Here is a 42,761-nt window from a genome sequence, read left to right on the forward strand (position 1 = left end):
GAAATCGTCAATCACGAATTTAGTTGGTGAAACAAGAAGTTAATATTACATTTTAGGGTTGCAGGAATAAAAACTTCTTGACTTGAAGTTAGCTCCAGATGATAGGATGATGAGAGATAACAAAATGAGAGGAGATTTACATATGAGTAAACATGTATTAGTCATATCAGCAAGCCCAAGGAAAGGCGGAAATTCTGATACACTCTGCGATGAGTTTATCCGTGGGGTACAGGAATCCGGAAATCAGGCGGAGAAGATTTTTCTGGCCAGTAGAAAGATTGGATATTGTATCGGATGCGGTGTCTGTAACACCACCCATAAGTGTGTTCAAAAGGATGAGATGGCAGAGATACTGGATAAAATGGTGGATGCAGATGTCATTGTACTGGCTACACCGGTGTACTTTTACACCATGGATGCACAGATGAAGACATTGATTGACCGCACAGTTCCCAGATATACCGAAATTCAGAATAAGGATTTCTATTTCATAGTGGCTGCTGCGGATACAGAACAGAAAATGATGGATCGCACCATTGAAGGATTCCGGGGATTTACGCAGGATTGTCTGACAGGAGCCAGGGAAAAGGGAATCATTTATGGAACAGGTGCCTGGCAGGCAGGAGAAATTAAGGGTACGCCGGCTATGAAGCAGGCATATGAGATGGGAAGAAATGTATAGTTGAAATATAAAATGCATGATGGGCCTGAGGGTGTGTCATGCATTTTTTTTTGGATAGCTGCAATTGCAGGGAATGAATGCAAGAAGGGATTGACGCAGGAATGTGTTGATGTGAACGCAGCGGGGGAGCTTATAGTTAACGATTTTTCATTTCGTGTGGTATAAAATATTTATGGAGTAAAGATATATGTGACTTATAGTCCGTTGCTAAATAAGTCACATTTCGTTACGCTTACCTGTAAGAGGTGAGGGAGATGGAGTTTTCCGGTGATATAAGAATAAAAGTTGGAAACAGGATACGCCAATTAAGAAAAGAACTATTATTAAGTCAAGAATCCTTGGCGTTTAAGGCAGGTCTGGACCGGACCTATATTGCATCTGTAGAAAATGGAAAACGGAATTTATCAATTATGAGTCTTGAAAAGATTATAGTGGCATTGGACTGTTCTATGGCTGAATTTTTTGAGACATTTGAATAAATAAAATTTTAAGCAAAGGCTCATTTGATTAATATAATTCTACAAAGCTGGGGTCATTGGGATGAAGAAGATTGAAGTGGCAGCCGCGGTTCTGCATAAGGATGGAACATTTTTAGGCACCCAAAGAGGTTATGGAGAGTTTGAAGGTGGTTGGGAATTCCCTGGTGGGAAAATTGAAGAAGGGGAGTCTCCCCAGGCGGCATTGCTGCGAGAGTTAAAAGAGGAACTGGGTATTGACGCTATCGTGGAACAATTTTTGATGACAGTTGAATGTAATTATCCCCAGTTCCATCTGATGATGCATTGCTATTTATGCTCGATTGCAGAGGGGAAAATTCAACTGAAAGAGCACAAATCAGCCCGTTGGATGAACAGGGAACAGTTCGATGATGTAGAGTGGCTTCCGGCGGATTTGGATGTGGTAAAACGAATCAGAGAAATGGATATAGACGGTTTAGCTTGATGTGATTATGTGGTGAAGAATCGGAGGACTTTCCATGAGCCAGATTTGGTACGCCGCTTTCAGCGAAGACTTCGTGGAGCAGGCACAGAAAATATTCAAAAAATTGGATAAGGATGTAATCGTCACGGTATGGGATCCGGAACTGGTTCCGGAGATGCTCAGGCGCGGGGTCAGCGTTATATTAGGCCGCGGGGCCACAGCGCTGCGGATACGCAAGGTAGTGGACCTGCCGGTGGTGGAGATACCCATCCCCTTTGAGGATATGGCAGACACCCTGATTGAGGCCAGCAGCTATGGAAGGAACATCGGGGTCATTGGCTATAACAACCTTCTCAGCGGTCTGGAGCGTTTAAATCCCATTCTGAATGTAAGCATACGGCAGATATTTGCCGTGGATGAAGATGATACGTACCATCAAATCCAGAAGCTTAAAAATGAAGGGGTAGACGTGATTGTGGGCGGGCTTATCCAGACACGTTATGCCAGAGAATTGGGACTGCCCGCAGTCCGCATTGAGCTGACGGACAAGTCATTGTCCTATGCGTGTCAGGAAGCAGAGAAGCTGATTGCCACGGTCAAGGCTGCTACCAGAAAGGCAGAGGAGCTTAAGACCATTCTCAATACCACCAATGAAAAGTATGTAGCAGTTGACATAAAAGGAAATATTACCTGGATGAACCGTGTTGCCAAGCCTTACCTGCCAAATCCGGGCGGGCTGGTTTACGATACGCCCATAACAGAGGTGCTGCCCGCCTTTGAGGCAGTCCATGATGTATTGGCAACAGGAGAGGAAATCATACAGGAGACAGGTTCCATTAATGGGGCTGATATTCTTTATGATATGATTCCCTTAACATATAAAAATGGAGAGATATTGGGTGCGGTTATCACCTTCAATGATGCGGGAACCATCACCAGAGGGGAACATAAAATCAGGGATAAAGGCATCAAGGGATTTCAGGCCACCTATTCATTTAAGGATATATGCGGAAGCAGCCAGCAGATGAATCAGTGCATCCAGCATGCAAAGAGGTACGCCCATACGGACCTGACTGTACTTTTGCTGGGTGAGACGGGTTCCGGTAAGGAGATGTTTGCCCAGAGCATGCACAATGCCAGCAGCCGCAGAAACGGTCCTTTTGTTGCTGTAAACTGTGCGGCTCTTCCCGAGGGAATTCTGGAGAGTGAGCTTTTTGGATATGATGATGGTGCCTTTACCGGCGCCAGGCGCAGCGGAAAGATGGGGCTCTTTGAGCTGGCTCACAATGGGACCATTTTCCTGGATGAGATAGGGGAAATGCCCATGTCCCTTCAGAGCAGGCTGCTGCGTGTTTTGCAGGAGCGTAAGGTCATGCGTCTGGGCGGCGACCGGGTTTTTCCCGTGAATATCAGGATATTTGCAGCGACCAACAAAAACCTGATGGAGCTGGTAGGTGAGCACAAATTCAGGGAGGACTTATTTTACCGTCTTAATGTGCTGACCCTAAAGATACCGCCGCTCAGGGAACGGGTTGAGGATATTCCTGATCTGGCCAATCTGTTTCTCAGGGAAAGCGGGGGAAAATGCTGCCTTACCCCTGCGGCAGAGAAGGTGCTTACCTCTTACGGATGGCCGGGAAACGCCCGCCAGCTGAGGCATTTTATGGAGAAGGTGCGTATCATATGCGATTCCTCTGTCATATCAGGGGAAGCTGCTGGCTATGTGATTCAAAACTATGAACCGCCTTGCGAAATGGAGCAGAGGGGAAATAGCAGCGGCTTTCCGGGAAGTAATGGAATAGGGAATTACAAAGCAACTAAAGGCCGCGTAAACAGAAGTCAGGAGGAACCGGGTCAGGAGAATATAAGCAGGGAAATAACTGAAGAGTGTTTGGCCCAGGCTATGGAGCAGGCCGGAGGCAATAAAACAAAAGCCGCCCGGATTCTTGGAATACACAGAAGTACGATTTGGAGGTATATCAAAAAATTCGGAATGGAGTAACGGTCCATGGTTTTATGCGGCACGCACAGTATAGAAAGGCATAGTGAATGTTGTACCAGTGGTAATGCTGTATATAATGCCGTATATAGTGTGTCGTATATAATGCTGTAGATAGTGTGCCGTATATAATGCTGTAGATGGTGTGCTGTATATAATGCTGTAGATGGTGTGCTGTATATAATGCTGTAGATAGTGTGCCGTATATAATGCCGTAGATAGTGTGCTGTATATAATGCTATAGATGGTGTGCCGTATATAATGCTGTAGATAGTGTGCCGTATATAATGCTGTAAATAGTGCCGTATATTATGCCACATATAATTCTGTATATCATGTCGCATACAAAGTCGTATCTCGTGTCGCAGAAAGCGTCTTATATGTTGCTGTGCGACACTTTTGATATAATCTGCGACACATGACAGAAAACGTTCAATGGAAAAAAATTACATAAACTGGGATATATCTCCATCCCTCTATCAATTATTGAATCAGAAAACCTCAAAAAACAGCTATATTTTGCAGATATTAGTAAAAATATCTCTGAATATAGCTGTTTTTTCGTATTTTCCATACCAAAGAAGAAAAATGGCATAAATATTGCTTATTAATACCATATAACCATTAAGGAGGGAATGAAATGGTAGATTTGAGAAGTGACACTATCAGTATGCCAACCAGGGAAATGCTGGAGACCATACTGGAGGCAAAGCTGGGGGATGACGGAAGGACGGATTCCAAAGGAAGGGGAGAGGATCTGGCAGTCAATGAACTGGAGGACCTGGCGGCAGAGATGACAGGAAAAGAGGCGGCTGTATTGTTCCCGTCAGGAACACAGGGCAACACATCTGCTATTCTGGCTTATTGCAGGCCCGGCCAGAAGGTGATGGTAGATGAGATGCAGCATATTTACTTAAGCGAGAAGGTGGTATTTGACCCATCCATCGGGCAGCTTGAACCGGTTACGTATAAATTGGACCAGGATAACCTGCCGGACCTTGACGACATGCGCCGCATTTTGGAGAGCCAGGAGATTGCCCTGCTGTGTATCGAAAATACTCACAATTTTTCAGGCGGTACCTGTGTCCCGTTAGAGAGGATGAAAGCGATTCATGAGCTGGCAAAGGAGTTTGGGGTCCCTGTCCACATGGATGGAGCCAGGATGTTCAATGCAGTGGTGGCCCTGGGCGTGGAAGCGCGGGAAATGTGCAAATATGTGGATTCGGTGATGTTCTGCATCTCAAAGGGGCTGGGGGCGCCTATCGGTTCCCTGGTATGCTGTTCTGAAGCGTTTTCCATGAAGATCAGGGACAAGAGAAAGCTTTTAGGCGGAGCCATGAGGCAGGCAGGCGTGATTGCAGCGCCTGGAATGTATGCCCTCACGCACAACATTGAGCGGCTGGCAGAGGATAACGCCAATGCTGCCTATGCGGCTGAGCAGCTAAAGGATTTAAAGAACACAAAGGTATATGGGAAGGTCATGAGCAATATCATTGTCCTGGATGCCAATGGACTGGGCCTTACACCAGGGGAGTACTGCGGCAAGGCGGCCGAAAAGGGGTTATTAATCAAGCCGGTGTTAAAGGATAAGGTAAGACTGGTATTTTACAGAGATATTTCAAGGGAGGATACGGAAAAAGCGGTAGCGATTATACGTGAACTGGATTCTTTACGATAAAGGGGGATTTGACATATGAAGATAGCTGGTAAAAAGATAGGTTTATCCACGCAGATATTTGCAGCTATGCTGCTGGGAGCGGTTTTGGGAATTGTCATCGGGGAACCAATGACTAAAGTTGGATTTATCGGAACTATCTGGCTGAATTGTATTAAAATGATTGTTGTGCCAATGGTGCTTGTTACCATTGTGACGGGTGTTGTTTCACAGAAGGATATGAAGACACTGGGAAGAATCAGCTTCCGCATTATGGCGTATTATGTTATCACCACACTGGTTGCCTGCGCCATCGGCATCCTGGTTACATCCATTGTAAAGCCGGGCACCATAGCTAATTTTACAGGACTGGCATCCAAGGAAGTAACGGGCAGCGCGGACATCACGGTAGCTGATTTCTTCACAGGAATGTTCTCATCCAATATTATCCAGACCTTTGCGGACGGCAATATCCTTCAGACCGTAGTCATCGCGATTCTGCTGGGCGTGGCGATTTTAAGGATGAAGAATCCGGAGCACAAGGAGAAGGCTATCAAGGGCATGAACGTGCTCAATGATATGGTATTTTCACTGATTAACATGATTATGCTGGTATCTCCAATCGGCGTATTCTTCCTGATGGGAGATTCCTTCGGAAAGTACGGAGCCGGCATCTTTACCAGCATGGCAACCCTGGTAGGCACCTATTATCTGGCCTGCCTGGTGCATGTGGTACTGGTTTACTGCACAGTTATCTGGGTGACCGCAGGAATCAATCCTCTTAAGTTTTTAAAGGACAGTGCGGAGCTGTGGGTATACACCATTTCCACCTGCTCCAGTGTGGCTGCCATTCCGATTAATATTAAAGTGGCCAAGGAGAAATTCAATGTTCCGGAGACTATTTCCGGCTTCACCGTACCCCTGGGCTCACAGATGAACTATGACGGCAGCGTTATCCTGTACGGCTGTGTCATCCTGTTTATCAGTCAGACCATCGGTGTTCCTGTCACTCTGGGAACCATGGTGAAGATCATACTGATGTCAGCTATTCTTTCCACTGGCGGCGGCGGTATCCCGGGAAGCGGCATCGTAAAGCTGCTGGTCATGGTAACTGCTTTTGGCCTGCCTACAGAGATTGTAGGAATCATAGCTGCATTCTACCGCCTGTTTGACATGGGAACCACCACCAACAACTGCCTGGGAGATCTTGCAGGCACGGTGTTTGTATCCAAGCTGGAGGATAAGGCAGCTGCAAGGGCAAAGTCGGCATAGACGGATTGATGAATGGTTTGATGATTAATGATTGTTGGATATTAGCTGATGAGATTATTCAGATATGTATATTAAAAGATTCCGGATTCTGTATGATGCAGAGTCCGGGATTTTTCTGGTGTGTCTGGGAGCGCTAGTTTCTGTCTGTGTAGTTCAATTATGGAAGCGTTCTTGGGTTCCGTTTTCCGTTCCCACTATGATTTTTTCGCAGATATCACCGAACAGCCCTGTTTCCAAGACACCGGTCATGGATTTGAGACGAACCGCTGCCATGGGGTAATCCATTTCAACGCCTCCTGTCAGATCCAGGATATGGCTGCCGTTGTCTGTGACAAATACTGTCCCGTTTTTTATCCTCAGCTTCGGTATAAACCCTGCTTCCCTTACCTGTTCCTCCACATAGGGAACTGCAAAAGCAGGAACCTCCACAGGCAGCACACATCCGCTCAGGGAATGTACAAGCTTGCTCTGGTCCATAATCCATATGACCCGCCGGGCCTTGCAGGCGATGATCTTTTCACGGAACAGGGCACCGCCTCCGCCCTTAATGGAATAGAAATCCGGGTCAATGGCGTCCACCCCGTCGATAGCCAGGTGTATGGTCCGGGCATCCTCCAGGGAGATAAGGGGGATGCCCAAACGGCGGGCCAAGCCTTCCGTCTCAAGAGAAGTGGCTGCCCCATGGACATTCAGTCCGCCGCGGATTCGTTCGGACAGTTTTTCCATGAGATAATATACAGTTGAACCGGTTCCGAGGCCCAACACCATGTTATCCTCTACCTCCATGGCCGCCTGCCAGGCAGCCGCTTTTTTCTGTTCTTCTTTACTGTACATATTGTGCCTCCTGTGGTCTGCTGCCGTTTAAAGCTGTCTAAGACGCCTGAAGCCCCTGCAGCCGTTTTCAGACACCTACAGCCAGCTATGCCCATATTGTTCCAGCATCCGGTCCGCTTCAGCCGGTCCACGGGTTCCGGGCCTGTAAGGATACACCGGCAGCCGCTTTGCGGCGTGAAGTTCCTTCAGATGGCTGATGTAATTCCAGCTAAACTCTATCTGGTCCCATTGTGAGAACCAGGAGCGTTCACCTGCCATACAGGCAGTGATAAGACGTTCATAGGCCTCAGGGGTATTGAGCTGATGAATCAGGCTGCAGTTCTGGCAGAAATCCATCTTGGCCGGTATGATATCCTCAGAATCACCGGGACGTTTGATATTAAACTGCAGATAGACGCCTTCTGTGGGCTGAATCTTTATGATTAGTATGTTGGGCTCTACTTCCTGATAGGGCCTGCGGAATATGACAGCCAGTTCAATCTCGCGTTTCCCTGTCTTTTTGCCGGTCCGGATGTAAAAGGGGGTCCCTTTCCAGCGCTGGTTGTCAATGAAAAGCCGCAGGGCTCCGTAGGTTTCTGTCTGTGAATCCGGTTTTACAAGAGGTTCGCCGCGGTATCCCTCATATTGACCCAGGATCAGGGTGCTTTCTATGGATGACTCATCTGCCGGCTGTAAACAGCGGAATACATCCAGCTGGGCATCGTGCAGCCCCTTAGGGCTGAATTCCTCCGGCTGTTCCATGGCCATGATGGACAAAATCTGGAACAGATGGTTCTGCACCATATCCTTCAGGGCGCCGCTGGCATCATAGTATCCGCCGCGGGTTTCCACGCCCATATCCTCCAGGGCGGAAATCTGCACAGATTCAATATAGCGGGAATTCCATACGTCTGTAAAAATGGGATTGGAAAACCGGATTGCCTGGATATTGCGGACCATTTCTTTTCCAAGATAGTGGTCGATGCGGTAAATATGCTCCGGGCCAAAGAACACTTCCAGCTCTTTGTTAAGGGCTGCGGCCGCAGCAAGGTTCTCGCCGAAAGGCTTTTCAAGTATCACCTTGCCGGAGGAAGAACCGTGGACCAGTTTGAGTCCTTCTGTGATGATGCTGAAAAAACGGGGAGCCACTGCAAAGTAAAAGATGTGGGAGTGGATATCATTTTCCCTGTAATAGTGATTCAGTCCATGATATGCTTCCAAACGGGAGAAATCCATCCGGTAATAATCTATTTTTTCAGAAAAACGGTTAAATGCTTTTTCCTCAAAGGAGAGCCGGGTGAATTTCTCCACCCAGTCCCTGGCAATCTGACGGTAATGGCTGCTGTCGTAGTCCCGGCGGCCAATGATGGTGATGCGGCTGTCCTCCGGAAGCTTTCCGGTGATATCCATGGTATAAAGTGCAGGAAGAAGCTTGCGGAAGGTAAGATCCCCGGTGCCGCCGAAGATGGTAAGGTTAGTGCTGATTGTCATTAGCCCACCTCCATTCATGGTGGAATATGCCTTCGCGGTCTGTTCTCTCATAGGTATGGGCTCCAAAGCAGTCGCGTTGGGCCTGGATCAGATTGGCGCCTGCCGCCTTTGCGCGGAATTCGTCCAGGTAGGACACTGCGTTGCAGAGGGCAGGAATGGGAAGGCCGTTCATGACGCCGGTGGATACGGCCTGGCGCAGGCTGTCCTGATGCTCGTTGATGCGGGACAGGAAGAAACCATCGAATATAAGGTTTTCCGGCTTTGGTTCCGCTTCAAATGCATGGGTGATGTCATTTAAGAAAACAGCCTGGATAATGCATCCGGCGCGGAATATGGAAGCAATTTTTCCCAGGTCCAGATTCCAGCCGTACAGCCTGGATGCATCCTGCATCAGGGAGAAACCCTGGGCATATGCGATGATTTTTCCGGTATACAGGGCTTCGCGGACCATGGCTGCAAACGACTCTTTATCAGGAGAGAGGCCGACAGCCGGTGAATGGATAAGCTGCCATGCCTTTTCACGTTCATCCAGATGATTGGACATAATACGGGCCGTGCAGGCGGAAGTGATCATGGAGATATCCACGCCTTGCTTCAGGGCTTCTATGCTGGCCCACCTTCCGGTTCCTTTTTGTTTTGCGCTGTCTTTGATGCGGTCAATGAGCTCCCCGTCCCCCAGGTCGTCGGCCTCACGGAAGATACCGGCAGTAATGCCAATCAGGTAGCTGTAAAGCTCCCCTTCGTTCCAGGATTTAAAGATATGAGCCAGCTCCTGATTGTTGAATCCGCCCACATATTTTAACAGAAGATAGGATTCAGCAATCAGCTGCATATCTGCGTACTCAATGCCGTTGTGGACCATTTTTACATAATGTCCGGCGCCGTCCGGGCCGATGTAGGCGCAGCAGGGCTCATCCATGGCCCTGGCTGCAATGGCTTCCAGTATGGGACGTACTGATTCGTAAGCATCGGCATTTCCTCCGGGCATGACGGAGGGACCGAACCGGGCGCCTTCCTCTCCTCCGGAAATGCCTACCCCCAGATAGTGGATTCCCTTTTCTGCCAGCAGGGCTGCCCGCCTTCTGGTATCTTCAAAGAAGGAATTGCCTCCGTCCAGTATCATATCCCCCTTTTCAAGAAGAGGAACCAGCTGTTCTATGACGGCATCCACCGGTTTGCCTGCCTGGATCATCAGCATTACCTTCCGGGGACGGGCAAGGGCGTCCGTCATGTCCTTAAGGTCATAAAAGGGTATCAGGTTCTCATGAGGATGGTCCCTCATGACCTGCTCTGTGACAGCGGCGCTGCGGTTATAACCGCCCACCTTAAATCCGTGATCAGCCATATTCAGGGCAAGACTTCTTCCCATAACGGAAAGACCTACGATTCCAATATCAAGTTTTATCATTCTTCTACCTCCTCAGGCGAAATATGGGTTAAATAGTATGCTGGGAAAGAACAATGGAAACAGCTTCCGGCGCAGGTACGCGGGAGCATATGTCCAGGAGCTCCCCTGTTTCCGGGTTGAGCTGAAAGCTGACCAGTCCGCCTTGGGTGCGGTTTGCCACCAGCAGGTACCGGCCGTCAGGCGTAAGAACCATGTCGCGGGGATGGATGCCGCCGCAGCCTGTTTGCTGGATTTGCTCCAGCCGCCCATGGCTGATTTTAAAGACCGTTATGACCTCGGCAAATCGGGTGGATACATATAAAAAACGTTGGTCCGGTGACAGGCGTATGGCTGCCGATGCAGGTGGTTCCTCATATACTGCATCCAAAGGCAGGATGGGGCAGATTTGCAGGAGCTTCATGGAAAAGTCAGGAAGGGATATACTGTTATGGCTGCTGTCTGTCCCTGCGGCCCCGTCTTCTGTCAGACTGTACACAAAAACCTGGTTGCTCAGCTCGCTGACAAGGAAGAACTGCTTATGGTCCCTGTCAAAAATTCCGTGGCGGGGGCCGGTTCCCTTGTCAAAGGCCAGTTCTGATACAAGGGTAAAATCCTTTTGGCAGTCAAATACCATCATTTTATCCAGCAGCAGGCAGGGAACCATCATATAGTGGCTGTGAAATAAAATCTGATGGCACCCGGCCTTAGGCGCAATGGGGATTCTTTTAGCCAGTTCAAGATGCGGGAGGGTGGGCCGCTTTTTACGTCCGGGGGAATCTTCCTCATATGTTATCTCATATATCAGTATAGTACCTTCATGGTAGTTTGCCGTGTATAGATAGCGGTCATCCTGGGCCGCGTAGCAGGCCGGCGAGGACTCACCAAAGCATTCCGCTGCCGGTTGAGCAAGGGCTTCCTCCTTATTATGGGCTGTATCCAAAAGACATATCCCGGACCGGCCCTCTCTTTTTAATGGGGAAGCCAGCATGGAATCCCTCAGGGAAAGATACTTGCAATCAGGGGCTTCATAATATAATTCAGGGTAAGACATTGCCCCGTTTCTTAAATCAATGGTAAAACGGTAAATGCCCAGGCTTTCAGGCGAGGCATAGGTACCGAGAAATCCGGTAAGGCTGTTGTTCATGACAAATCCTTTCTGAGCAAACTGTAATCAAATAAATATCAGTTACTATCTGTAATTATAAAAGTTACAGTAACATATGTCAAGTGATATTTGATCATATTTTTCCCGTAGGTTTCATTGAATGTTTTTGGGATGCTTTTAGAATGCGCCATATTTATGGATTGATGCAGTCTGGGGTGTTTGGAATGAATGGAATTAGAAATATAAAACCGGAAAATTCCCCATGCACTTCTGTCATGAGGAATTTTCCGGTTTTATGGTATCATGTAATACATAGATTCAAACATTTACTAAGCGGATATAAGATTTTATTTTGCAGGATAGAATCCGCTGGGAGCTTCAGAGAGATTGATCATAATATTCTTCATCTGCGTATAGTGCTCCAGAATAACCTTATGGGTCTCGCGGCCAATACCGGATTCCTTGTAGCCGCCGAAGGGCGATCCTTCCGGAATCTGGTTGTATGTATTGACCCACATACGTCCTGTCTCAATGCCGCGGGATACACGGATAGCGCGGTTTAAGTCGCGGGTCCAGACAGCGCCGCCAAGGCCGTAGGCATTGTCGTTGGCCATGCGGATGACCTCGTCCTCATCCCTGAATTTAAGGATACAGGCAACCGGTCCGAAGATTTCCTCCTGGGCAACCCGCATATCATTGGTCACGTCGGCCAGCAGAGTGGGACGCATGAAGCAGCCCTTTGCCAGTTCGCCATCCGTGATACGCTCGCCGCCGCAGATCAGGCGGGCGCCTTCCTGCTTTCCGATTTCCACATAGCTTAAAATCTTTTCCAGCTGGCGCTCGTTAATCTGGCTGCCCATCTGGGTCTCAGGATCCCATGATACACCTACCTTTACATTGTTAAATGCCTTTACAGCGTCCTCAAGGAACTTATCGTAAATATCCTCATGTACGAATACACGGGAGCCAGCACAGCATACCTGGCCCTGATTGAACAGGATGCCCAGCTGGAGGCCGTCGATGGCCTGCTCCCAGTTGCAGTCCGGGAAGAAGATATTAGCGGATTTTCCGCCTAATTCCAGGGTGGCCGGGATGAGCCGGTCCGCCGCTGCCAGAGCTACCTGACGTCCTACCTCGGTGGAGCCGGTAAATGCCAGTTTTCTGAATCCCTTGTGGTCAAGCATATACTGGCCTGACTTGGATCCGGATCCGGTAATCACGTTGAATACGCCCTTTGGAATAACATCCTGCACTAATCTGGCAAATTCCAGGACGGAAAGGGAGGTGTCGCTGGATGGCTTGAATACTGTACAGCAGCCGGCTGCCAGAACCGGAGCCAGTTTCCATGCGGCCATAAGGAATGGGAAGTTCCAGGGGACAATCTGTCCTACAACACCAATTGGTTCACGTAAAATCAGGGAGAGGAACTGCTCATCCAGAATATTGGCGCTGCCTTCCTCGGCCATGATGCAGCCTGCAAAGTAGCGGAAGTGCTTTGCGCTTAACGGAATGTCGATGGCCATGGTTTCGCGGATTGGTTTGCCGTTGTCCAGTGATTCTACCATAGCCAGGTGCTCTGTATTTGCGTCGATGATGTCTGCGATTTTATTCAGAATGGCAGCGCGTTCACTGGTAGGAACCTTCTTCCAGGTTTCAAATGCTTTCCATGCTTCCCTGACAGCATCATCCACGTCTTCCTTGGTAGCCTGAGCACACTCAGCCAGCTTTTCTCCATTGGCAGGACACTTTGTGGTAAAGAATTCACCGTCAGAAGCGTCACGCCACTGCCCCCCTATAAAAAGCTGGTATCTGTTCTGAAGTTCTGGTTTGTTCATGTAATACCTCCTTGTTTTGTGTTGTTACACTCCTATAAATAAGGCTCATAGAGCCTTGCTTCCGATTACATTAACTACCATATCATTTTCATATAAAAAAAGCAATATTTGTTAAATTGTTTTCATAATAGTTTTTATTTTAACAAATTTTCAGTTATTAATAATTGAAATAAAGAGAAAGTCACGCTATAATGAAAGAAAAAAATAAAAATCAAGGAGGAAAATTAAAATGGAGCAAAAAAGTCCAGATAAAGTTTGTTATCAATTTATCTGTCCCAGATATCCCAAGTGCGCACGGGCAAGAGGCAGGGGGTGCTGCATTGAGTACCCGGAAGATAAGGCGCAGATGGTACAGGAGGGAGATTGCAGGGCCGAGGATGGATTTCCGCTGTTTGTGGAGGAGCAGTAGGTGTGTCTATATTTATGACGCATTGAACGAAAATATTTGTCTTTATATAAAAAATGAATATGGTAACATTTACCAAAATTATTTAATTTAAGACAAATATATGTTATAATTTGTACAATATCGGGGGAAGGGGGGAACCTATGCAATACTATGCGCACATCAGTGAGGACAAGACTCGAAAACAGACCGTAAAGGACCATCTCACAGGGACCGCCAGGCGTTCTGAACTGTTTGCAGAAGCGTTCCGGTGCGGAGCATGGGGATACGGATGCGGAGTTCTGCACGATATCGGGAAATATTCCCAGGGATTTAGAAAACGTCTGGAGGGCGGTTCCATTACGGACCACGCCACGGCGGGAGCCCAGGAGATGATGCGGCTGTATGCCGGGTCCAATCCGCTGGCTGCTTACTGCGCCGCTTACTGCATCAGCGGCCACCATTCAGGCCTTCTGGACGGGGGAAGGACCGGAGACACGGCAGGGGAGGCCACGCTTCAGGGAAGGCTTAAAAAGCAGTTAGAGGATTACAGTCCGTATAAAAATGAAGTTGAGATGCCGGATTTTCCCGGGCTGCCGCTGAGACAGATAGGCAAGGGCGGCTTTGGCCTGTCATTTTTTATCAGGATGCTGTTTTCATGCCTTGTGGACGGAGATTATCTGGATACGGAACAATTCATGCTGGGACAGGATGCGGGAAGGGGAGACTATGATTGTATGGATGTCCTTCTCAGGCGACTGGAAAGCCATGTGGAATCCTGGCTTTCCAATGATGATTTGACATCTGTAAATGGAAGAAGGACGGCTATACTGAAGGCTTGTTTGCAGGCAGGAAGCAGGAGGCAGGGACTGTACCAGCTCACGGTACCTACCGGCGGAGGCAAGACCGTGTCCTCCCTTGGGTTTGCCCTGCGCCACGCGGCGGAACATGGTCTTCAACGGATTATTTATGTGATCCCGTATACGAGTATCATCGAACAGAACGCCCAGGTATTTAAGGAAATCCTGGGAAAGAAAAATGTCCTGGAAAACCATTGTAATGTAACATATGAGGATAAGGAGAGCGGCAAGGAATTAAAAATGGAGCAGCTGGCCGCAGAAAACTGGGACAAGCCGGTGGTGGTCACTACAAATGTCCGTTTTTTTGAATCTCTCTATGCCTGCAGAACCTCGGAATGCCGTAAACTGCATAATATTGCCAACAGCGTCATCATATTTGATGAGGCGCAAATGCTTCCGGTGAAATATCTGATGCCGTGTATTCGGGCTATCAGTGAGCTTATATGCAATTATCACTGCACAGCAGTTATCTGTACAGCTACCCAGCCGTCCCTGCAGCCCTTCTTTCCTGCAAAGATGCAGGAACTGAAGGCAGAGGAACTATGTCCGGATGTAAAAGGACAGTATGATTTTTTCAAAAGGACAAAGATACAGCTGGCAGGGCGGATATCCCAGGAACATCTGGTGAAGGAGCTGGAAGGCCGGCAGCAGGTCCTCTGTATCCTGAACAGCAGAAAACGGGTGCAGCGCGTATGCGATTCCATTGGCGGCCGGGGGACGTACCATTTATCTACCTTGATGTATCCAAAACACAGGAAGGAGATTTTGAAGGAGATTCGCAGCCGGCTGTCGTCGGGAGAACCATGCCGGCTTATATCCACCAGTCTGGTGGAAGCAGGCGTGGATTTTGATTTTCCGGCTGTATACAGGGAACTGGCCGGAATTGACAGTGTGATCCAGGCTGCCGGAAGGTGCAACCGGGAGGGAAAGAGGGATCCGGAAGAATGTATGACCCAGGTATTTACGTTGGAGGAAGAGGAGGATATCCATATACCGCGGGAATTGAAACTGCCCATTTCAGTAGCCGGACAGATTGCGCAGAAGTATGAAGATATATCGTCGCCGGAGGCCATAGGAGAATATTTCACCAGGCTGTACCGGTATAAAGGGGAGGGATTGGACGCAAAGGATGTGGTGGAGCAGTTCGAGCAGGGAAGCCGTTCATTTATGTTTCCATTTGCATCAGCGGCTTCCGGGTTCCGCCTGATTGAGAGCAATACCAGGACCATTTTAATTGATACAGAGCCGGAGGCAGCGCAGATTGCCATGCAAATCCGGCAGGGCGGGCATAGCAGGGAGCTTATCAGGCAGGCCGGACAGTACTGTGTAAATGTTTATGAACATGATTTTGAAGCCCTGAGCGGCGCAGGCCGCCTGGAACAGATAGACCGGGAATTTTATGTTCTGAGGAATAAGGAGCAGTATACAAGGGAGAGGGGGCTGGTGATTGACGTAAGCCGCGGGGATGCCCTTATGTTTTAAGTCCCTTTTATGAAAATGGCGTATGCCGGAAAGGAGCGAAGCGATGAGCCGAGGAGTACGGGTCCGGCTGTGGGGAGATTATGCCCTCTTCAGCCGCCCTGAGATGAAGGTGGAACGGTGCAGCTATGATGTGATGACGCCTTCCGCCGCAAGGGGAATGCTGGAGGCGATCTACTGGCATCCGGGGATGCGGTGGGTGATTGACAAAATCTATGTGAGAAAACCCATCCAGTTTACCAGCATCCGAAGAAATGAGGTAAAGAGCAAGGTATTGGCAGGAAACGCATTGACTGCCGTAAACGGGGGAGGAAAACCGCTGTATATAAGCAGCAAAGAGGAAATCGTACAGAGGGCGTCCATTCTTCTGCGGGATGTGGAATATGTGGTTGAGGCCCATTTTGAGATGACCCCCAAGGCAGTCCCGGGGGATAACGAGGGTAAGTTTAAGGACATTATTATGCGCCGCCTGCGCAGGGGGGAGTGTTATCATCAGCCGTATTTTGGATGCCGGGAATTCCCTGCCCGGTTTGCCCTCTATGAAGAGGAGGAAGTAGACACTGCATATGACGGCACGGAGAGAGATTTGGGATATATGCTGTATGATCTGGATTACTCAGATACTGAGCACATTAAACCCATGTTTTTCAGGGCTGTCATGAAGGATGGTGTTCTGGATGTAAGGAATTGTGAGGTGGTGCGATGATTCTCCAGGCGCTTGTTGAATATTATGAAGCCCTTGAGCGGAAGGAAAAGATAACCAGTCCGGGCTGGTGCAGGGCCAGGGTAGCGTACGGGCTGGATATTTCAGAGCAGGGGGAGCTTATGGGTGTCATCCCCCTTAAGAAAGAGCAGCAGAAAGGCAAAAAGACAGTCTGGGTACCCCAGGACCTTACGGTACCCCAAATGGTTTCCCGTTGTTCCGGTGTATCTGCCAATTTCCTGTGCGACCATTCCGGTTATATGCTGGGAATTGATAATAAGGGAAAACCGGAGAGATCCAGGGAATGTTTTGAGTATGCCAAAAAGAAGCATAAGGACATTCTGGGGAATATCAGCAGTCCCGCAGCCAGGGCGGTGTGCCGCTTTTTTGACTGCTGGGCGCCGGACCGGGCAGCAGAAAACCCATACCTGGTGCCGGAACTGGAGGAGATCATATCCGGTTCTAATCTGGTGTTCATGATAGACGGGGAATATGTCCATGAGGACCCGGATATAATGCAGTGCTGGGAAGAATACAGCCATCAGTCAGGTACCGGACCTGAGGGCGTCTGCCTGGTGACAGGGCGCAGGGAGGAAATCGCTAGGATTCACGGCACCATCAAAGGCGTCAGGGGAGCCCAGCCCTGCGGAGCTGCGCTAGTCTCCTTTAATGAACCTGCCTTTGAATCATACGGCAAGGAGCAGAGCTTTAACGCGCCGGTGGGTACATACGCGGCCTATGCCTATACCACGGCGCTCAATTACCTCCTTTCGGACCGGTCCCATGGGACAACCATCGGCGACACGGCCGTGGTTTACTGGTCCGAGGAAGGGGACGAACGGTACCAGAATATATTTGCCTGTGTGTCGGAGCCGACCATGGAGAACCAGGAAATAGTGGATGGGGTATTCAAGAACCTGGCGGAGGGAAAAGCAGTTGCGGTCCAGGATGTTAAGGACAGTCTGGATATCGAAAAGCGGTTTTATATATTAGGGCTGGCACCCAACGCAGCCAGGCTGGCCGTGCGTTTCTTCTATCAGGACAGCTTTGGAAACATATTAAAGCATATAAAAGAACATTATGACAGAATGGAAATAGTCCGTCCGGCAGCCGATGCTGTGGAGTATCTGGGAATATGGCGTATGCTCCAGGAGACGGTCAATAAAAAATCCAGGGATAAAAAGCCGGTTCCCAGTATGTCCGGGGCAGTGTACAGGTCAATTATATCCGGCAGCCGGTATCCGGCGTCCCTGTATCAGGCCGTGCTTGGCAGGATACGGGCGGAGCAGGACGACGGGGACAGCCGTATTTATAAGATAACCAGGGGAAGGGCTGCCATCATCAAGGCATATCTGCTAAAAAATGGAAATATAAGGGAGGAAATAACCATGGCGCTTAATGAAGACAGCAATAATACCGCGTACATCCTGGGAAGGGAATTTGCGGTTCTGGAGGCAATCCAGGAGGAAGCCAATCCGGGGATCAACGCCACCATAAAGGATAAATATTTTAATTCCGCATGCGCCACACCGGCGGCAATTTTCCCCATTTTATTTAAGCTGAAAAACAGCCACATAAAGAAGATGAACAATGGGGCAAAAGAGACATATTACGAAAAAATGCTGTGTGATTTACAGGGAAGGCTGACGGTGGCAGAGGGACAGAGGGCCGCCTGCCCAAGAAGGCTTACCCTGGAGGAACAGGGAATGTTCATATTGGGGTATTATCATCAGACTCAGAAGAGATATGAGAAGAAGATAAAGGAGGAGGCTTAAAATGGCAGAGGTGATTAAGAACAGGTATGAATTCGTGGTATTATTTGACGTGGAGAACGGGAATCCAAACGGCGATCCGGATGCAGGCAATCTGCCGAGGATTGACCCGGAGAGCGGATACGGCATTGTGACGGATGTGTGCTTAAAACGTAAGATACGCAATTATGTGGAAACCCTGAAGGAAGACGAACCCGGGTATAAAATATATATACGGGAGGATGTACCCTTAAACAGAAGCGACAATACTGCGTACATTGAACTTAAGACAGATGAAAAAGGAATCAAGGAACTAAAAAAGAAAGATCCTCAGGTAGACCAGAAAATCCGTGATTTTATGTGCCGTAACTTTTTTGATATCCGGACCTTTGGCGCGGTCATGACAACCTTTGTAAAGGCTGCTTTAAACTGCGGCCAGGTGCGGGGACCTGTTCAGTTAGGCTTTGCCAGGAGTATTGATCCCATTGTAAGCCAGGAAGTGACCATTACCCGTGTGGCCATTACCACAGAAAAGGACGCGGAAAACAAGAGTACGGAAATGGGAAGAAAAAATATCGTTCCCTACGCCCTGTACCGCGCAGAGGGGTACATATCAGCTAATCTGGCCAGAAAATCCACGGGCTTTTCAGAAGAGGATTTGGAACTTTTGTGGGATGCCATCATCAATATGTTTGAAATTGACCATTCCGCAGCCAGGGGAAAAATGGCGGTACGCCGGCTCATTGTGTTTAAACACAGTAAGGAACTGGGAGATTGTCCTGCGTACAAACTCTTTGATGCCGTGGAAGTAAAAAGGAATGAGGATGTGGAGTATCCCAGAAAATACGGGGATTACACGGTTGCCGTCCATAGGGATCAGATTCCGGAGACAGTTGAAGTATCGGAGAAGATATAATGGAATACAGGGAGGATGACTTCCTCATGCTGTCCGGTATCCAGCATTTTATCTTTTGCAGGCGCCAGTGGGCCCTTATACATATTGAACAGCAGTGGAAGGAGAACGAGCATACCATAGTAGGAGAACTGCTCCACAAAAAAGCCCATGACCCATATTTGGCAGAAAAGCGGGGCGATGTCATGATAAGCAGGGCATTGCCCGTATATTCCAGGAGTATGGGTGTCAGCGGGGAATGCGATATTGTAGAGTTCCACAGGGCGGAGGATGGAATCGGACTACATGGTCACAGGGGTCTGTTCCGGGTATTTCCGGTGGAGTATAAAAAGGGGAGCCCAAAGGAGTCGGAAGCAGATATACTGCAGCTGACGGCCCAGGCCATGTGTCTGGAGGAAATGTTGTCGGCCAGGATTGAGGCAGGGGCGTTGTATTACGGAGAGATTCACCGCAGGAATATGGTGGAGATCACAGATGAACTGCGAAAACGGGTGAGAGATATATTTCAGGAGATGCATGAACTTTATGACAAGGGATACACACCAAGGGTCAGATGGTCAAAGAGCTGTAATGCCTGCTCCATGAAAGATATATGCCTGCCGAAACTGGGAAAAGCATCATCTGCCAGAGATTATATCCGTGGGAAGATTGAGGAGGATGTATGAGGAAGTTATTAAATACCCTGTATGTTACATCTCCTGACAGTTATCTGTCGCTGGACGGAGAAAATGTGGTAATCTATGACAACGATACGGAACTGGGGCGGATACCTCTCCATAATCTGGAGGCAATTGTTTCTTTTGGGTACAGGGGAATGAGCCCTGCCCTCATGGGCGGATGCGCGGAGCGGGACATATCACTTTGCGTCCTTTCGCCCCAGGGAAGATTTTTGGCACGCGTGACCGGACGTGTGCGGGGAAATGTACTGCTGCGCAGGAAACAGTACCAGGTATCCATGAATCAGGACGCAAGTCTGACCATAGCCAGAAACTGTATCCTTGGAAAAGTATACAATGCCAGATGGGTTCTGGAGAGAGCGGTGAGAGACCATGGACTTCAGATTGACACAGAGAAGGTGAAGGAAGCGGCCGGATTTCTGAAACAATCCCTTAGGCGCATAGAGGAAAGCCGGGACATGGCCCAGCTGCGGGGGTATGAAGGTGAGGATGCAGGCATTTATTTTGGAGTTTTCGACCAGCTCATATTACAGCAGAAAAAGGATTTCTATTTCAAGGGACGGAACAGGCGGCCGCCTTTGGATAATGTGAATGCCATGCTGTCATTTGTGTACACGCTGCTGGCCAATACCGTTGCGTCAGCACTGGAAACAGTTGGCCTGGATCCTTATGTGGGATTTATGCATACGGACCGGCCAGGCCGCCTTTCCCTGGCTCTGGACTTAATGGAGGAGCTGAGACCGGTTCTTGCAGACCGTTTTGTGCTGACCCTGATTAACCGGAAGATGGTAAACAAAAAGGATTTTTCCCGGAAAGAAGACGGCGCTGTTATCATGAGAGACGAGGCGCGGAAGCTTTTGTTGTCAGAATGGCAGAACAAGAAAAAGGAGATGATCACCCATCCATATCTGAATGAGAAGGTGGAATGGGGAATGATTCCTTTTGTTCAGGCCATGCTTCTGTCCAGATATCTGAGAGGTGACATTGATGAATACCCGCCGTTTTTCTGGAAATAGAAAGACATCCGACAGCAGCGGCCGAAGGAGGAAGGTACATGCTGATACTGATTACATATGATGTGAATACGGAAACCGCTGCAGGCAGGACCAGGCTGAGAAAGATTGCAAAGCAATGCGTTAATTACGGCACCCGCGTCCAGAATTCTGTATTTGAATGTATTTTGGATAATACCCAGCTGATAAAGCTAAAAGCCATACTGACAGATATCATTGATGAGCAGACTGACAGCCTTAGATTTTACAACCTGGGAAATAAACACACTACAAAGGTGGACCATGTTGGGGTGAGTAAAGGGATTAAAGTGGAAGAGCCGCTGATATTCTGACCTGGCTGCGGGCGGTAAGGAGGTTTCAAATAGTTTGGTGCGAACCAGAAGCAAACATGAATTTACGGGGGGATTCGCACCGGAAAAACTGCACAGTGAAAACGGCTTTGGATGTGTGCAGGGTAGGTTGGCGGTGATTTGAGGGAGTATGATGTGATTTGATTGTGGAAATGTGATGAAGAATTGTTGGTTTTTTTGTGTAGTATTGCTGTCTCCGTCCTCGCGGGCGGAGTGGGTTGAAATATCTTTTCCACCACTTCTGTAGCTCTGCTTCTGAGTCTCCGTCCTCGCGGGCGGAGTGGGTTGAAATGCCCGTACCTCCCGGAGCTTCTCGCTTAGAGTTTCTGTCTCCGTCCTCGCGGGCGGAGTGGGTTGAAATACCTGTTCTATCGGCATACCCCTGTTCAGCAAAGTCTCCGTCCTCGCGGGCGGAGTGGGTTGAAATCGAATGAGTAAACTCCTGGTTGTCAAGTACACGGTCTCCGTCCTCGCGGGCGGAGTGGCTTTTCCTTTCTGGTCAGTCTCCGTCCTCACAGCGAAGCAAGCTGAGAATCCGCCAAATTCAGGATTACGTTTAGTCAAAACATCATTCCCCTTTTTCTAAGAAAACAGTATAGTTTGAATCATAAACATTAGCTATAACTAACAACACGCAACAAGAAAGGTGGGCGAACACCCACCTTTGCCATAAAACTGTTATAGGGTATAAAGAACGCGGGCCTCCCTCACCCTTTCCATGCCAGAATCTCTCTAAGCCCCGGCACCAGCACTTTGGCGCTGGTTTCCAGAATAATCCGTCCTTTTTCAGCCGTGGCGCCTGACGGGTCTCCGCCGATTCCTATGGGTTTGCCGTCTGCTGTTTTCCAGTCCTCGGACACCCAGCCAATGGATACGTTTCCATAAGGCCTCAGTGCCTGATTGTCTTTAAATGCAGTTGGAATTCCTGCCTCTGAGGTATCTAACTTTACCAGGGACGGGTCCACGGCCATGACCATGGAGGTTTCCATCTCGCCTCCATGGAAGTCCCAGATATTTCCCTCTGAAATGGTGGCCGTCACATCCGGATGGCTAAAGGCCCCGGATGAAAGAATGAAGGGAGAGATGCCGAACTCACTGCGAAGCTCCCTGCTCAAAACCTGTACAATAGGGGCATTTCCTCCATGGCACACCAGAAAGGCCAGCTTCTTAAACCCGTGGTGTACCAGGCTGGTGCTGATATCATACAGCATATGGTAATAGGTGTCGGGTTTCAATGTGATGGAGCCGCAGAAGTTCCTGTGTTCTGTGCTCAGACCTACGGGGATGACCGGAAATACCAGCATGGGAAAATCTGAATCCTCAGATGACGGCTCTCCTTCCAACTCCCTGCGTATATAGTCTGTCATGGCCTCTGCGATGATATCGTCCGTACCCAGAGGCGCCTGGTTTCCGTGCTGCTCCAGCGCGCCCAGGGGAATCAGTACAATGGTTTCATCCTTGTTGACCTGCTCCATCTCTAACCGGGTTAAGTCCCGATAATTTCGTATCATGTGTATATAACCTCCTGATTGTTTTTTAACCCGCATTTCCTCACGCGGTTCTCACAGCCGGATAAACTGCCAGCAGTCTGGTGTACAGCAGATATCCCACAAAGCAGTTAAGTCCAAGCTTAATCAGGTTGAAGGGAATGGTAGCTAAAAAGATGAAGGTGGTCAGATCGCTGATGGCCGGATTGACCGCGGCCACCATGGTAATCACCTGGTTCAGAGGGAGTCCCATGGCCGCTGCATAAAGGGGTAGGGTGATAAATGCATTGCAGAAACAGGCGAACAGAGTCCGGATGGGGACGCTGACAGCCAATGACGCGATTGCTGCCCGGCGGGTCTTCCCGCCTTTTTTGTAAACTGCCCACATTGGGATTACAAACAATGCAACTCCGATGAGATTGGCAAATTCCCCTACATACATGGAATTGGTGCCTACCGTGATAAGCTTGATAATGATTTTAATGATTTCCACCCAGGCAGCTGAAGCAGGCCCCATGAGGAACAGGGCAATAATGGACGGAACATCGCTGAAGTCAATCTTGTAAAAGGGCGGCATCATTGGAACGGAAAATTCCAGTGACATGAGGGCGCCGGCAACTGCGGCCAGCATACCGGTGTAAATTAGTTTCTGAATACTCCATTTTGTTTTCATAGCAAATCCTCCTTGATAAGTGCTTTTGATACGGTGGTTCGGCAATGAATGAAGTTCCAGGAAACAAAAAATCTCAGGTTCCGGGGAACCTGAGATTAACTTCATAGTCAATATAAATAAGGGATAACACCCAATATTCATATGAACAAAATTGTCTTCTCTCATCCAGACTATACTGTCGGTTTTGGAATCACACCAAATCAGCCGCATGCAGCGGGTCGCGGACTATACCGCCGGTAGGGAATCACACCCTGCCCCGAAGAACCTATTCATTTGCTTTTCTCATTTAAAACTATCACAAATAACAATGGATGTCAACTGCAAAAGATGCAGTTTTTTGTTGCTTTTTTCACGATTTTGTTGATAATAGATATAGACGCATGTTTAGGGCATAATCTGACATATAAAAGGCATATTTGACAGGGGAATCGACTTCCGATATACTAGAATGAAACGTATCCCGCGTTTTGTCCTGTCAGGGCCCGGTATTATTGCCGGGATTGATGGATTATAAGGGGCAGGACTCAGGCGGGAAAGCAGTAAGGAGGTATGTATGGATTGGCAGACACTGCTTTGCGACGACCGCATCCGCAGTTACAAGAAACAGTCCTCCACGGACCTGCGGACAGAGTTTGAGAAAGATTATCACCGTATTATCGGCAGTGCATCCTTTCGGCGCCTCCAGGATAAGACCCAGGTGTTTCCGCTGGACAGGAGTGATTTCATCCGTACCAGGCTGACTCACTCCCTGGAGGTTTCATCCCTGGCCAAATCCCTGGGACAGAACATATCGGAGAGCATCCGTACTATTATCAAGGATGAAACCTTTACACCGGAGCATAAGGCGGCGGTGTGTGACATTCTTCAGTGTGCCGGATTGATTCACGATATCGGGAATCCCCCTTTTGGCCACTTTGGCGAGACAGCCATTCAGGATTGGTTTAAGAAGAATCTGGAGAGACTTACATTTAAGGGGAGAACCCTGGCGGAGATTCTGGAACCCCAGATGGTACAGGACTTCTGCCATTTTGAGGGCAATACCCAGGCGTTCAGGGTGGTGACAAGGCTTCATTTCCTGGTGGATGAGCACGGCATGAACTTGACAAAAGCTCTCTTGGGAACTATTATCAAGTATCCGGTATCTTCCCTGGAGATTGACAAGGACAGCGGTGATATCCGAACGAAAAAGATGGGATATTTTCACGGCGACAGGGAGAATTTCCAGGATGTGCAGGAGTCTACCGGCACATTGGGAAAAAGGCATCCGTTGGCATTTATATTAGAAGCAGCGGATGATATTGCCTATAAGACGGCGGACATTGAGGATGCGGTTAAGAAGGGCTGTATTTCTTATGAACGCCTTTTGGCTGAGTTAAAGGCGTATAAGGCCGGCAGCCAGACAAACCATTATGTCCAGATTGTGTCATGGCTGGAGGAGAAGTATGGGAAGGCCGTGGGTAAGGGATATGACAGGCCGGACCAGTATGCGGTGCAGAACTGGATTATCAGCGTCCAGGGCCAGATGATTTCAGGCGTTACGGATTGTTTTGCCGGCAACTATGAATCTATTATGGAGGGCACCTATACCAGGGACCTTTTTACAGGTACGGATGTGGAGCTGTTGATGGAAGCGCTGGGGGATATTGCTTTGCGGTATGCGTTCAGCACCAGACCCATCCTGAAACTGGAGATAGCGGCACAGACAATATTTGATTTTCTTTTGGACCGGTTTGTGGATGCTGTGATTCCCTACGACACGGACCTGCCCATGACCCAGGTGCAGAAAAAGCTGGTTTCCCTTATATCTGACAATTATAAGATGATATATTCCATATGCGCCCGGGACAGGGATGAGGAGGAACGGCTGTATCTGCGTCTGCTGCTGGTGACGGATTATATCTGCGGCATGACAGACACATTTGCCAAGGATATGTATCAGGAACTCAATGGCATACGGTAGATGGAGGCCCAATGGATAGCGGGAAAAAATACATGGCCAGGTGGGGATATCTGGCCGCAAGTATCATTGTATTTATAATGGAATTAATTATCGCCCTGTATGTTCACGATCGCATTATCAGACCTTATATAGGGGACATGCTGGTGGTGGTGCTGGTGTACTGTTTTGTCAGGGTGTTCGTACCAAGGGGCATGAAGCGGCTGCCGTTATATGTGTTTCTTTTTGCGGTATGTGTAGAGGTGCTGCAGTATTTCCGTCTGGCAGAGCTGCTGGGGCTGCAGGGGAACACTGCGGCCAGGATTATCCTGGGTTCTGTTTTTGACTGGAAGGATATTGCCTGTTACGGCACGGGATGCCTGCTTATACAAATATTTGAAATTCGAAGGAGGGCCTTATGAAAGGTTATCAGTTGAAAATTACCATAAAAGGCAGTAAACCGCCTATATGGAGACGCGTGGTGGTGCCGGAGCAGTTTACGTTTTGCCAGCTCCATCAGGTGATTCAGGAGGCCTTTGGCTGGTATGATTACCATTTGCACGAGTTTGAGTTTAAGAAACTGGGGCTGCTTATAAGGGATCCGGGAGAGGAAGACGATCTGATGGAGTCTTGCAGCTGCGATGTGCTGGAGGAAGGAACACAGATTGGAACGCTCATAACGGAGAACCCCCGTTTTATATATACCTACGACTTCGGGGATGCATGGGAACACCAGATTCTCATGGAAAAGGAAGTGGAGTATGAAAACAGCTATCCCCAGGTGTTAAAGTATAAGGGAGACAATATTCCGGAGGACTGCGGCGGCATAGGCGGTTACTATGACCTGTTGGACCAGCTGGCTGACCCTGAAGCTGAGGAGCATGACTTGATGGAGGAATGGGCCGGCCGGCAGGGAATGGAAGAGTATGATCTGGATAAAGTAAATGCCAATTTAAAGGCACATCCGGCATTCGGACAAGGCGGAGCGGGAGACGGGCAGGAGAATGCAGCTCAGGAACGTGGGGTACAGGAGGATGCGGTACAGGGGGACGCGGCTCAGGAACATGTGGTACAGGCACATGCATCCCGGGAACATACAGCCCACAAGCAGGTAACCGGCCTCTGGGATACTGAAAAGCCGGAAACACAGAGGCCGGCCCCAAGGGTAATCCACAGGCTGGAGGACCTGTTTTCCAGGTTTGAAAAGACCGAGCTTCTGCGCATTGCCAAGGTTCACCATATTGGGGGATGCGATGAGCTGGGAAAGAATAAGCTGGCCCCGGCTCTGGCTGCAGCCCTGCTGGATTCCCGGCGCATGGGTCAGTTTTTCGGCACCATAAGCGATGAAACCGCGGCAGAGTTTGAGAAGGCCGCAGCAGCCGGAGGAATGGAATACCAGGGGGACCTGGAAGCGCTCCGTTTTCTGCACTACGGCGGTTACTGCGGGTTTACCAGTATGGGCACAGCAGTTGTTCCTTCGGATGTGGCAGAGGCATATGATGAACTGAATACGGAGAAATTCCGGTCTGAGCGTCATTACCGCAGCCAGGTATGGGCCTGCTGTAAGGCGGCAGTATACCTTTACGGCGCCGCTGACGCGGGTCAGGTGGAGACAATCTGCAAGACAGTTGGCTGTGAGGCAGATGCAGGGGAAATCACCCGCCTTTGCCGTGAGATGAAAGGGGTCTGGACTGATTTTGCTTATTGGGACGGCCGGTTGATTGACTGGGATCTGGTTCAGGCAGATGCCTATAAAGATGTCTTGAATTATCAGAAGGGCAAGGAGTTTTATATACCTTCTGCCGCCCAGGTAAAGGAGATTGCCAGAACCGGAGCAGTGGAGATTAAGAGGCATATCCGTCCGCTGAAGGCATTTTTCCTGGCCATGGTTGGCTGCGATGAGGAGACTGCTCAGGAGGCAGCGTCCTCCATCCATCACCACATAAGGCTGGGGACAACGCCAAAAGCAGTGGAAGACATCATGGAGCATTTCGGACTGAACCTGGATTCCCAGGAAAAGATGAATGGATTCGATGAAATCATGGAACAGGTATGGAAGGAAACCAGGACGGTTGGAAGCTGTGGTTATAACCGGGTGGAGCTGGACGCCAAGACAGCCCGCATTGACCCGGATGCGCCCTGTCCCTGCGGCAGCGGTAAGCGTTACCGCCAGTGCTGCGGCCGTAAATAGGAAGCGGAGGTGGAATACAGCCATGTTTGAGCGTGTGGATTACAGAGTGGAACGGATTGATGGGGATTACGCTTATCTGAAGCGCACGGATGTTTTGGATGACGATGAGAAATGCGTGGCCAGGGCCCTTCTGCCTGGTGATATCAATGAGGGCAGCAGGCTGGCGTATGAGATGCTGGAGTATACGCTTTTGTGACATGCCAAAGAGGCCCAGGCGATATGAATAAGAGGCAGTATGGATAAGAAAACAGAGCGTCTGGTCAATGTGGCCAGAATGTATTATGAGCAGGACAGGACCCAGAGTGAGATTGCGGACAGATACGGTATATCCCGTCCCATGGTCAGCAAGCTTTTGAAGGAAGCGCGGGACCGGGGCATTGTCACCATCCGGATAAATGCACCCAAGGGGGAATCCGGCGGCGCGCCGTCACTGATGGAACTGGTGGGACGCTGCTTTGGGATTTATGACGGTGTGGCTGTACCTGGAGGGCCAAATGACCAGACTACCAATGAGGCTGTGGCAGAGGCGGCCATCTCTTATCTGTCAGAGCTGGGAGGCGCCAGCCTGGGCATTGGATGGGGCCATATCATAGGGGATGTTGTAAAGCATATGGAGCAGAAGGCGAAGCTGGTGCCCATAGGAACATTTGTCTGCCCGCTCATAGGAAACGGCGGCGTGGGGCTTAAGAATTACCACTCCAATGAACTGGTGCGTTCCATTGCGGAGCACAGCGGGGCCCAGCCCAGATTTATCTATTCACCGGCCTGCGTGCTTTCTGAGCAGGAGCTGAAACTGACCAGAGAGCTGGACAGCTACCATGAGATATATCATGTCTGGGAAAAACTGGATGTGGCGCTGGTCAATATCGGGAATTTTCCTTCGGTACCGGATTTTGCTTCGGAGGCCAGATATGGAGACCTGCTCATAAGGCAGAAGGCAGTGGGGCGGATCCTGAATTATTTTATGGACAGCCAGGGACATATCATCCGGTCAGATACGGATTATGCCATTCAGATTCCACTGGAGCTTCTGACCAGGACAAGGCATGTGGTGGGTATCTGTTCTGCCAATACCAGCCCAAAGGCATTCAGGGCAGCCTTAAAAACCGGTTACCTGAAACATTTTATTGCACCGGAGCATGTGGTCAGGGAAGCGTTAGAATAATATTGGGTTACATACGTAACCATAAATGCGCAGTTTGCTAAAGGGACTGCGCATTTTTTGTGCATTAGGGCAAAAAACAAAGATGGGAGCGATGAATAATTGACAAAGGAACTAACAAATGTTAATCTAAAATCATGAGTAATTTGGGGAAAATGCATGAGAGGAGGTTACATATGTTACTTTCAAAACCGGAAATTACAAAAATGTTCAGAAAAGCCGCCCAGGTCTGGAATGAGAACAAGGATTATCTCAGCGAAATTGATTCCAGATTCGGCGACGGGGACCACGGCGTTACCATTGGAAAGATTGCCGGTCTGATCGAGAAGAGCCTGGATGGCTGGGATGACGATGACGTGGAGACATTTCTGGAGGACCTGGGAGACAATACCATGGAGATCGGAGGAGGAAGCGCAGGTCCATTATACGGAACCATGATAGGAGGACTGTCAGGTCCCCTGGAAGGGAATAAACCCATTGATGCAGGTACTCTGAAGGAAATGTTTACGGAATGCCTGTCGGCCATGGAAGACATCACTAACGCAGGCGTGGGGGACAAGACCATGATGGATGCCCTGATTCCTGCTGTGGAAGCAGCCCAGAACGCAAAGGACGATGTGATGGCTGTGCTGGAGGCGGCCAAGGGGGCAGCGGCCAGGGGCGCAAAGGAGAGCGAACAGTATGTGTCCAAGTATGGCAGGGCGAGAAGCTATAAGGAGAAGACCATCGGCACTCCGGACGCGGGTGCGGTGAGCACATCCCTGTTTTTTGCAGGACTTTGTGACGGACTGAAGTAGACGGTTACAGAAGTGGACGGTTACAGAAGTGGACGGTAACGGAAGTAGAAGGTAACGGAAGTGGACGGTAACGGAAATAGAAGGTAACGGAAATAGAAGGTAACGGAAGTGGACGGCATACGGAAGTGAATGGCTTACGGATGCGGTCAATAAAATAAAATTGGGAGAGGTAAAAATTATGAAGATGAAGAAATTTATAAACAATCCTGAGAATCTGACGCCGGAGCTGTTAGAAGGCTTTGCCGAGGCACACAAGGAGCTGGTGACCCTGGGTGAAAACCGCATGATCATTAACAATAAGCTGGCTGAAGCCGACAGGGTTACTATTGTGACTCAGGGCGGCTCCGGCCATGAGCCGGCTATCAGCGGATTTGTGGGAGAAGGAATGGTGGATATCTCTGTGGTGGGAGATGTTTTCGCGGCTCCCGGACCTCAGGCCTGCCTGGATGCCATAAAGCTGGCAGACAAGGGCAAGGGCGTTCTCTACATAGTCTTAAACCATGCAGGCGACATGCTTACCGGCAACCTGACCATGAAGAAATGCGCAAAGGAAGGATTAAATGTGGTCAAGGTAGTGACACAGGAGGATATTGCCAATGCGCCCCGCTCCAACGCCGATGACAGGAGAGGCCTGGTGGGATGTATCCCCACCTATAAGATAGCAGGAGCAGCGGCTGCCGAGGGAAAGAGCCTGGAGGAAGTGGCTGCCATTGCGCAGCGGTTTGCAGATAACATGGCTACCCTGGCCGTAGCTGTATCAGGAGCGACCCATCCGGCAACAGGAAGCCTGCTCGCGGATCTGGGCGAGGATGAAATGGAAATCGGCATGGGACAGCACGGAGAGGGCGGCGGCGGACGCCAGACCATGAAGTCAGCCGATGAAACAGCCAAGATCATGCTGGACGGCCTTCTGGCTGACCTGGATATCAGGGAAGGCGAGAAAATCATGCTGATTCTCAACGGAACCGGCGCCACCACACTGATGGAGCTGTTCATCATTTACCGCAAGTGCGTATCCTACCTGAAGGAGAAGAACATTGAGATTGTGGCCAATTATGTGGGCGAGCTTCTCACCGTACAGGAGCAGGCCGGCTTCCAGATGTTCATGGCTAGGATGGACGATGAGCTTCTGCACTACTGGAATGCACCGTGCAATACGCCGTATATGAAGAAATAAGAGGGTGTTTAAGAACGTACTGGCGGCACAAGGAAAAATCAGTTTGAGAGAAAGATGAGGAGGATATGGGTCATGGCGGCAGAATATATGCATATAGGAATCCCGGTCCTAAATAAAAAAGAGGGAATGACATATAACGAGGACATGAAGTTCTGGGTAAGCAATGTGGACGACTATGATTTTAAGATAGAGTACCTGAAATTCGAGGAGGGAACACCCTTCCCAGAGATTCTTTCCAAGCAGCCCCATGTGGCTTACAGGGTGGACGATTTGGACCACTATGCCTCCCAGGCTCAGAGGATCATATTCGGGCCGGCTGACTGCGGCCCTGGTGTGCGCCTGGCATTTGTAATCTGGGATGATGCCATCGTTGAACTCTATGAGGAAAAGTAAGGAGAATGCCGGATGTTAGTAAATATGAACCATGTTCTGCGGTATGCGGAAGAAAAGCAATGCTGTATAGGTGCCTTTGACACGCCGAATCTGGAAATTCTTATGGCGGTTATACGGGCGGCAGAGAAACGTGAAGAACCAGTTATTATCCAGCACGCGCAGCTTCATGAGTGCGAGATGCCCATTCATATCATCGGCCCCATCATGGTGCGTATGGCGAAGGAGGCCAGGGTTCCTGTCTGCGTTATGCTGGACCATGGCGAGGACCTGGACTATGTGAGAAAAGCCCTGGATTTAGGTTTTTCCGCTGTCATGTACGACGGCTCCTCCCTTGCTTATGAGGAAAACGTGGCAATGACCAGGGAAGTAGTGGCCATGGCAAAAGCCTGCAACGCGGATGTGGAGGCTGAGATAGGCATTGTCACGGGACATGAGGGAAAAACCTTTGCCATCAATGATGTAAGCGACGCGTATACAGACCCTGAGCTGGCAGCCAGGTATGTAAAAGATACGGGCATAGATGCCCTGGCAGCATCGGTGGGAACCGTCCACGGATTCTATGCAACCAAGCCAAAGCTGGATTTTGACCGGATTGTGAAAATCAAGGAATTGACAGGGCTTCCGCTGGTTATGCACGGGGGATCCGGCATCAGCGTAGCGGATACCCAGAGGGCGATCCGCTGCGGTATCCGTAAAATCAACTATTTCTCCTATATGTCCAACGCGGGCGTGAAGGCAGTGAAGAAACTGCTGGAGGAGAAGGAAGTCAAATACTTCCATGATTTGGCTAACGCGGCAGTGGATGCAATGGAGCAGGATGTGCTGAATGCCATGTCTATGTTTGCGTTAGAGTAGGTTTGAGATAAGAGAGCTGTTTTTGTTCCGGCGGGTCATGTGATGACGTGTCAGGGCTGGCAGCTCTTTTTTGATGTTCGAATAGTATGTCATGAACGAGAAAAAATAGGTTGATAATAGTGAAAAAATACAAAAAACAGGATTGACATGGAAATAAAATAGTAGTATTCTATAAACAAACAGATAACATATCATACAACTATGGGCAATCGGGTGAATCCGGAGAACTTAAAGCGGGGTTATTTAAGTATGAATGTCTTATTTTTAGGCCCAACTTGTATGATATGTTACAAATTAGGAGGTAGGATCATGAAGATGCTGATTAACGGTTCCTGGTGTGATGCAAAAAGTGGGGAAGTCATTGAAATCTTAAATCCATCAAACAGTGAAATAATTGATACGGTTCCCCGCGGTAGGGTGGAGGATGTGGAGGAAGCTGTGCAGGCAGCCCTTAAGGGATACGAGATAAACAGGGGTATCTCTGCCAGAGAGAGAAGCGCATATCTGCTGAAAGCAGCGGATTTGATAGACGTCCATCATGATGAGATAAGGGATATTCTGATTGCAGAGAATGGTAAGACCCACTACTGGGCTGATTTTGAGATTGATAAGATGGCTGAGATCATACGGACCCTGTCAGACCGGGGGAAGGACCCTCAGGGAACTACATACCCTATGGATGCCATGAAAGACTGTGCAGGTCAGATGGCCATGGTTTACCGCCAGCCAAGAGGTGTGGTGGCAGGTATCATTCCTTTTAATTTTCCTCTGGAGATGATGGCGTATAAGCTGGGCGGGGCCCTTTGCGCAGGTAATTCCGTTATACTGAAGTTGTCCGAGGATTGTCCTCTGGCATGCCTGAAGGTAGGGAATCTGTTCCTGGAAGCTGGTGTTCCAAAAGAAGCGTTTCACATGGTTACCGGATATGGCGAGGAGGCAGGTAATGCCTTAGTGGACCATCCGGATGTGCCGATGATCACATTTACAGGAAGCAGCACAGTGGGTAAGAAGATTATGGAGCGTTCTGCCAAATATTTAAAACATCTTTCCCTGGAGCTGGGAGGAAATGACCCTGTAATCGTATGCAGGGATGCAGATCTGAACCTGGTGGCAGAGGGACTGATTAAAGGCAGGTTCACAGTTGGAAACGGTCAGGCCTGTGTGGCAGACAAACGCCTGATTGTGGATGAGAACGTGGTAGACGCTTTGGCTGGGCTGTGTACGGAGACGGCAAAGTCCATGAAGGTGGGGAATCCGTCAGACCCCAGTGTGGATGTAGGACCGGTCATCCATAAAAAGGCGGCCGACCGGATAGAAGCCATGATTGCGGATGCTGTGTCTAAAGGTGCCAGGCTTCACTGCGGCGGAAGATGGGAAGGTAATTTCATCAAACCCACAGTAATAACAGGAGTAACAGAGGATATGCAGCTCTATAGCGAGGAGTGCTTTGGGCCGGTAGTTACTATTATTGCATGCAAGGATGAGAAGGATGGTCTGCGGATTGCGAATGATTCACGGTATGGTCTTCAGGCGGCGGTGTACAGCAGGGATGTGACAAAGGCCCTCAGGCTGGCCGATATGTTGGAAGTGGGAGGCGTGGTCATCAACGGAAGTTCCTGTTTCCGTCCGGGTAGTGTTCCCTATATGCCGCGGAAGGAAAGTGGAATTGGAACTGACAATATGTACAACTGCTATGATGAGATGACTACTGGTAAGGCTGTGGTCATATGTGACGCCATTGGCCGTTTCCATTCCTGATATTTTCGGAAATAATGATTGTTTCTACCCCCCTCCGTGTGATATTCTAGTAAAATAAGTATGATATCATATAAGTAAAAGATAAGGGGAGATAATACAGTGCAGGTACAAAAAATTTCTTTATCCCAGCAGGTGCAGAACGAAATACAGGAAATGATACTAAATGGTACATTCAGGGTAGGTGAGTATCTGCCCAGTGAGTCGGAACTGTCCAACCGCTTTAATGTGAGCAGGACCACCACCAGGGATGCAATCAGCGCCCTAGTGGAAAAAGGATTCCTGGAACGGCAGCACGGCAAAGGGATTTTCGTCATTGATAACAGCAAAAATGTGGCTGCGGATTCATTCCGTAACATGGTGTTAAGGGAGAGCTATACATTTGCGGAATTCATGGAGACCAGAAACATGATTGAGACTCAGATGGCCAGATTTGCAGCCATCAGGGCTACTAAGGAACAGATAGAGCGTATGGATGGATATATCCGTAAGATGCGCCGGAAGGATATCGGCATATCCACATATGCTGACTATGATGTGGCCTTCCATATGGAGTTGGCTGTTGCATCCCAGAACCGTCTGCTGATTGCCGTATACACTGCGATAGAGCCTCTGATGAAGCAGATTGTGGAGCATGTGGTGAAGTCTGGAGGTAAGGTTGAGAATGATTCTGGATTCCATGCAGCGATTTTGGAACGCATCAAGGCCAGGGATCCGGAGGGGGCGCAGGACAAGATGAAGGACCATCTGACGGCAAGTGAAAGGATGTTTCAGGACAGTATTGAACCGGACACGGGTTTGGACCAGGTTTTGTTGTGGACATCTCAACCGGTATGAGTTGTGGCATGACGTCAAGAACAGATACAGCCGTCACTTACCCTGGCTTCCTGGGCAGCATTGCGGGTTGAATTTAGAAACAGCCGTAATGCTGTCTGAGAATCCTGAAAAAACGGAAGGATCAAATGGAGGAATGAAATAATATATTTTTTATCTATAGTTGTATGATATGTTATATATTACAAGTTGATGAGAATGGAGGTTTGTTATGAAATCGGCTTTGAAAAAGCATCTGGGTTCAGACAACAAGGGGGCCCTGCTTCTATTGATGGCATTAATCTGCGTACTTTTTACCTTTGGCACGCAGGGTTTGTTCCTGAATACCCAGAATATCCGCAATATTCTGGTATCGGCCTCCCTGAACGGTATCATTGGTATCGGCATGACCTTTGTCTTGATTACAGGCGGGATTGATCTGTCTGTAACTGGCAACATCATTATGACATCCCTGTTGGTTTCCAAAATGATGATGAGCGGTGTGAACTGGGCGGTATGCCTGTTGGCGGCTCTGGTTATAGGAGCATTGGTAGGAATTATCAATGGTTACGCAATTGGAAAGTTTGGCATGGTTGCATTTGTGGTGACCATGGCTATGAATCTGATTACAACTGGTTATGGCAAGCTGTTCTCAGGCGGTCTTACGCTGTACGGGTTTCCGGAGGTACACGGGATATTCTGTAAGTATTTACTGGGAATCATTCCTGGTCCTGTCATTATGATGGCGGTTGTGGCTGTTATTGCCAGTCTGATTCTGCGTTATACCAACTACGGCCGGAAGCTGTATGCAGTGGGAGGCAATGTCAAAGCTGCATGGATGTCTGGTATCAAAACATCTAAGGTTATCATTATCGCCTACATCATCTCAGGCTTTCTGTGCGGCCTTGGAGCAATTCTTATGACATCTAAGCTGATGAGTGCATCTTCTACCATGATATCCAACACGGAAATGGATGCCATAGCAGCGGCAGTGCTGGGCGGGACCAGTCTGTCAGGCGGCGTGGGCTCTGTATTTGGCACTATTATCGGCGCTATCACCATTGCCATGATTACCAACGGGTTGAACCTTATGGGAGTGTCTCCCTTTGCCCAGGAAATCTGTAAGGGTTTGATTATTTTTGTGGTTGTGGCAGTGGATGCGGTACAGAAGAGAAAAATGCAGGAAAAGTAAAGAACCAGTGGGAGAGACTGGACAGATATAAAGGTTATACTGGGTGAAGTAAAAACAATTGTATGAAGGGAAAGGAGATTTATTATGAAGAAGTTATTATCTATCTTGTTATCCGGCGCCATGGCGCTCAGCCTGGCAGCTTGTTCTTCTGGAGGAAGCGCTACAACTGCGGCAGACAAAGCGGCAGAGACAGCAGCTTCTGTAGCCGGAAAAGATGATGTTAAGGGGGCGTCTGAGGCTGCAGACCCCGCAGCAGATGCTGCCCGGGATTTAAATGCCGCTGACAGCGCCAATTCCGACAAGCTTTTAGATGGAGTAAAGGTAGTATATATTGCAAATGAGTGTGCCAGCGACTGGCAGGCAGTAAGCACAGAGTATTTGAAAGCACTTGTGAATGCTCAGGGAGGTGACTGCCAGATTTATAATCCTGAGAATGATGCGTCGAAACAGGCACAGATGGTGGAAGATGCCCTTGTACTCAAGCCTGATGCACTGGTCATTAAACCCATTGACCAGGCAGCCATTGTACCGGCGCTTAAGAAAGTAAATGAAGCAAAGATTCCCATTATTCTACTGGATACCGGTATCATAGCAGACACAAATGTAGAAATATTCTGTTCCATACAGACCGACCAGAAATCTCTGGGCCGTGTCAATGCAGAGTACGTTGCCAAATTAGCTGAGGAAGGTGGATACGAGGCAAAAGTGGTCACTGTGCTGGGGGATATGAGTTCCAACATTGCCCACGACAGGAGGGATGGTTTCAATGAAGTAGCTGATAAGTACGATAATGTGACCGTGCTGGCTGAGACTGAAAGCAAATGGGATCCTAGTGCTGCTTATACAGCAGTAATTGATATGATGACCCGCAATCCCGATGCAAATACAGTTTTCTGCTGTGCAGACTGCATGATGTCCGGCGTAATTCAGGCATTGAACGAATTGGGACGTCTGGCACCGGTGGGAGATGAGAACCATGTGACAATCGTGGGAATCGACTGTGACCCTAATGGCTGTTCTTATCTGGAACAGAAATATGTGGACCAGGAAGCAGAACATAATGCCGCCCTTCATTCCGATATCGCATACAAAGTAATTGTGGATTATATCAACGGATATACGGTACCTGAGACTATTTTCTTTGATACTACGCCGGTTACCATTGACAATCTGGAATCTTCTGACCGCTGGGGTAAATTGGATGTATCCAAGGTGGAAACGTGGGGTGTTATGGAACAGGATGCCTACAAGATGCAGACTCCTGTACAATAAGGAAAGGAAGATTGCTATGGTAAAATCAGTTCTCTCCGCTAAACATATTTATAAAAGCTTTGGCAGCAATAATGTCCTTGAGGATATATCCATAGAATTCTATTCGGGGAAGGTTCATGCGCTTTTGGGAGTAAACGGCGCAGGAAAATCCACGCTGGTGAAGATTCTTCAGGGAATCTATAAGTATGATGCTGGTTCTTTAGCAATGGAAGGCCAGGAGGTCCGGTTCGCCGGACCCTTTGAGGCCATGGACAGAGGCATTTCCATGGTGTTTCAGGAACTGAATTTATTTGGTGAAATGACAGTGACTGAGAATGTTATGGGAAACAGGATGCTCAAGCACAGAGGTCTCATTGACTGGAAGGGATGCCATCATAAGGTGAAGGAGCTTCTGGACAGTCTGTCTGTTGCCATAGATCCTAGGGTTAAGGTGAAAACCTTGTCCCTGGCCCAGCAGCAGCTGATAGAAATTGCGAAATGTGTATATACCAATCCTAAGGTTCTGTTTCTGGATGAACCCTCCTCCAGCTTGTCGAAAGCAGAGGAGACCATTCTCTATGATTTGGTACGAAATCTGAAGCAAAAGGGTATTGCCATTGTGTTGATTACCCATAAGATGGAAGAAGTGTTCCAGCTGTGCGATACTCTGAGCATCCTGCGGGATGGTAAATGTGTGGCAGAAGGGCGGGTGGATGATTTTAAGCTGGAGGTCATCACGGCACACATGCTGGGAAAAGCAGTGGAGATATTCAAGCGGACCAAAATTACCAATGGTGATCCGGAGCAGATTTTATTTGAAGTACAAAACCTGAACTATAAGAATAAGCTTCATGATGTAAGCCTGCAGCTTAGCAGAGGGGAAATCCTTGCTGTCAGCGGTCTGGTGGGTTCCGGTAAGAGCGATTTGGCCAGGACTATCTTCGGTGTAAATCGAGGATTTACAGGAGATATCCTGCTGGAAGGGGAGCGGTTAAGAATCGCCTCTCCCTATGAGGCATCTGCAAAAGGAATCGGATATGTGCCCATCTCCAGAAAGGATGAGGGGATCCTGGAAAATTTCACGGCCCAGAAAAACATTACTATCTCCATGCTGGATAAAGTTGGTTTTCTTATTAACAGGAAAAAGGAACATGACATTACACTCCATATGATGGAGGATTTTAATGTCCAACCTAAAAATACGGAACAGAATATTACCTCCTTCAGCGGAGGAAACCAGCAGAAGATTGTACTGTCACGCTGGATTGCAGCCAAGAAAAAATTGGTACTGCTCGACGAACCTACCCGTGGCGTTGACGTGGGTGCAAAGCAGGAAATATATGATAATCTGAAACGCCTTGCAGCGCAGGGGGTTGGTATTATAATCTTTTCATCGGAGACCGATGAACTTCTTAGTTCCTCTGACCGCATTCTGATTATGAGGGAAGGAAGAATTGTTAAAGAGCTTATAACAGCCCGGACCAGCAGTGAGGAAATACTGCATTACTCGATTGCAGCAGCCGATTGACAGATGAAGGAGGAAATGAAGTGTATATTACGAAAATAGAGACATACATATTGCGGGTGCCTTTGGGAGAGAAACGATTTTTTTCATCCCAATGTGCATTTCCTGAGAGAAACAGCCTTCTGGTATATATAGAGACGGATAACGGACTATATGGATGGGGGGAAGGCGGGCAATATGGACCAGCAGAGCCTGTACAGGCCTGTATTGAACATGTACTTGCGCCCAGAGTTTTGGGTAGGAATCCATTGGATAAAGGAATACTCTGGCATGAAATGTACAATTATACCAAGGATTTCGGACAGAAGGGAACATATATTGAGGCAATCAGTGCAATAGACATAGCTCTGTGGGATATCTGCGGCAAAGCTCTGGGCGTGTCTGCCGCCCATCTTATGGGAGGGAGGCAGAGGGAATGTGTGGAAATGTATGCCACCGGCTGTTACTACCGCGGGGATCAGTATCTGGATCTGGGGAAGACGTTGGATGAGCTGAAAGCAGAAGCAGCTGGCTATGTGGACGCCGGATTTAAGATGCTGAAGGTGAAAATCGGCCTTCTCTCCGTTGAAGACGACGCAAAGAGGGTGCATGCTATTCGGGAAACGGTGGGAGATGATGTGGGTATATTTGTGGACTGCAACCATGCGTATAATGCATATACAGCTGTTCGTATGGGTAAATACCTGGAAAAGGAGAATGTACTTTTCATGGAGGAGCCGGTGATACCCGAGGATCGGGAGGGGTACAGGTGTGTAAGGGAAAAGCTGGACATAGCCATAGCCGGAGGAGAAGCGGAATATACCCTGTACGGGTTTCGCGATTTCATAACCTCCAGATGTATTGACATTGCACAGCCGGATATTACGGTCTGCGGAGGTCTGACGGAATTCTTAAGGATACGGGATTTTGCTACTGCTTATGGTGTAACAGTGATTCCCCATGCATGGGGCTCTGGCATCGCCATGTCTGTGGCATTGGCTGCCCTGTGCTCCATGCCGGCCGAGCCTCACACGGCTCACAGGATTCCATTCCAGAATGAACCTATGATTGAGTATGACCGTAATTTCAATCCTCTTAGGGATGAACTGCTGGTAAAAAATATCGGGATCGAAGACGGCAAAGTAAAAGCCCCGGAAGGACCGGGACTGGGCGTGGATATTAATGTGGATGTACTAAGACGGTATTGCAGCTGATTATAAAGGATGGCTATGGAAGTTGTCCGGAGTAAGGACATGATAGTAATACGATAGAAACAACAGGAAAAATGGGGTGCCAAGCATGGTAGTATGCAGGCAGCCCATTCTTTGTGCATAAAAGTAAAATTCATCTTGTATTTTATATAATGTTATGATATGTTATACATAACAATATATGACGTTAAGGAGGAGCTGTTATGTTTAATTTTGATGAGGCAAAGGTTCTGCAGGAGCACAAAAACGGACTCAGCATTGTGGGAGCAACAGAAAAAGCAGTAGATGAGGTGGTAAAGAGAGGATATAAAAATATCTTCTATATCGGAATCGGGGGAACCGTGCTCTATGCCAACCAGATGGCCCACATCGTAAGGGAAGAAGGTTCTACCATCCCGCTGTTCATCGAAAACGCAGCGGACTTCTGTGTGGTGGACAATCCCCACTTTTCCAAAGATTCCGTGGTAGTTATCGAGAGTATTTCCGGTGATACAAAGGAAGTGGTGGCAGCGGTGGATAAGGCCCACGAAATCGGGGCAGCGGTTATAGGGTATGTGGAGAAGGAAGGCAGTCCGCTCTATGAAAAATCAGATTATCTTATAACCACCACAGGCGGCGGATATTACTTCTGGTACACCGTGACCCTGCGTTTCATGTATCATGCAGGCCAGTTTCCACGGTACGAGAAGTTTTTTGAGGAACTTAAGAATATGCCGGAGAATGTGGTGGAGATTTATAAGAAGGCAGATGAAAAAGCAGCAGAATATGCAAGGGCATATCAGGATGAGCCCATCCAGTATCTGGTTGGTTCCGGCAATCTGGAGGACTGGGCTGTCTGCTATGGCATGTGTATCATGGAAGAAATGCAGTGGATGCGCACAAGGCCCATATCGGCCTCTAATTTCTTCCACGGGACATTGGAGGTTATTGACAGGGATACCTCTGTAATTTTAATTAAGGGTGAGGATAAAACGCGTCCGCTTATGGACAGGGTGGAAAATTTTGTCCACAAGATCAGCGCCAAGGTGACTGTGTTTGACAGCAAGGAGTTTGAGCTTAAGGGGATCAGCGACGAGTTCAGGGGAATGCTCTGCCCGATTATGATGCGCTCTGCGTTCCAGAGGGTGTCCACGCATTTGGAGTATAACAGGCGGCATCCTTTGGCTATCAGAAGGTATTATAGGAGGCTGGATTACTAGTGTGGCTAATACCTGTTGATGTTGGAGCAGTAGATACCAAGATGTAGTAAATTCAAGGGTAAAGGGACATTTGTTACGGTTGCGCTAATACTTTCCCAATGGTATACTAAAAATATAAATGGTTATGTATCGTATAATGATGTTACAAACATAAATGATGGAGGCAAAATCATGGGAAAACTGAACAAGGAATCAAGCGTCCCTCTGTATCAGCAGTTGATGGAGGTAATCCAGAATCAGATACTTAATGGAGAATTGAAAGAAAATGACAGGATTCCGACTGAGATAGAATTGAGCAGGGAATATGATGTCAGCAGGATTACTGTACGTAAGGCTGTGGAATTATTAGTAGAAGAAGAAATTCTGATTAAAAGGCAGGGGATAGGCACATTTGTCTCTCAGAAAAAGCTCTGCCGCAATATTAATGGTTTTATGGGATTTACTCAAAGCTGTATGGCTGAAGGAAATGTGGCTGGCGCGCAGCTTGTCTCGGCGGAACTGGCAGAGGCTACTGTGGTGGATGCTGAAGAATTAAAAATACAGGAACATGAAAAAATTATAAAGATTGTGCGTGTGCGTACCTGTGATGGAGTGCCTGTCATGTTGGAGGAAAACCATTTTCCAGCTAGGTTTGCATATCTTTTAAGCCATGACTTAACAGGGTCATTGTATCAGATACTGGCAGAAAATGGTACTGTTATGGATAATGGAGTTAAGAGAATCGGGATATGCCAGGCAAATGAACAGGAACAGCAATATCTTGGAGTCCCTCTTAATAAGCCGCTTCTCTCAGTAAAGGACGTCAGCTATGACAGAGAAGGGAATCCTGTACATAATTGTAAGAGCGTAATCAATCCGGATCGATATAAAATGACGGTTATGGTAAACGCCTAAGAAAGGGAATCAATGTTATGATAACAATTAGAAAAAATCAGATATCAGTTATGAATATTCAGTATGGTTATTATCCACTGGAAAAATTTTTGGATGACGCTGTTATGGCTGAGGTAAATCATATAGAGCTCTGGGGGGCGGCTCCACATTTCCACTTGGAGGATATGACATACAAAGATGTGTGTCATATCAGACATCAGATAGAGAGGCGAGGGTTGGATTTAGTGTGCTACACCCCTGAGCAGTGCATCTATCCGATTAATCTGGCTGGTGAGACTCAAGCACAGAGGACACGAAGCCTCCAGTTTTTTGAGGATAATTTACGGGCTGCTTCAGAATTGGGAACAAACAAGATGTTGGTTACTACCGGTTGGGGATACATGGATGACAGCAATAAAGAAGAGGCTTGGAAATATGCCAGGGAAGGCCTCATGTCTTTGGGAGATATGGCTGCAGATTATCACATGACCCTTGCTCTGGAAGTCTTAAGAAGAGATGAAAGTAATTTGGTATACAATCTTTCAACACTGAAAAAAATGATGGACGAGTTAAACCATCCTAATATAGGGGCTATGATAGATACTATCCCTATGGCATTAGCTGGAGAGCATCCGGAGGATTACTTAAAAACGTTTGGAGAACGATTGGTTCATGTGCACTTTATTGATGGGGCGCCTAGGGGACATCTGGCATGGGGGGATGGGTGCCTTGATATGAAAGATTATTTGGAGGAGTTTTCGCGTTATTCATATAACGGCTTTTTGTCATTGGAGATTACAGATGGAAGATATCGGATGGAACCAACAGCCTCTATACTACAAAGCGTCAAGAGGTTATATGACGTATTAATATGAGAAATGGAATTACAATATGGGTATAAATAAATTGGATTTCCTGTTGTTTTCAAGCAGGAATCCTTTTTTTTGAGGCTCTTTGTCAATAGTTGGGGTGGGATTTGTTAAAATCCCGCCCCAATTCTAT

39 protein-coding genes, 1 CRISPR repeat array and 1 riboswitch are annotated in these 42,761 nt (G+C 48.4%); of the genes, 32 read left to right on the plus strand and 7 right to left on the minus strand.

Annotation, left to right across the window (positions count from 1 at the left end; all coding sequences use genetic code 11):
* Nucleotides 1-142: 142 nt before the first annotated feature.
* The 6 genes from LI015_RS25315 (at nucleotide 143) to LI015_RS25340 (ending at nucleotide 6,528) form a co-directional block, all read left to right on the plus strand.
* On the plus strand, nucleotides 143-682 hold the full coding sequence (locus LI015_RS25315) for a flavodoxin family protein (RefSeq protein WP_002568453.1): 540 nt from the start codon (nucleotides 143-145) through the stop codon (nucleotides 680-682).
* A gap of 254 nt (nucleotides 683-936) precedes the next feature.
* Nucleotides 937-1,161: a helix-turn-helix domain-containing protein gene (locus LI015_RS25320; protein WP_002568452.1), complete on the plus strand. Its 225-nt coding sequence runs from the start codon at nucleotides 937-939 to the stop codon at nucleotides 1,159-1,161.
* Between the two features lie 61 nt (nucleotides 1,162-1,222).
* Nucleotides 1,223-1,624, plus strand: a complete 402-nt coding sequence (locus LI015_RS25325; RefSeq protein WP_227126597.1) for a (deoxy)nucleoside triphosphate pyrophosphohydrolase — start codon at nucleotides 1,223-1,225, stop codon at nucleotides 1,622-1,624.
* Between the two features lie 34 nt (nucleotides 1,625-1,658).
* A complete protein-coding gene (locus tag LI015_RS25330; protein WP_002568450.1) occupies nucleotides 1,659-3,605 on the plus strand; it encodes a sigma-54-dependent Fis family transcriptional regulator in 1,947 nt (648 codons plus the stop codon).
* A 637-nt stretch (nucleotides 3,606-4,242) separates the two neighbouring features.
* Nucleotides 4,243-5,280 carry a threonine aldolase family protein gene (locus tag LI015_RS25335; RefSeq protein WP_002568448.1) on the plus strand — a complete coding sequence of 346 codons (1,038 nt, stop codon included), beginning with the start codon at nucleotides 4,243-4,245 and terminating at the stop codon, nucleotides 5,278-5,280.
* A gap of 15 nt (nucleotides 5,281-5,295) precedes the next feature.
* Nucleotides 5,296-6,528: a dicarboxylate/amino acid:cation symporter gene (locus LI015_RS25340; RefSeq protein WP_002568447.1), complete on the plus strand. Its 1,233-nt coding sequence runs from the start codon at nucleotides 5,296-5,298 to the stop codon at nucleotides 6,526-6,528.
* Nucleotides 6,529-6,681: 153 nt separating this feature from the next.
* Here the strand turns inward: LI015_RS25340 and rpiA are convergent, their stop codons facing one another.
* The 5 genes from rpiA to LI015_RS25365 all read right to left on the minus strand — a co-directional run bounded on the left by rpiA (nucleotide 6,682) and on the right by LI015_RS25365 (nucleotide 13,159).
* Nucleotides 6,682-7,362: a ribose-5-phosphate isomerase RpiA gene (gene rpiA, locus LI015_RS25345; protein ID WP_227126598.1), complete on the minus strand. Its 681-nt coding sequence runs from the start codon at nucleotides 7,360-7,362 to the stop codon at nucleotides 6,682-6,684.
* A gap of 75 nt (nucleotides 7,363-7,437) precedes the next feature.
* Nucleotides 7,438-8,832, minus strand: a complete 1,395-nt coding sequence (gene zwf / locus LI015_RS25350) for a glucose-6-phosphate dehydrogenase (RefSeq protein WP_227126599.1) — start codon at nucleotides 8,830-8,832, stop codon at nucleotides 7,438-7,440.
* Nucleotides 8,816-10,240 carry an NADP-dependent phosphogluconate dehydrogenase gene (gndA, locus tag LI015_RS25355; RefSeq protein ID WP_227126600.1) on the minus strand — a complete coding sequence of 475 codons (1,425 nt, stop codon included), beginning with the start codon at nucleotides 10,238-10,240 and terminating at the stop codon, nucleotides 8,816-8,818. The genes zwf and gndA overlap by 17 nt, the downstream gene beginning before the upstream one ends.
* A 28-nt stretch (nucleotides 10,241-10,268) precedes the next feature.
* Complete coding sequence (locus tag LI015_RS25360) at nucleotides 10,269-11,363, minus strand: lactonase family protein (RefSeq protein ID WP_227126601.1); 1,095 nt, start codon at nucleotides 11,361-11,363, stop codon at nucleotides 10,269-10,271.
* A 308-nt stretch (nucleotides 11,364-11,671) separates the two neighbouring features.
* Nucleotides 11,672-13,159, minus strand: coding sequence for an aldehyde dehydrogenase family protein (locus tag LI015_RS25365; RefSeq protein WP_002568442.1), 1,488 nt, complete (start codon nucleotides 13,157-13,159; stop codon nucleotides 11,672-11,674).
* A 229-nt stretch (nucleotides 13,160-13,388) separates the two neighbouring features.
* Between LI015_RS25365 and LI015_RS25370 the strand changes: the two genes are divergently transcribed.
* From LI015_RS25370 to cas2, 8 genes are all read left to right on the plus strand, one after another.
* Complete coding sequence (locus LI015_RS25370) at nucleotides 13,389-13,568, plus strand: hypothetical protein (protein ID WP_227126602.1); 180 nt, start codon at nucleotides 13,389-13,391, stop codon at nucleotides 13,566-13,568.
* A 140-nt stretch (nucleotides 13,569-13,708) separates the two neighbouring features.
* Complete coding sequence (gene cas3, locus LI015_RS25375) at nucleotides 13,709-15,886, plus strand: CRISPR-associated helicase Cas3' (RefSeq protein ID WP_227126603.1); 2,178 nt, start codon at nucleotides 13,709-13,711, stop codon at nucleotides 15,884-15,886.
* A 43-nt stretch (nucleotides 15,887-15,929) separates the two neighbouring features.
* On the plus strand, nucleotides 15,930-16,589 hold the full coding sequence (gene cas5c, locus LI015_RS25380; protein WP_227126604.1) for a type I-C CRISPR-associated protein Cas5c: 660 nt from the start codon (nucleotides 15,930-15,932) through the stop codon (nucleotides 16,587-16,589).
* Nucleotides 16,586-18,361 (plus strand): type I-C CRISPR-associated protein Cas8c/Csd1, encoded by a 1,776-nt coding sequence (gene cas8c, locus LI015_RS25385; RefSeq protein WP_227126605.1) that lies wholly within the window; start codon nucleotides 16,586-16,588, stop codon nucleotides 18,359-18,361. Before cas5c ends, cas8c begins: the two co-directional genes overlap by 4 nt.
* A 1-nt stretch (nucleotide 18,362) precedes the next feature.
* The gene (gene cas7c, locus LI015_RS25390; RefSeq protein WP_002577348.1) at nucleotides 18,363-19,253 is read left to right on the plus strand and encodes a type I-C CRISPR-associated protein Cas7/Csd2; all 891 of its coding nucleotides are present in this window, start codon (nucleotides 18,363-18,365) and stop codon (nucleotides 19,251-19,253) included.
* Nucleotides 19,253-19,915 (plus strand): CRISPR-associated protein Cas4, encoded by a 663-nt coding sequence (gene cas4 / locus LI015_RS25395; protein ID WP_227126606.1) that lies wholly within the window; start codon nucleotides 19,253-19,255, stop codon nucleotides 19,913-19,915. Before cas7c ends, cas4 begins: the two co-directional genes overlap by 1 nt.
* Entirely contained in the window at nucleotides 19,912-20,943 is a 1,032-nt protein-coding gene (gene cas1c / locus LI015_RS25400) for a type I-C CRISPR-associated endonuclease Cas1c (protein WP_002577349.1), read from the plus strand. Before cas4 ends, cas1c begins: the two co-directional genes overlap by 4 nt.
* 38 nt (nucleotides 20,944-20,981) lie before the next feature.
* Nucleotides 20,982-21,272, plus strand: coding sequence for a CRISPR-associated endonuclease Cas2 (cas2, locus tag LI015_RS25405; RefSeq protein ID WP_227126607.1), 291 nt, complete (start codon nucleotides 20,982-20,984; stop codon nucleotides 21,270-21,272).
* 210 nt (nucleotides 21,273-21,482) lie between these two features.
* Nucleotides 21,483-21,783: direct repeats of the CRISPR family, unit length 33 nt; unit sequence GTCTCCGTCCTCGCGGGCGGAGTGGGTTGAAAT.
* Between the two features lie 214 nt (nucleotides 21,784-21,997).
* Here cas2 and LI015_RS25410 read toward each other — a convergent pair.
* Nucleotides 21,998-22,801 carry a creatininase family protein gene (locus LI015_RS25410; protein ID WP_227126608.1) on the minus strand — a complete coding sequence of 268 codons (804 nt, stop codon included), beginning with the start codon at nucleotides 22,799-22,801 and terminating at the stop codon, nucleotides 21,998-22,000.
* Nucleotides 22,802-22,841: 40 nt separating this feature from the next.
* Nucleotides 22,842-23,450 (minus strand): ECF transporter S component, encoded by a 609-nt coding sequence (locus LI015_RS25415; protein ID WP_002568431.1) that lies wholly within the window; start codon nucleotides 23,448-23,450, stop codon nucleotides 22,842-22,844.
* 149 nt (nucleotides 23,451-23,599) lie between these two features.
* Nucleotides 23,600-23,718, minus strand: a riboswitch (FMN riboswitch).
* A 285-nt stretch (nucleotides 23,719-24,003) separates the two neighbouring features.
* Here LI015_RS25415 and LI015_RS25420 point away from each other — a divergent pair.
* The 18 genes from LI015_RS25420 to LI015_RS25505 all read left to right on the plus strand — a co-directional run bounded on the left by LI015_RS25420 (nucleotide 24,004) and on the right by LI015_RS25505 (nucleotide 42,634).
* Nucleotides 24,004-25,410, plus strand: coding sequence for a deoxyguanosinetriphosphate triphosphohydrolase (locus LI015_RS25420; protein ID WP_002577351.1), 1,407 nt, complete (start codon nucleotides 24,004-24,006; stop codon nucleotides 25,408-25,410).
* 11 nt (nucleotides 25,411-25,421) lie between these two features.
* Nucleotides 25,422-25,808: a ribosomal maturation YjgA family protein gene (locus LI015_RS25425; protein ID WP_118017202.1), complete on the plus strand. Its 387-nt coding sequence runs from the start codon at nucleotides 25,422-25,424 to the stop codon at nucleotides 25,806-25,808.
* Complete coding sequence (locus LI015_RS25430; RefSeq protein ID WP_227126609.1) at nucleotides 25,805-27,577, plus strand: IS1096 element passenger TnpR family protein; 1,773 nt, start codon at nucleotides 25,805-25,807, stop codon at nucleotides 27,575-27,577. Before LI015_RS25425 ends, LI015_RS25430 begins: the two co-directional genes overlap by 4 nt.
* Before the next feature lie 22 nt (nucleotides 27,578-27,599).
* Nucleotides 27,600-27,773: a hypothetical protein gene (locus LI015_RS25435; protein ID WP_002568427.1), complete on the plus strand. Its 174-nt coding sequence runs from the start codon at nucleotides 27,600-27,602 to the stop codon at nucleotides 27,771-27,773.
* Nucleotides 27,774-27,812: 39 nt separating this feature from the next.
* Nucleotides 27,813-28,742 (plus strand): sugar-binding transcriptional regulator, encoded by a 930-nt coding sequence (locus LI015_RS25440; protein WP_002568426.1) that lies wholly within the window; start codon nucleotides 27,813-27,815, stop codon nucleotides 28,740-28,742.
* A 173-nt stretch (nucleotides 28,743-28,915) separates the two neighbouring features.
* Nucleotides 28,916-29,536 carry a DAK2 domain-containing protein gene (locus LI015_RS25445; protein ID WP_002570343.1) on the plus strand — a complete coding sequence of 207 codons (621 nt, stop codon included), beginning with the start codon at nucleotides 28,916-28,918 and terminating at the stop codon, nucleotides 29,534-29,536.
* 178 nt (nucleotides 29,537-29,714) lie between these two features.
* Nucleotides 29,715-30,713, plus strand: coding sequence for a dihydroxyacetone kinase subunit DhaK (locus tag LI015_RS25450; RefSeq protein WP_002577356.1), 999 nt, complete (start codon nucleotides 29,715-29,717; stop codon nucleotides 30,711-30,713).
* Between the two features lie 72 nt (nucleotides 30,714-30,785).
* Entirely contained in the window at nucleotides 30,786-31,106 is a 321-nt protein-coding gene (locus LI015_RS25455; protein WP_002568423.1) for a hypothetical protein, read from the plus strand.
* 12 nt (nucleotides 31,107-31,118) lie between these two features.
* Nucleotides 31,119-31,961, plus strand: coding sequence for a class II fructose-bisphosphate aldolase (locus tag LI015_RS25460; RefSeq protein ID WP_002568422.1), 843 nt, complete (start codon nucleotides 31,119-31,121; stop codon nucleotides 31,959-31,961).
* A 309-nt stretch (nucleotides 31,962-32,270) separates the two neighbouring features.
* The gene (locus LI015_RS25465) at nucleotides 32,271-33,719 is read left to right on the plus strand and encodes an aldehyde dehydrogenase family protein (protein ID WP_227126610.1); all 1,449 of its coding nucleotides are present in this window, start codon (nucleotides 32,271-32,273) and stop codon (nucleotides 33,717-33,719) included.
* Nucleotides 33,720-33,818: 99 nt separating this feature from the next.
* Nucleotides 33,819-34,553: a FadR/GntR family transcriptional regulator gene (locus LI015_RS28450; protein WP_002589376.1), complete on the plus strand. Its 735-nt coding sequence runs from the start codon at nucleotides 33,819-33,821 to the stop codon at nucleotides 34,551-34,553.
* 208 nt (nucleotides 34,554-34,761) lie between these two features.
* On the plus strand, nucleotides 34,762-35,721 hold the full coding sequence (locus tag LI015_RS25475) for an ABC transporter permease (protein WP_227126611.1): 960 nt from the start codon (nucleotides 34,762-34,764) through the stop codon (nucleotides 35,719-35,721).
* Between the two features lie 84 nt (nucleotides 35,722-35,805).
* Complete coding sequence (locus tag LI015_RS25480; protein ID WP_002589378.1) at nucleotides 35,806-36,993, plus strand: sugar ABC transporter substrate-binding protein; 1,188 nt, start codon at nucleotides 35,806-35,808, stop codon at nucleotides 36,991-36,993.
* Nucleotides 36,994-37,009: 16 nt separating this feature from the next.
* Nucleotides 37,010-38,500: a sugar ABC transporter ATP-binding protein gene (locus LI015_RS25485; protein WP_227126612.1), complete on the plus strand. Its 1,491-nt coding sequence runs from the start codon at nucleotides 37,010-37,012 to the stop codon at nucleotides 38,498-38,500.
* A 20-nt stretch (nucleotides 38,501-38,520) separates the two neighbouring features.
* Entirely contained in the window at nucleotides 38,521-39,690 is a 1,170-nt protein-coding gene (locus LI015_RS25490; protein WP_118017212.1) for a mandelate racemase/muconate lactonizing enzyme family protein, read from the plus strand.
* A 200-nt stretch (nucleotides 39,691-39,890) separates the two neighbouring features.
* Nucleotides 39,891-40,886: an SIS domain-containing protein gene (locus LI015_RS25495; protein ID WP_002568421.1), complete on the plus strand. Its 996-nt coding sequence runs from the start codon at nucleotides 39,891-39,893 to the stop codon at nucleotides 40,884-40,886.
* 171 nt (nucleotides 40,887-41,057) lie between these two features.
* Nucleotides 41,058-41,780, plus strand: coding sequence for a GntR family transcriptional regulator (locus LI015_RS25500; protein WP_118017216.1), 723 nt, complete (start codon nucleotides 41,058-41,060; stop codon nucleotides 41,778-41,780).
* A 17-nt stretch (nucleotides 41,781-41,797) separates the two neighbouring features.
* Nucleotides 41,798-42,634, plus strand: a complete 837-nt coding sequence (locus LI015_RS25505) for a sugar phosphate isomerase/epimerase family protein (RefSeq protein ID WP_118017218.1) — start codon at nucleotides 41,798-41,800, stop codon at nucleotides 42,632-42,634.
* The last annotated feature ends 127 nt before the right edge of the window (nucleotides 42,635-42,761 follow it).

Origin of the sequence: Enterocloster sp. 210928-DFI.2.20 (genome assembly GCF_020554465.1) — a bacterium.
Taxonomy (GTDB): domain Bacteria; phylum Bacillota; class Clostridia; order Lachnospirales; family Lachnospiraceae; genus Enterocloster; species Enterocloster bolteae.

What these genes read in the sequence shown, in the direction of transcription:
- LI015_RS25315 (WP_002568453.1), top strand. Translation starts at nt 143, where the DNA reads ATGAGTAAACATGTATTAGTCATATCAGCAAGCCCAAGGAAAGGCGGA.
- LI015_RS25320 (WP_002568452.1), top strand. Translation starts at nt 937, where the DNA reads ATGGAGTTTTCCGGTGATATAAGAATAAAAGTTGGAAACAGGATACGC.
- LI015_RS25325 (WP_227126597.1), top strand. Translation starts at nt 1,223, where the DNA reads ATGAAGAAGATTGAAGTGGCAGCCGCGGTTCTGCATAAGGATGGAACA.
- LI015_RS25330 (WP_002568450.1), top strand. Translation starts at nt 1,659, where the DNA reads ATGAGCCAGATTTGGTACGCCGCTTTCAGCGAAGACTTCGTGGAGCAG.
- LI015_RS25335 (WP_002568448.1), top strand. Translation starts at nt 4,243, where the DNA reads ATGGTAGATTTGAGAAGTGACACTATCAGTATGCCAACCAGGGAAATG.
- LI015_RS25340 (WP_002568447.1), top strand. Translation starts at nt 5,296, where the DNA reads ATGAAGATAGCTGGTAAAAAGATAGGTTTATCCACGCAGATATTTGCA.
- rpiA (WP_227126598.1), bottom strand. Translation starts at nt 7,362, where the DNA reads ATGTACAGTAAAGAAGAACAGAAAAAAGCGGCTGCCTGGCAGGCGGCC.
- zwf (WP_227126599.1), bottom strand. Translation starts at nt 8,832, where the DNA reads ATGACAATCAGCACTAACCTTACCATCTTCGGCGGCACCGGGGATCTT.
- gndA (WP_227126600.1), bottom strand. Translation starts at nt 10,240, where the DNA reads ATGATAAAACTTGATATTGGAATCGTAGGTCTTTCCGTTATGGGAAGA.
- LI015_RS25360 (WP_227126601.1), bottom strand. Translation starts at nt 11,363, where the DNA reads ATGAACAACAGCCTTACCGGATTTCTCGGTACCTATGCCTCGCCTGAA.
- LI015_RS25365 (WP_002568442.1), bottom strand. Translation starts at nt 13,159, where the DNA reads ATGAACAAACCAGAACTTCAGAACAGATACCAGCTTTTTATAGGGGGG.
- LI015_RS25370 (WP_227126602.1), top strand. Translation starts at nt 13,389, where the DNA reads ATGGAGCAAAAAAGTCCAGATAAAGTTTGTTATCAATTTATCTGTCCC.
- cas3 (WP_227126603.1), top strand. Translation starts at nt 13,709, where the DNA reads ATGCAATACTATGCGCACATCAGTGAGGACAAGACTCGAAAACAGACC.
- cas5c (WP_227126604.1), top strand. Translation starts at nt 15,930, where the DNA reads ATGAGCCGAGGAGTACGGGTCCGGCTGTGGGGAGATTATGCCCTCTTC.
- cas8c (WP_227126605.1), top strand. Translation starts at nt 16,586, where the DNA reads ATGATTCTCCAGGCGCTTGTTGAATATTATGAAGCCCTTGAGCGGAAG.
- cas7c (WP_002577348.1), top strand. Translation starts at nt 18,363, where the DNA reads ATGGCAGAGGTGATTAAGAACAGGTATGAATTCGTGGTATTATTTGAC.
- cas4 (WP_227126606.1), top strand. Translation starts at nt 19,253, where the DNA reads ATGGAATACAGGGAGGATGACTTCCTCATGCTGTCCGGTATCCAGCAT.
- cas1c (WP_002577349.1), top strand. Translation starts at nt 19,912, where the DNA reads ATGAGGAAGTTATTAAATACCCTGTATGTTACATCTCCTGACAGTTAT.
- cas2 (WP_227126607.1), top strand. Translation starts at nt 20,982, where the DNA reads ATGCTGATACTGATTACATATGATGTGAATACGGAAACCGCTGCAGGC.
- LI015_RS25410 (WP_227126608.1), bottom strand. Translation starts at nt 22,801, where the DNA reads ATGATACGAAATTATCGGGACTTAACCCGGTTAGAGATGGAGCAGGTC.
- LI015_RS25415 (WP_002568431.1), bottom strand. Translation starts at nt 23,450, where the DNA reads ATGAAAACAAAATGGAGTATTCAGAAACTAATTTACACCGGTATGCTG.
- LI015_RS25420 (WP_002577351.1), top strand. Translation starts at nt 24,004, where the DNA reads ATGGATTGGCAGACACTGCTTTGCGACGACCGCATCCGCAGTTACAAG.
- LI015_RS25425 (WP_118017202.1), top strand. Translation starts at nt 25,422, where the DNA reads ATGGATAGCGGGAAAAAATACATGGCCAGGTGGGGATATCTGGCCGCA.
- LI015_RS25430 (WP_227126609.1), top strand. Translation starts at nt 25,805, where the DNA reads ATGAAAGGTTATCAGTTGAAAATTACCATAAAAGGCAGTAAACCGCCT.
- LI015_RS25435 (WP_002568427.1), top strand. Translation starts at nt 27,600, where the DNA reads ATGTTTGAGCGTGTGGATTACAGAGTGGAACGGATTGATGGGGATTAC.
- LI015_RS25440 (WP_002568426.1), top strand. Translation starts at nt 27,813, where the DNA reads ATGGATAAGAAAACAGAGCGTCTGGTCAATGTGGCCAGAATGTATTAT.
- LI015_RS25445 (WP_002570343.1), top strand. Translation starts at nt 28,916, where the DNA reads ATGTTACTTTCAAAACCGGAAATTACAAAAATGTTCAGAAAAGCCGCC.
- LI015_RS25450 (WP_002577356.1), top strand. Translation starts at nt 29,715, where the DNA reads ATGAAGATGAAGAAATTTATAAACAATCCTGAGAATCTGACGCCGGAG.
- LI015_RS25455 (WP_002568423.1), top strand. Translation starts at nt 30,786, where the DNA reads ATGGCGGCAGAATATATGCATATAGGAATCCCGGTCCTAAATAAAAAA.
- LI015_RS25460 (WP_002568422.1), top strand. Translation starts at nt 31,119, where the DNA reads ATGTTAGTAAATATGAACCATGTTCTGCGGTATGCGGAAGAAAAGCAA.
- LI015_RS25465 (WP_227126610.1), top strand. Translation starts at nt 32,271, where the DNA reads ATGAAGATGCTGATTAACGGTTCCTGGTGTGATGCAAAAAGTGGGGAA.
- LI015_RS25475 (WP_227126611.1), top strand. Translation starts at nt 34,762, where the DNA reads ATGAAATCGGCTTTGAAAAAGCATCTGGGTTCAGACAACAAGGGGGCC.
- LI015_RS25480 (WP_002589378.1), top strand. Translation starts at nt 35,806, where the DNA reads ATGAAGAAGTTATTATCTATCTTGTTATCCGGCGCCATGGCGCTCAGC.
- LI015_RS25485 (WP_227126612.1), top strand. Translation starts at nt 37,010, where the DNA reads ATGGTAAAATCAGTTCTCTCCGCTAAACATATTTATAAAAGCTTTGGC.
- LI015_RS25495 (WP_002568421.1), top strand. Translation starts at nt 39,891, where the DNA reads ATGTTTAATTTTGATGAGGCAAAGGTTCTGCAGGAGCACAAAAACGGA.
- LI015_RS25500 (WP_118017216.1), top strand. Translation starts at nt 41,058, where the DNA reads ATGGGAAAACTGAACAAGGAATCAAGCGTCCCTCTGTATCAGCAGTTG.
- LI015_RS25505 (WP_118017218.1), top strand. Translation starts at nt 41,798, where the DNA reads ATGATAACAATTAGAAAAAATCAGATATCAGTTATGAATATTCAGTAT.